61 protein-coding genes and 1 pseudogene (1 of these 62 only partly in view) are annotated in these 55,596 nt (G+C 67.0%); 36 read left to right on the top strand and 26 right to left on the bottom strand.

Annotation, left to right across the window (positions count from 1 at the left end; translation table 11 throughout):
* Positions 1-603 carry the 3' portion of a hypothetical protein gene (locus REH65_RS00310; RefSeq protein WP_406690722.1) on the top strand. The gene continues 384 nt to the left of window position 1, outside the view, so the window shows 603 of its 987 coding nt (coding positions 385-987); its start codon lies beyond the left edge, outside the window; the stop codon is at positions 601-603.
* Between the two features lie 40 nt (positions 604-643).
* Here the strand turns inward: REH65_RS00310 and REH65_RS00305 are convergent, their stop codons facing one another.
* From REH65_RS00305 to REH65_RS00295, 3 genes are all read right to left on the bottom strand, one after another.
* Positions 644-1,978: a DEAD/DEAH box helicase gene (locus REH65_RS00305; protein ID WP_406690721.1), complete on the bottom strand. Its 1,335-nt coding sequence runs from the start codon at positions 1,976-1,978 to the stop codon at positions 644-646.
* Positions 1,979-2,703: 725 nt separating this feature from the next.
* On the bottom strand, positions 2,704-2,904 hold the full coding sequence (locus REH65_RS00300) for a DUF397 domain-containing protein (protein ID WP_406690720.1): 201 nt from the start codon (positions 2,902-2,904) through the stop codon (positions 2,704-2,706).
* A 22-nt stretch (positions 2,905-2,926) separates the two neighbouring features.
* Positions 2,927-3,763, bottom strand: a complete 837-nt coding sequence (locus REH65_RS00295; RefSeq protein WP_406690719.1) for a helix-turn-helix domain-containing protein — start codon at positions 3,761-3,763, stop codon at positions 2,927-2,929.
* Positions 3,764-3,910: 147 nt separating this feature from the next.
* On the opposite strand from REH65_RS00295, the gene REH65_RS00290 reads away from it, so the two are divergent.
* The 4 genes from REH65_RS00290 to REH65_RS00275 all read left to right on the top strand — a co-directional run bounded on the left by REH65_RS00290 (position 3,911) and on the right by REH65_RS00275 (position 5,235).
* Complete coding sequence (locus REH65_RS00290) at positions 3,911-4,153, top strand: zinc finger protein (protein WP_406690718.1); 243 nt, start codon at positions 3,911-3,913, stop codon at positions 4,151-4,153.
* A 76-nt stretch (positions 4,154-4,229) separates the two neighbouring features.
* Entirely contained in the window at positions 4,230-4,493 is a 264-nt protein-coding gene (locus REH65_RS00285; RefSeq protein ID WP_406690717.1) for a hypothetical protein, read from the top strand.
* Positions 4,490-4,951 (top strand): hypothetical protein, encoded by a 462-nt coding sequence (locus tag REH65_RS00280; protein WP_406690716.1) that lies wholly within the window; start codon positions 4,490-4,492, stop codon positions 4,949-4,951. The genes REH65_RS00285 and REH65_RS00280 overlap by 4 nt, the downstream gene beginning before the upstream one ends.
* Positions 4,948-5,235 (top strand): hypothetical protein, encoded by a 288-nt coding sequence (locus REH65_RS00275; protein WP_406690715.1) that lies wholly within the window; start codon positions 4,948-4,950, stop codon positions 5,233-5,235. The genes REH65_RS00280 and REH65_RS00275 overlap by 4 nt, the downstream gene beginning before the upstream one ends.
* 2 nt (positions 5,236-5,237) lie before the next feature.
* Here REH65_RS00275 and REH65_RS00270 read toward each other — a convergent pair whose 3' ends face one another.
* Complete coding sequence (locus REH65_RS00270; protein WP_406690714.1) at positions 5,238-5,591, bottom strand: hypothetical protein; 354 nt, start codon at positions 5,589-5,591, stop codon at positions 5,238-5,240.
* A 199-nt stretch (positions 5,592-5,790) separates the two neighbouring features.
* On the opposite strand from REH65_RS00270, the gene REH65_RS00265 reads away from it, so the two are divergent.
* Genes REH65_RS00265 through REH65_RS00255 form a run of 3 tightly spaced genes read left to right on the top strand, consistent with a single transcriptional unit; the run spans position 5,791 to position 7,433 of the window.
* On the top strand, positions 5,791-6,009 hold the full coding sequence (locus tag REH65_RS00265) for a hypothetical protein (RefSeq protein ID WP_406690713.1): 219 nt from the start codon (positions 5,791-5,793) through the stop codon (positions 6,007-6,009).
* The gene (locus REH65_RS00260; RefSeq protein WP_406690712.1) at positions 6,006-6,548 is read left to right on the top strand and encodes a DUF6879 family protein; all 543 of its coding nucleotides are present in this window, start codon (positions 6,006-6,008) and stop codon (positions 6,546-6,548) included. Before REH65_RS00265 ends, REH65_RS00260 begins: the two co-directional genes overlap by 4 nt.
* 21 nt (positions 6,549-6,569) lie before the next feature.
* On the top strand, positions 6,570-7,433 hold the full coding sequence (locus REH65_RS00255; protein ID WP_406690711.1) for a helix-turn-helix domain-containing protein: 864 nt from the start codon (positions 6,570-6,572) through the stop codon (positions 7,431-7,433).
* Here REH65_RS00255 and REH65_RS00250 read toward each other — a convergent pair.
* From REH65_RS00250 to REH65_RS00235, 4 genes are read right to left on the bottom strand one after another with little or no spacing between them, the layout of a single operon-like run.
* On the bottom strand, positions 7,392-8,405 hold the full coding sequence (locus REH65_RS00250; protein WP_406690710.1) for an LLM class flavin-dependent oxidoreductase: 1,014 nt from the start codon (positions 8,403-8,405) through the stop codon (positions 7,392-7,394). The two genes, REH65_RS00255 and REH65_RS00250, sit on opposite strands and share 42 nt — an antisense overlap.
* Positions 8,386-9,570: an MAB_1171c family putative transporter gene (locus tag REH65_RS00245; RefSeq protein WP_406690709.1), complete on the bottom strand. Its 1,185-nt coding sequence runs from the start codon at positions 9,568-9,570 to the stop codon at positions 8,386-8,388. Before REH65_RS00245 ends, REH65_RS00250 begins: the two co-directional genes overlap by 20 nt.
* 2 nt (positions 9,571-9,572) lie before the next feature.
* Complete coding sequence (locus REH65_RS00240) at positions 9,573-10,529, bottom strand: hypothetical protein (protein ID WP_406690708.1); 957 nt, start codon at positions 10,527-10,529, stop codon at positions 9,573-9,575.
* On the bottom strand, positions 10,522-11,010 hold the full coding sequence (locus REH65_RS00235; RefSeq protein WP_406690707.1) for a hypothetical protein: 489 nt from the start codon (positions 11,008-11,010) through the stop codon (positions 10,522-10,524). The genes REH65_RS00240 and REH65_RS00235 overlap by 8 nt, the downstream gene beginning before the upstream one ends.
* A 260-nt stretch (positions 11,011-11,270) precedes the next feature.
* Here REH65_RS00235 and REH65_RS00230 point away from each other — a divergent pair, with 260 nt between their 5' ends.
* The 21 genes from REH65_RS00230 (at position 11,271) to REH65_RS00130 (ending at position 29,085) form a co-directional block, all read left to right on the top strand.
* On the top strand, positions 11,271-11,690 hold the full coding sequence (locus REH65_RS00230; protein WP_406690706.1) for a WhiB family transcriptional regulator: 420 nt from the start codon (positions 11,271-11,273) through the stop codon (positions 11,688-11,690).
* A gap of 42 nt (positions 11,691-11,732) precedes the next feature.
* Complete coding sequence (locus tag REH65_RS00225; protein ID WP_406690705.1) at positions 11,733-12,380, top strand: hypothetical protein; 648 nt, start codon at positions 11,733-11,735, stop codon at positions 12,378-12,380.
* 21 nt (positions 12,381-12,401) lie between these two features.
* Complete coding sequence (locus REH65_RS00220) at positions 12,402-12,914, top strand: hypothetical protein (RefSeq protein ID WP_406690704.1); 513 nt, start codon at positions 12,402-12,404, stop codon at positions 12,912-12,914.
* Positions 12,915-14,026: 1,112 nt separating this feature from the next.
* Positions 14,027-14,602, top strand: a complete 576-nt coding sequence (locus REH65_RS00215; RefSeq protein WP_406690703.1) for an SAF domain-containing protein — start codon at positions 14,027-14,029, stop codon at positions 14,600-14,602.
* Between the two features lie 38 nt (positions 14,603-14,640).
* Positions 14,641-15,450 (top strand): hypothetical protein, encoded by an 810-nt coding sequence (locus tag REH65_RS00210; RefSeq protein ID WP_406690702.1) that lies wholly within the window; start codon positions 14,641-14,643, stop codon positions 15,448-15,450.
* On the top strand, positions 15,447-16,820 hold the full coding sequence (locus tag REH65_RS00205) for a CpaF family protein (protein ID WP_406690701.1): 1,374 nt from the start codon (positions 15,447-15,449) through the stop codon (positions 16,818-16,820). Before REH65_RS00210 ends, REH65_RS00205 begins: the two co-directional genes overlap by 4 nt.
* A 170-nt stretch (positions 16,821-16,990) precedes the next feature.
* Positions 16,991-17,659: a type II secretion system F family protein gene (locus REH65_RS00200; protein WP_406690700.1), complete on the top strand. Its 669-nt coding sequence runs from the start codon at positions 16,991-16,993 to the stop codon at positions 17,657-17,659.
* A complete protein-coding gene (locus REH65_RS00195) occupies positions 17,656-18,516 on the top strand; it encodes a pilus assembly protein TadB (protein WP_406690699.1) in 861 nt (286 codons plus the stop codon). Before REH65_RS00200 ends, REH65_RS00195 begins: the two co-directional genes overlap by 4 nt.
* 44 nt (positions 18,517-18,560) lie before the next feature.
* A complete protein-coding gene (locus REH65_RS00190; RefSeq protein ID WP_406690698.1) occupies positions 18,561-18,791 on the top strand; it encodes a hypothetical protein in 231 nt (76 codons plus the stop codon).
* A gap of 51 nt (positions 18,792-18,842) precedes the next feature.
* Positions 18,843-19,229, top strand: coding sequence for a TadE/TadG family type IV pilus assembly protein (locus REH65_RS00185; RefSeq protein ID WP_406690697.1), 387 nt, complete (start codon positions 18,843-18,845; stop codon positions 19,227-19,229).
* Positions 19,226-19,657, top strand: coding sequence for a TadE/TadG family type IV pilus assembly protein (locus tag REH65_RS00180; RefSeq protein ID WP_406690696.1), 432 nt, complete (start codon positions 19,226-19,228; stop codon positions 19,655-19,657). The genes REH65_RS00185 and REH65_RS00180 overlap by 4 nt, the downstream gene beginning before the upstream one ends.
* Positions 19,654-20,061 carry a hypothetical protein gene (locus REH65_RS00175; RefSeq protein ID WP_406690695.1) on the top strand — a complete coding sequence of 136 codons (408 nt, stop codon included), beginning with the start codon at positions 19,654-19,656 and terminating at the stop codon, positions 20,059-20,061. Before REH65_RS00180 ends, REH65_RS00175 begins: the two co-directional genes overlap by 4 nt.
* Complete coding sequence (locus REH65_RS00170; protein ID WP_406690694.1) at positions 20,058-22,811, top strand: LysM peptidoglycan-binding domain-containing protein; 2,754 nt, start codon at positions 20,058-20,060, stop codon at positions 22,809-22,811. Before REH65_RS00175 ends, REH65_RS00170 begins: the two co-directional genes overlap by 4 nt.
* A 39-nt stretch (positions 22,812-22,850) precedes the next feature.
* Positions 22,851-23,303, top strand: coding sequence for a hypothetical protein (locus REH65_RS00165; protein ID WP_406690693.1), 453 nt, complete (start codon positions 22,851-22,853; stop codon positions 23,301-23,303).
* 559 nt (positions 23,304-23,862) lie between these two features.
* A complete protein-coding gene (locus tag REH65_RS00160) occupies positions 23,863-24,018 on the top strand; it encodes a hypothetical protein (protein ID WP_406690692.1) in 156 nt (51 codons plus the stop codon).
* Positions 24,019-24,300: 282 nt separating this feature from the next.
* Positions 24,301-25,434, top strand: coding sequence for an AAA family ATPase (locus REH65_RS00155; RefSeq protein WP_406693291.1), 1,134 nt, complete (start codon positions 24,301-24,303; stop codon positions 25,432-25,434).
* A gap of 36 nt (positions 25,435-25,470) precedes the next feature.
* Complete coding sequence (locus REH65_RS00150; RefSeq protein ID WP_406690691.1) at positions 25,471-27,180, top strand: hypothetical protein; 1,710 nt, start codon at positions 25,471-25,473, stop codon at positions 27,178-27,180.
* A gap of 65 nt (positions 27,181-27,245) precedes the next feature.
* Entirely contained in the window at positions 27,246-27,560 is a 315-nt protein-coding gene (locus tag REH65_RS00145) for a hypothetical protein (RefSeq protein WP_406690690.1), read from the top strand.
* 217 nt (positions 27,561-27,777) lie between these two features.
* Positions 27,778-28,389, top strand: a complete 612-nt coding sequence (locus REH65_RS00140) for a hypothetical protein (RefSeq protein ID WP_406690689.1) — start codon at positions 27,778-27,780, stop codon at positions 28,387-28,389.
* A 151-nt stretch (positions 28,390-28,540) separates the two neighbouring features.
* Positions 28,541-28,795, top strand: a complete 255-nt coding sequence (locus tag REH65_RS00135; RefSeq protein ID WP_406690688.1) for a hypothetical protein — start codon at positions 28,541-28,543, stop codon at positions 28,793-28,795.
* Positions 28,792-29,085 (top strand): hypothetical protein, encoded by a 294-nt coding sequence (locus tag REH65_RS00130; RefSeq protein ID WP_406690687.1) that lies wholly within the window; start codon positions 28,792-28,794, stop codon positions 29,083-29,085. Before REH65_RS00135 ends, REH65_RS00130 begins: the two co-directional genes overlap by 4 nt.
* A gap of 71 nt (positions 29,086-29,156) precedes the next feature.
* Here REH65_RS00130 and REH65_RS00125 read toward each other — a convergent pair whose 3' ends face one another.
* The 9 genes from REH65_RS00125 to REH65_RS00085 all read right to left on the bottom strand — a co-directional run bounded on the left by REH65_RS00125 (position 29,157) and on the right by REH65_RS00085 (position 39,884).
* Entirely contained in the window at positions 29,157-30,125 is a 969-nt protein-coding gene (locus tag REH65_RS00125; RefSeq protein ID WP_406690686.1) for a M23 family metallopeptidase, read from the bottom strand.
* Entirely contained in the window at positions 30,122-31,018 is an 897-nt protein-coding gene (locus REH65_RS00120) for a replication-relaxation family protein (RefSeq protein WP_406690685.1), read from the bottom strand. The genes REH65_RS00125 and REH65_RS00120 overlap by 4 nt, the downstream gene beginning before the upstream one ends.
* Positions 31,019-31,206: 188 nt before the next feature.
* Entirely contained in the window at positions 31,207-33,654 is a 2,448-nt protein-coding gene (locus REH65_RS00115; protein ID WP_406690684.1) for a type IV secretory system conjugative DNA transfer family protein, read from the bottom strand.
* A 43-nt stretch (positions 33,655-33,697) separates the two neighbouring features.
* Complete coding sequence (locus tag REH65_RS00110) at positions 33,698-35,473, bottom strand: VirB4 family type IV secretion system protein (protein WP_406690683.1); 1,776 nt, start codon at positions 35,471-35,473, stop codon at positions 33,698-33,700.
* Positions 35,470-36,516: a PrgI family protein gene (locus REH65_RS00105; RefSeq protein ID WP_406690682.1), complete on the bottom strand. Its 1,047-nt coding sequence runs from the start codon at positions 36,514-36,516 to the stop codon at positions 35,470-35,472. Before REH65_RS00105 ends, REH65_RS00110 begins: the two co-directional genes overlap by 4 nt.
* Positions 36,513-37,631 carry a hypothetical protein gene (locus tag REH65_RS00100; RefSeq protein WP_406690681.1) on the bottom strand — a complete coding sequence of 373 codons (1,119 nt, stop codon included), beginning with the start codon at positions 37,629-37,631 and terminating at the stop codon, positions 36,513-36,515. Before REH65_RS00100 ends, REH65_RS00105 begins: the two co-directional genes overlap by 4 nt.
* Before the next feature lie 21 nt (positions 37,632-37,652).
* On the bottom strand, positions 37,653-38,609 hold the full coding sequence (locus REH65_RS00095) for a hypothetical protein (RefSeq protein ID WP_406690680.1): 957 nt from the start codon (positions 38,607-38,609) through the stop codon (positions 37,653-37,655).
* 4 nt (positions 38,610-38,613) lie between these two features.
* Positions 38,614-39,021 carry a pilin gene (locus tag REH65_RS00090; protein ID WP_406690679.1) on the bottom strand — a complete coding sequence of 136 codons (408 nt, stop codon included), beginning with the start codon at positions 39,019-39,021 and terminating at the stop codon, positions 38,614-38,616.
* Positions 39,012-39,884 (bottom strand): hypothetical protein, encoded by an 873-nt coding sequence (locus tag REH65_RS00085; protein WP_406690678.1) that lies wholly within the window; start codon positions 39,882-39,884, stop codon positions 39,012-39,014. Before REH65_RS00085 ends, REH65_RS00090 begins: the two co-directional genes overlap by 10 nt.
* Before the next feature lie 818 nt (positions 39,885-40,702).
* Between REH65_RS00085 and REH65_RS00080 the strand changes: the two genes are divergently transcribed.
* From REH65_RS00080 to REH65_RS00065, 4 genes are all read left to right on the top strand, one after another.
* Entirely contained in the window at positions 40,703-41,086 is a 384-nt protein-coding gene (locus tag REH65_RS00080; protein ID WP_406690677.1) for a hypothetical protein, read from the top strand.
* Positions 41,083-41,934 carry a TRM11 family SAM-dependent methyltransferase gene (locus REH65_RS00075; protein ID WP_406690676.1) on the top strand — a complete coding sequence of 284 codons (852 nt, stop codon included), beginning with the start codon at positions 41,083-41,085 and terminating at the stop codon, positions 41,932-41,934. Before REH65_RS00080 ends, REH65_RS00075 begins: the two co-directional genes overlap by 4 nt.
* 3 nt (positions 41,935-41,937) lie before the next feature.
* Positions 41,938-42,261, top strand: coding sequence for a helix-turn-helix domain-containing protein (locus REH65_RS00070; protein ID WP_406690675.1), 324 nt, complete (start codon positions 41,938-41,940; stop codon positions 42,259-42,261).
* A 73-nt stretch (positions 42,262-42,334) separates the two neighbouring features.
* On the top strand, positions 42,335-43,603 hold the full coding sequence (locus tag REH65_RS00065) for a tyrosine-type recombinase/integrase (protein ID WP_406690674.1): 1,269 nt from the start codon (positions 42,335-42,337) through the stop codon (positions 43,601-43,603).
* A 67-nt stretch (positions 43,604-43,670) separates the two neighbouring features.
* Here the strand turns inward: REH65_RS00065 and REH65_RS00060 are convergent, their stop codons facing one another.
* The 3 genes from REH65_RS00060 to REH65_RS00050 form a co-directional block, all read right to left on the bottom strand.
* Complete coding sequence (locus REH65_RS00060) at positions 43,671-44,873, bottom strand: MFS transporter (RefSeq protein ID WP_406690673.1); 1,203 nt, start codon at positions 44,871-44,873, stop codon at positions 43,671-43,673.
* Between the two features lie 84 nt (positions 44,874-44,957).
* Positions 44,958-47,429: a heavy metal translocating P-type ATPase gene (locus REH65_RS00055; RefSeq protein ID WP_406690672.1), complete on the bottom strand. Its 2,472-nt coding sequence runs from the start codon at positions 47,427-47,429 to the stop codon at positions 44,958-44,960.
* A complete protein-coding gene (locus tag REH65_RS00050) occupies positions 47,426-47,647 on the bottom strand; it encodes a heavy-metal-associated domain-containing protein (protein WP_406690671.1) in 222 nt (73 codons plus the stop codon). The genes REH65_RS00055 and REH65_RS00050 overlap by 4 nt, the downstream gene beginning before the upstream one ends.
* A gap of 111 nt (positions 47,648-47,758) precedes the next feature.
* On the opposite strand from REH65_RS00050, the gene REH65_RS00045 reads away from it, so the two are divergent.
* Entirely contained in the window at positions 47,759-48,184 is a 426-nt protein-coding gene (locus tag REH65_RS00045) for a MerR family transcriptional regulator (RefSeq protein WP_406690670.1), read from the top strand.
* Between the two features lie 54 nt (positions 48,185-48,238).
* On the opposite strand, the pseudogene REH65_RS00040 reads toward REH65_RS00045, so the two are convergent.
* Positions 48,239-48,561: pseudogene (locus REH65_RS00040) on the bottom strand (hypothetical protein); the annotation flags it as partial.
* On the opposite strand from REH65_RS00040, the gene REH65_RS00035 reads away from it, so the two are divergent.
* Complete coding sequence (locus REH65_RS00035; protein ID WP_406693300.1) at positions 48,535-48,798, top strand: hypothetical protein; 264 nt, start codon at positions 48,535-48,537, stop codon at positions 48,796-48,798. The pseudogene REH65_RS00040 and the gene REH65_RS00035 overlap by 27 nt on opposite strands.
* 370 nt (positions 48,799-49,168) lie before the next feature.
* Positions 49,169-49,411 carry an SHOCT domain-containing protein gene (locus tag REH65_RS00030; protein ID WP_406690669.1) on the top strand — a complete coding sequence of 81 codons (243 nt, stop codon included), beginning with the start codon at positions 49,169-49,171 and terminating at the stop codon, positions 49,409-49,411.
* A 391-nt stretch (positions 49,412-49,802) separates the two neighbouring features.
* Here REH65_RS00030 and REH65_RS00025 read toward each other — a convergent pair whose 3' ends face one another.
* The 5 genes from REH65_RS00025 to REH65_RS00005 all read right to left on the bottom strand — a co-directional run bounded on the left by REH65_RS00025 (position 49,803) and on the right by REH65_RS00005 (position 55,572).
* The gene (locus tag REH65_RS00025; protein WP_406690668.1) at positions 49,803-51,302 is read right to left on the bottom strand and encodes a 2Fe-2S iron-sulfur cluster-binding protein; all 1,500 of its coding nucleotides are present in this window, start codon (positions 51,300-51,302) and stop codon (positions 49,803-49,805) included.
* Complete coding sequence (locus tag REH65_RS00020; protein WP_406690667.1) at positions 51,257-52,201, bottom strand: FAD:protein FMN transferase; 945 nt, start codon at positions 52,199-52,201, stop codon at positions 51,257-51,259. The genes REH65_RS00025 and REH65_RS00020 overlap by 46 nt, the downstream gene beginning before the upstream one ends.
* The gene (locus REH65_RS00015) at positions 52,191-52,517 is read right to left on the bottom strand and encodes a hypothetical protein (protein WP_406690666.1); all 327 of its coding nucleotides are present in this window, start codon (positions 52,515-52,517) and stop codon (positions 52,191-52,193) included. Before REH65_RS00015 ends, REH65_RS00020 begins: the two co-directional genes overlap by 11 nt.
* A gap of 3 nt (positions 52,518-52,520) precedes the next feature.
* Positions 52,521-52,964 carry a hypothetical protein gene (locus tag REH65_RS00010; RefSeq protein ID WP_406690665.1) on the bottom strand — a complete coding sequence of 148 codons (444 nt, stop codon included), beginning with the start codon at positions 52,962-52,964 and terminating at the stop codon, positions 52,521-52,523.
* Between the two features lie 298 nt (positions 52,965-53,262).
* Entirely contained in the window at positions 53,263-55,572 is a 2,310-nt protein-coding gene (locus tag REH65_RS00005) for a heavy metal translocating P-type ATPase (protein WP_406693290.1), read from the bottom strand.
* Positions 55,573-55,596 lie beyond the last annotated feature (24 nt).

The following is a 55,596-nucleotide window of genomic DNA, read 5'->3' as shown; positions in this document are numbered from 1 at the left end:
GATGGGCCCGCCACAATCCATGCCCTCCAAGCGACGGGAACGGGCGGCTGGCTGCACGGCTCTCATGCCCAGGCTGTCTCTCTGGACGATGCGCACACCGATGAGCACTTCTACCCCGACATTAAGCAACCGACCGAGGACGGCAAACCACCTTCCTCCGTGACCGGATTCCACGTCACACCGGAGCGCCACGGGTGGTTTCGCCGAGTGCTCGCCCGCACTTCCGCCGCCGGTTTGACCGCTTTTGCAGGCGACGGCAGCGCCGCCTACCAGTATTTGACCGAGAATCAAGGGCGCAAACACTTTACCGGCTTCGCGCACGCCGCCGCCGGTACCGTGCGGGATGCGGCCGAAACGATCCTGGGTATAGATTTCCTCGGCACCGACCACGTCTTCCGACTCAACGGGGTCCGAGTTGAGGCGTTCTCCGGAGTGGCTGAGGACCTCCTGCGGCTTCTGAGCAAAGGACGAGTCGAGCAGTATCGCCAGGAGGTCTACGAACGCCGCTTCGCCTGGCCGAGCAGCTCGTGGGACAACTCGTGGAACGGACCAGTATCCGTCCACCTGGACGGAAGCGTGCTCGCCATGCGGCTACTCCCCTGACCGTGCCGGATCGGTCTCAACCCATCGTTCGCGAGGCTACTCAGGTGGGGTCCGCTTGTGTGTTGAGTCCCAGCTTGGCGACAGCCGCGTCGGGGTCGAACAACATCCACGACGGAAGCCGGGCCGCACGATGATTACTTTCGGGTGAACCGAGGAGTTCCCTACGACGCAACATGAGTCGGAGATGTCGTGCCGAGCCCTCCTCATCGTCCGGTCCGCGGTCGATCAAAATGGGAAGGACGGAGTCATTTCCGGTGGAAACGACCGCGTCCACCGGATGACCGTTCACCCGGGTACCCAGCTGCAGGCCAACCTGCGGCAGGTCCGCGAGCAGCTCGTAGAGCCGCTGGCTCACCGTGTCCGGTGCGTGCTCAGCTGGGTCTCCGCCCGTGTCGGAGGTGTCGGCCGCCTGCACCAACCGGGCGCCGGGACCGCCGCGTTTCCGCCACAGACCTTGGGAACCGACAACGATCAAGTGGGACCGCGCCCGGGTGATCGCGACGTTCCAGAGGTTCAGCTCCTGCTCAATCCAGTTCAGCGCGCCTATCAACATTTCCTCGCTGGCGACCAGCGAGAACACCATGGCGTCGCGTTCTCCACCCTGGAAGGTGTGGACCGTCCCGACCCGGACGCGATCGTCGGTCTGCCAGTGGCGTTCCAGCAGGCGCTGCTGGGCTTTGAACGGGGTAACAACCCCGATCGTGGCCTTATCCGGCAAGTGGGCGAGCAGGTAGGCCACGCATTCTCGGGTGGCCTGGACTTCCTCGTGGTTGACCCATGATGAACCAGAGTCCGGCCGGACAGCCTTGCCATCAGGGTCTTTCCAAGTCACTGCCGGCCGATTGACACCGGCGCGGCCACGCACATCGGTGAGCACGGTGAGCTCACCGCCGTAGAAGAGATCATTCGAGACTGCGGCGATATCAGGGTGACAGCGGTAATGCTCATCGAGCAGAAATCCCTCACCAAAGGACCGCTCGGTAGCGTGGAACGCCGAGTGACGACGGTACGAAAGCTTGTGCTGCTCAAGATATGCAGAGCTGATTCCGGCGCTCTTCCTGATGCGAGCCTCGCGGTCCGGGGAGAGCTGGGAAATGTGCTTCAGCTGCATCAAATCGCCAATGATCAGCGCGCGACGGGCCCGGAAGAGCAACGGGATGAGGTGCGGGATGGAGCACTGGCTCGCCTCATCGACGATCACGAGATCGAAGAGACCGGGGTTTGGGGGAAAGCAGCGTGCGGACAGACTCGTCGTCGCCCAGCCGCGTACGTAGGGCAGGGTCCTCGTCAGCTCGCCCCAATCCCGGGAGTTGGTTCGGATCGCCTGCAGCAGCGCACGGATTGCCGACTTCCCGGTGCTGTTCGCGCTGGCCATCGTTGACTGCCAGACGCTGAGGGACGCCTGCTGCAGATGGAGGTCCCTTCAAAATGGGGCCTGCAGAGGTGAGGCACGTTTCGTCTAGCGCCAACGCAGCCCACACTGCCGACAGGCCACCACCCCAAGACCGCCGGAATAGAAGCGCAGTGGGGGCACGAGCACACAGGAAGCGTGCCACATGCTGAGAACTCCCGAACCAACATCAAGGACCACCAGGACCAACGAACACCCGCCGACGCACTTGACCGCGTGGCTCCACGCCGGTCCAGTGGGTCTCATTGGTCCCCAGCGGTCAAGAAGACGATCAACTCGCGATCACCACTGATCCACAGACAATCACAAAAATACCCGCTGACCTGCGAAAACTCACAGATCAACGGGCATTTCTTGCCGGTCGGGACGGCGGGATTCGAACCCACGACCCCTTGACCCCCAGTGGCGTCCACAGGAGACACAAACCTGCGAAAACCGAGAAACAGCAGCAGGACCCGGTGCGGCACACTTCAGTTCTGCGACGTTCACCGCAGTACGGGACGGCACAAACCTCCCGGTATCCTCCCACCACCCAGTGTCAAAAACAGTAGGCCCTAACACCATGCCGTGGCGAAGCGCATCGGACGTGCCACACTTAAGATATTCGGGAGCTGTCCGACTCCCTTTCGCGAGATTGCAGATGACGATTCCGCCCAGTGGTACGACACCGCTGAGCGGACTCCAACAGGTCAGAGATCAAATCGTCCGGACTTCACGTCGCTGATGAACGCAGTCCACTGCTCGCGCGTCGTTGTGAAGTAGCCCTGGTCCCGGTTCTTGGTGTCGCGGACCGCGGCGTCGTCGCCGATCCGCCCTACCTCCACGCAGTTTTCGACCTGCGTGCTGCGTAACGACTTGCGCCAGCCTGTCGGCGTCGTGTTGTGCATCATGTGCGCTCGTCTCCCCTTGTTCTCACACCAGGTTGCCAATGAAAGCGGTTGTTTCCTCCGCGCCCAGCGCAACCTGTTCCACCCTCGGCAGGGCGGCCTCGTAAGCGGCAACATCCGTAGGCTCATGGAGATACAGGGCACTCACGCGGTTCTCCACGCAGACGACGGAGTCCCGACCCTTGACTTCGAACAGGCTGAACGGACCTTCCAATCCCGCGTGCCAGCCAGTCTCGATCGGAACTACGCGAAGGGTCACATTTGATTGCTCGCTGAGCTTAAGCAGCTCTTTGAGCTGGTCGCTCATCACTTCGGGACCACCGATGTCTTGCCGTAGCGCTGACTCGCCGATGTAGGCGACCAGCTTCGCGGGCTCCTTGCGGGTGAGCGCGTTCCTGCGTCCCAACCTGACCGCCACGCGCATGTCAATCTCTTCCTCGGGCACGCCGCCGGTGGTCATGATCGCGCGGGTGTACTCCGCCGTTTGCAACAGCCCAGGGACCAGCAGGGGCGAAACGCTGGTGATCGACGTCGCGTCGCGCTCGATTTCCAGCAGCGTAGCCATCTGGCGCGGCTGTTCTGGCATCCCAATCGAGAGCCAATGCGGACCGTCCGGCTCCCGCGCAAGTTCCAAGATCTCCTCACGCGCTTCGGCAGGAGCCTGCACAGCCTGCAGGTAGGCGGCTACGTCTTCGAGCTTCGGCGACCGCTCGCCGGTCTCCCACCTCGACACGGTGGTGTGGCTGGTGTCAAGGAGCTCACCAATCGCGCGCAACCCGAGACCGCTTTGCTCCCGGGCCTTGCGGAGCTCAGCACCAAGAGCTCGAGCCTTGGGCGTCGTTCGAACGGTGTTGCCAGCCATGCACCAGAGCATATCCAGCCGCGCACGCACTTGGGGAGATCACCTGATCGCGGCATTGCACCCAGTGTTGCCACCTGTCAACTTTGTAACCGTTACGCGGTTACAGCAATCACGACACGTATATGACCTTGACCACCTGGGGAAGCTATGAGTTACCGCCCGCACCCGTTCACGTGGTGCCCTAGCAATGGTTCGCGGCACGCCACCGCTCAAACGGCACCCCGCGAGGGCGAGCGGTTCGAAACGCTCTGCGGAGAACCAGCGACCGCTGACCGCAGTGACCAGGCTTGGTTCTGGCAAACCTGCGCAGCCTGCGACGCACGCGCACACCACCTCGCCGGACTTCCCATGCCACCTACGCAATCGGCAACTCACCCGGCGCCCCGATGAACTCCCTCGATGCAATCGCGACGGCCCTCTCGGCAGCCATCGCGTTCAGCAGCCACCCGGCCATGCGAGGCACGCCATGATCACCTTCTACGTCCTGTTCGCGATCCTCGTGGTTCTGCCCTGGGCAGCGGTGATCGCAGACCTTTCGCTCGTTCGGCAAAGGCGTGCGACGCGCCGTGCGCGGCGTACGACTCGCCAGATCTGGGCGCGACACCCCGAAGCGCGACCGAGCTGCACGAACGAGCACCTGCCCGCCCCGGAATCACTTCCCCTCGACCGAGGCGGGCAGGCCATGTACTCCACCGCCGGTATCGGCACGCCAAACGAGAAGGGCCGATGAGCACGATCATCCTCGCTCGGCCGAGGCCCGAGTTGTTCGGGCAGTCCCGCCAGATCATCCATGTGTTCCTCGCCGGCCAGCACAACGCCTGCGATCGGCGCCGAGCTCTCTGCGGATTCTCCGCACCCGCAACCCTTCTCTTACCCGTCGCGGAGATTTCCGGCATGGGCTGCGAACTGTGCCTCGCAGCCCTCCCCACCAATCCACATCCCGGCGACGCGACGAGCGCGAACCTGCCGCCCGCTCCCCCGCCGAGCGCCGACGGCACGGCGTATGCCATCGGACTCCGCGGCGAACGCGTGCGACACCGCCTCGCGCCCAACCCTGTGACGACCCGATTCGAGGGACGCGACGCCGTTCTCTGCGCCTGCGGCGTCATCGGCTTCCTCGCACGCGGCACACCACCAACCGGCTACCAACCCTGCCCACAATGCAACCCCGACCGGAGCGCACCGTGAACCACCTCGTCTGGCGACAGTCCGGACTCGACGCCCACAGCCACGCCTACCCCGCCCAAGGCGGGTTCATCCCGAGTGGTGTCTCCTACGCGCCCGAACTTGGCGAGGTCGAATATCGGGTCCCGATCTGCGGATATGCGCATCCGGCCGCATTCGTCATGCCCCACGGTTCAGGCACACCCTGCGATGCATGCCAGCAACTTGTCGAACCGTTCCCGTACCTCGTCGGTACCGTCTCGCTGCCGGCGACATCCGCACCCGGAGAGCTTCACACCGCCAGCTGAGGTCAGCTGGGCAACCAGAGACCGCTCGACCGCCGGAGAGTCCGATTCGGGGCTCCTGGCGTCCCCGGAGTTGGGAGTGCCATCAGTGTGGTGACCACGTCGTCGACCGGCCCGTGGTGTTGCCACAGTGGATCGCCGTGGGGGTAGTCCTCGGCGCGAAACCGCGCGCCGAGGGCCTCGTTCATCGCCCGCACGGTGTAGGTGTCGACCACGCCGCTACGGAAGCGCTCGGCGTGAATCGCCAGGATCTCCCGGCCGTCGGCGTCGGACAGGTGCAGGAAGCGAAATCCGGCGTTGACGCTTCGTCGGATGGCCGCGATGTGCGGTGTTTCGTCGCTGGTGGCTGTGATCGTCACGTCGGTCCCCCGAAGTTGAAGGTGCTTGGACCGCTCCCCCGCCCGGCCGTCCGAGCTCGCGCGGCATGGCAATCACGCTAAACCACCAGCACGGTTAGATCAAGGTTAGTTTGAGGTTAGCCGTGTCGCTAGTAGACATCTAAGGCCGATCTAAGCGACCATGGTCGGGTCCGTGTTCCTCACTTCTGTGGAGGCTGTCGTGCAGCTTCGGAAGCTCTGCAAGGACCCTGAATCGAACCCCGGTGGCTGCCAGACCGTGTACCTGGCTGAGAACGGCATGTTCGCCGTCCAGGGACTCGAGATGGACCCCGAGACCTACGCCAACATGGAAAATGTTCTTCCTGGTGAAGGCGGGGTGCTGATCAAGCCGGAGATCATCCTGGAGGCCGCGCGGCTCTACCAGGAGCGCTCCGCGTGAGCACGACCTCGGACCCGCGGCCGGGCATCGATTCTCTGTGGGATGGGCTGGTCAACTTCAAATACTCGCTGTTCCGGCTGGAAACACTGCAGCAGTACTCCGGTAGCAGCGAGGACGAGGCCATCGCGCAGTGGCGGCGCACCGGCACCATCCCCCTCACCGATGAGCTGCGGCAGTGGTGCGAACGCATCGATCGCCGTGTCAAGGACGGGTGCCGTGCACAACGCGTCCACGTCGTCACCGAACCACTGACCGACTACATGCGCTTCGAGCTGGCCTCCTACGAACCCAACGTGCAGGCCGGTGAAGACGTCCGGGTCATCCCCGTACGCGAGGGGCAGTGGCCCGCTGACGTGCCGTTCGAGTCCGACTTCTGGCTCATCGACTCGCGTCGGCTGTTCTCGATGCGCTACGCACCCGACGGCCAGTGGCTCGGAGCCGAGCTTGTCACCGATCCGCAACAGATCGCCGACGCCTGTGCCATACGCGATGCCGCGCTGACGCAGTCACTACCCTGGCGTGACTACCACCCACGCTGACCACGAGGAGTACGCAGCACCGTGCCGGCCCCGAACACGCCACAACGAGCCCTGCTCGCCCGACGTCTTCGCGAGCTGCGCGCTGCTGCGTTCACCTCCGGCAGCGCCCTGGCCCGCCACCTCGGCTGGCACCAGACCCGTGTCTCGAAACTCGAACAAGGCAATCAGCGACCCACCGACGACGACATCGCCCAGTGGGCCCACGCTGTCCGCGCCACCCAAGAACAGCTCGACGAGCTCTACGAGCTCGCCAGCGCCGCGCGCATCGAGTACGCCACCTTCCAGCACCGATACCGCCAGCACGGCGGCGCCGTTGCCGAACAGGAAACCACCACCCGCGAAGACGCCGCCTCCACCCGCATCGCCGAGTTCCAGCCCGCGATGATCCCCGGACTGCTGCAAACCGCCGCCTACGCCCGCGACGTCCTCACCCGACCATGCGGGCCCGCCTCAGCCGGCGTGAGCCCCGACGAGATCGACCAAATCGTCGGCAAACGCATGGAACGCCAGCAGATCCTCTACCAACCCCAGCAGCAGATCCAGATCATCATGGGCGAAGCAGCCCTGCACACCCGCTTCGGCACAACCGAGACACTCATCGGGCAACTCGACCGGCTCCTCGCACTCACCGGATACCCCCACGTCGACATCGGCGTCGTCCCCTTCAGCGCGGCGATGCCCGTCTTCCCACTCACCAACTTCCTTCTCTACGACGACCACGTCCTCATCGAATCCATCACCGCCCAACAACGCCTTGACTCCCCCGACGACGTCAAGAACTACGAGAGTTACTTCGACGAGCTTCGCGAAACAGCCGTCACCGGACCAGAGCTCGAAGCACTGCTACTGCGCGTCTCCGCCGATCTCCGCGATCAGCTCGTATGACCGGCGCCGGTCGTCGTGGTGGAAGATCGGCGTCGTCACCATGATCTCGCCGGGATCGAACTGCTTGATCAACGCGTCGAGCTTCTGACGCACCGTGTGCGGGGATCCAGCGATCAACCCGCGGGTGTGGTGTTCGACAGTGGCGCGCTCCTCGGACGTGTAGTGCACGTTCGCCGCGTCTTCAGGTGCGGGAAGGCGTATGCGATTTCCCTTCAAGCGGCTCAAGATCTTGAGCCGACTCGGCCCGGCCAACCACTCTGCGCGGGCATCCGAATCGGCGGCGATGACGGAAACACTGACGAGAGATCGCGGGGTCGGCACCGTTTCCGAGGGCCGGAATCCTTCCCGGTAAACCTGGACCAGTTCACCGCCATCCGGGTTCAGGTGATGCGCTACGGCGTAGGGGAGCCCGGCTTTGGCAGCGAGCTCGGCGCTGGCGACACTCGTGCCGAGGATCCACGGTTGTGGACGGTTTCCGATAGCAGGGACCGCCGTCACTGCCCCCGGCTTCAGCTCACACTCGTCGAAGTAGGTAAGCAGCTCATCAAGCTGTTCTGCGAAGCTTCTCTGGCCCTGGCCTGTGCTCCGAATCGCTGACGCCGCACGTGATGGTCCCCCCAGCGCACGGCCGAGGCCGAGATCGATTCGTCCTGGGTAGAGCGCTTCGAGGGTACCGAACTGCTCGGCGATGATCAGGGGTGCATGGTTCGGAAGAAGCACACCGCCGCTCCCCACCCGCATGGAGCGCGTGGCCTCGGCGAGGCGTCCCACCAGGACAGCGGGAGCCGCGCTAGCAACACCACGCATGCTGTGGTGTTCGGGTACCCAGTACCGGTGGTACCCGAGCGTGTCGGCGAGACGTGCCAGATCGACCGTGTTGTGAAGAGCCTGGCGGGCGCTGGCACCTTCGACGATCGGTGCGGTGTCGAGAACTGAGAGGCGGACTCCACCGTCAGTCTCTGACCGTGTCATGGAGTTCCTTCCGGATTGCCCCGCGCGAAGCGAGTTCGTTGCTGAGCTTGATCATCCAGCGGGCACGTCGGCGCCAGCTTCCATCGAAATCGGGCTCGATAACCGGGTAGGGCGGTTCGACGGGAGGGGGCGCCTCCTGCCCCCAGCGTGCCTCGCGCACCGCGATGCGCTTCTGCAGCCCCGCTGCGACGGCCTCGGCCGCGTGTCGTGGGTTTCGTGCATCGTCGCTGGGTGGTGGGCAGTCACGTGCCAGCTCTGCAAGGCCGTCGGTGATCTCCGCTGTTGTTCGTTCGAAATCGGCATCGGGGCGAGGACGGCCACTGTCGCTGGCGTGGTGATCGAGCGCGATGTGTGGAAACTCGCTCGTGAGCGTGCGCCATAGCGGGGTGAGCTGCTGTGTGTAGCGGGCGCGCAGCGCCTTTTCATAGCGTTCCCTGCTCGCGACCACCACGCCGGCCAGAGGCGCGAAGGCCAAGCCCAGCGCGAGGAGAAGCTGCCCACCGAGTTGCCCGATCGAATACAGCGTGCTCATGAAACCCAGATCGAGGTCACGCGTGAAGAGCCGGATGCCGTAGCGAACGAGCGAGATGGCGTTGACTCCGAGGGTCATGCCGGCGCTTCCCACGATCACCAGAGCGAAGGCCGCCCGCGCGAGCGGGTGCTGAAGGCGCGAGAGATAGCCCCCGGCACGGCAGATGCCCAGGAACCAGGCGCTGAGGGAATAGCCGTCCATGGACAGGTAGAACACCGTGCGCTGCCAGGTCTGTTGTCCACGGCCCTGCGCTTCTGGCCAACCCATCAAGACCAGGGCCATGACAGCCAGGGCTACCACGAGCACACCAAATTCGACTCGTGCCGTTCGTACCCGTGTCACCACGGGCCTGCGAGGGTCGGCGAGGGCGAAGAACGCTGCCCACGAGTAGGCCATCACCATCCAGCAGCCGTTGATGATCACCCCCCATGCCGGACCGAAGAGGTCCTCGATGGGTTCGAGTATGGGCGTCTGGATACCGAAGACGGCCGCGAAGGACAGGGCCCACAAGCCCACGACCAGGACGCGGAGGGCGAAATCCTGTCGTCGACGTGTGAGCTGGACGGTCTCCCAGACCGTCACTGCCAGGATCACGACCGCTTTGAACAGGCGCAACGCCATCTCGAAATCCATGATCACTCCTGATCGACGAAACCGAACGCGCCTGCGATACCGCGCTCTTCCGGTGAAACGCCTGGTCGCAGGCCGTTGGGTCTTGGGCGTTCCCTCGCCAGACCGGCCAGAATTCGTGCGCCAACTTCGGCTTCCCACTCGCGCCAGTCCGAGTAGGCACTGTCCGTGCCAAGGTCGGCTCCGCAGGTCAGTGCGTCACCAAAGTCCAAGTGTCGGCGAAGCAGGTGAATGAGCTCATGTGCGATCACGAGGTCGCGTTGTGGTGCAGGAGCTGTCCGTTCGTAGAAGATCGAGTCGACTCGGCTTTGCTGCACCACGTGGCCAATTGAGGTGGTCGCGCCGAGATCGACTCCTTTCACCTTGATGCGCCGGCCTCGGTACGCGCTCAGGCGCTGACACAAGTCGACCGGGTCCCAGGGCGGGCGGACATCCAGCGCGGCAAGCGCGTCTCTGCAGAGGTCTTCGAGTTGGGCCGCGCTCATCGGGCCGGTGAGCGTTGAACTCCAGATTCTGAGGCGGGTCCTGGCCTCCGGCGCCGCCTGCGGGGTGTCCTCGCCGAAGGATGACGGAGCTCGGAGTCCAACGAGGACTCGGCGCAGCTGGTCCCACCGCGGTTCTGGCAATGGGCTGAACACCCTGCACAGGCGATGTTCGTCGAGGCCGCATTCGCGCAAGGCACGCTGGACGACGTGTTCGTAGGCACGGGCTACGGCCGCCGGGTCGGAGCCGAAGAACGCCGGGTCGGTTCCGAAGAATCTCGCTACGGCGCCGAGCAGATCCGGTGTCGCGGGTTCCCCGTGCCGGTGCAAGGCGATCTTGATTTGGCTGACTCCGACGCCCTCTCCTACCTCGGCATCGGTGTATGGACGGCGTCCGGTCTCCGGGTCGAGGACCGTCACGACGTCGAATAGCCAGTTCAGGCGGTCGGTGACTGAGCCGATACTCTCGGCGCTAGTCATCGACTTCCTCCGACTCGTCATCCGAGCGCAAGGCCTCGGCGAGAGCTCGCATCATCCTCGCGCGTTCGCGTGCGGCGGTGACGTTCGTGGCGCCGCGGTGGCCGACATTGGCGACTCCGGACTCGCGCATCGCGCGTTGGAGTTCCTCGGAGGCGGTTCGGAGTTCCTGTTGCGCTGCTCGCTCAGCATCCAGTCTTGCGTTTAGCTCCTGCTCGCGACCGGCGAGCTCGGCTTCTACCTCGGCGGCTACCGCCGGGTCGGTGAAGTAGCCGGTTCGGACGTCAAAGAACCACGCAATGGCCTCAAGCGTTCGAAGCGTTGGATTGGTTTTCACGCCACGGCGCAGCTCCGACAGGTGCGATTCGGACAAGTCGCGCCCGGCTTCCTTGCACGCATTCACGACCTCCCGATTCGTGAACACTCGATCGGGTGAGCCTTTAGGGCGTTGAACCTCGAACAAGCGGTTGAGCCGCTCGCCCACAGTTTTGGGCGGTGTCGTTGACGGCGTTCGCCCTGACTCTTTCGGCATCACAGCTCCCCAGGTCAGCGTTGCTAGGCCAGCATGACACTGCGGGACGATCCTCGCTAGCGATACGTACGTATCGATTGACGGCGGCGCAATTCGGAGTAGCGTAATTCGCATCGGGCAGAAAAAGATCAAAATTCGCTCGTATCGTTCGACACCTCCAGTTGGAGATCAATACACCTGATCCAACATCATTTCTTGACGAGGGGGCTGTTATGAAGAATCCGATCAACCGGTATCCGGAAGTGTTCGCTGAGGGCAAGTGCGCACGGGATCCGTTCTCGGCCGACTGGTTTCACGAGGACGCTCGCGGCGGGCGCGCTGTGGAGCGGCAACGGTCGCGGGCGCAGCAAGCGTGCTCGGGATGCCCGCTTCGGCAGCAATGCCTGGCGATGGCATTGGAGTTCGAGTCAGACGACGGTCATTCATGGGGCATCTGGGGTGGCGTGAGTGCACGCGACCGGCGCGATGTACTGCAGGCACTTGCCGCGTCCGGCATCCCGCGAGCCGCCGTCGACTTCGATCGGCTCGCCGAGAGCGTCGTGGAAGCCAGCGAGGCGGGGCAAGCCCAGGTAACTCCACTGCCCCGGACGAAGCAACAGGAGCCCTTGCAGCTCGTTCGCCGAACCGCGTAACCGGAGAGAACCATGGATACCCTCCGCTGCAGCGTCGAATCGATGTCGACCCGACCTGGCATCTTCATGACGGTCGGTTTGTGGGCATCACTGGGGGCTGGAGCCGCTGCCTGTTCGGCATGGGGAATGCGCCGCTGGATCCCGACGGCACTCAAGCCTTCCCTGCTCGCTGGACTCGTCGTCACCTGCGCCCTCGTCTCGATTGGTGTCCGTGTTCTCTTCGGCGATGACCCGGCTTTGCCAGCGTGGTGGTGGTTGGGAGTAATTGGTGTCGGACTCGGTGCGATCGATCTGCACTGCCACCGCTTGCCTCGACCGTGGGTGCTGACGCTCGCGGCGGGCGGCCTCACGATCTTCACGTTCCTCACGGTCACCGGAACCGGAGGCCTCACGCCGTTGCTGCGAAGTTTCGGCGCGCTGCTGCTCGTCTTGGCGGTAGGAGTTGGGATCTACGCGGCGGCTCCCGGTTGGCTCGGTTTCGGTGACGTGACCTTGCTGAGCGCGTTGGCCTCGTTCTGGGGCTGGCTGGGGTGGCGCACCGTGCTCTGGGGCTTGTTCCTGTCCCTGTTGGTGCTGGGTGGCGTGGCCGCCGTTGCGTGGTTGCTCGGTCGGCGTGACGAGGGAAGTCGCATCGCCGCTGGTCCCAGCATTGTTCTCGGTGGCTGGATCGCCATCGTCAGCTATTCATGAGGAGAGACTCTGATGTCCCGAATGAGTTCACAGGCCCTGGTGATCGCCGGTTGCGTTGCCGGTGCGGTGGCGGGTGCGTGCTCGTCGACGCCACCCGCCGCGCCGCCAGCGGGCGAGATCGCGGCGCCCCCGGCTCAGCCATCGGAGAATGCTGCGATCGAAGGGGTGTACCGGGAGTTCTGGTCGGTGTCGTGGGTGTCGAGTGCGGAGCCGGATCAGGGTTGGGAGCAGCGGCTGCGGGCGGTGGCAACAGCTGAGTTGTCCGAGCAGGTGGCCACTCGTGCCCGGCAGCAGCGGACCCAGGGGGTTCGGCTCTACGGCGCCGTCACGCCGCGGATCACCGGTGCACGTCTCGAGGGAGATCGCGCGGTGGTCACCGATTGCCAGGACGGTAGCCAGGCCGGGTTGGCTGATTCCGCCACGGGACAGCCCCGCAACGTCGGCCCGTCGCGCAATGCGGTCTCGGCGACCATGGCACGCGAGGCGGGTGGCTGGCGGGTAGCGAAGATCGAATACCCGGGTGGTGGGTGCTGATGCTTGCGCGTCACGTCCCGGTGGTCGCCGTCTGCGGCGCCGTGGTGCTGTGCGTGGGGTTGAGTCCGTTGGGGTCTGCGCAGGAGGGCGGAGTCGAGGTGACTCCTGGCGATTTCGGAGGCTTGTATTCCTCCCCCTCGATCGAGATGGGTGCGACCAGCCCAGGCAGTTCCGGCAGCAGCTCGGGTGGTTCGTCAGGGGATTCCTCGTCTGGTTCAGCCTCGGGTGGGTCCTCGGGCGGATCGCATCGTCCGTCTGGTCCGCCGGTCGTTCCGTTGTGCCCGACGATCATGTGCGACTCCCCCACCTCAGATGATCCGGCGCTCATGCTGAGTACCGGCCCCTTGTCGTGGTGGTGTTTTGGCCCGTTAGACGAAGGGCAGTGCCCGTCGGGCGAACCTCGGCCTGGACCAGCGCCTCCAGAAGCCGCAGCTGGGCCGCCGGATCCCGCGGTACTCGCCCAGCAAGCACTCCAGCAGCTTCGTCTCCCGCTACCGGTGCCGCAGCACTCGCCGGACCTGCGTCTGCAGGACGGTCAGGCGGCGACCGTGGTCGGTGAGTTCACCTGGTTTTGGACCGATCCCAGCGCCTGGCGCCCACAACGCCAACGCGTTGAGGCCGGTCCGGTGTGGGCCGAGGTCACCGCTACACCTGTCCAGTTGGCGATGGAACCGGGCAATGGCACCGCCCCCGTTCACTGTGCGGGTCCCGGGACGCCCTACGACCGGTCGTATGGATTGCATTCCCCGTCGCCTGACTGCGATGTCGTGTACCAGGACCCCTCGACGGGGCCGGTGGCGGCGCAGTGGTCCATCACCTGGGAGGTGACCTGGGAGGGCTGGACCGGAACCTCCCCGGCCGGTGGTGTTCTGCCGCCGATGACATCTCGTGCTCAAACCCAGCTTGTGATCGCCGAGGCGCAAGCCCTCCGCACTCAATAAGCGCGTTTGTTGATTTTCATTTCTTCTCTTCTTTGATCTCGTTTTCTATTCCGTTGTGGGGAGACGTCTATGTCTAATCCGGGTCTTTCTGAGCTGACGGCCTCGTCGGATGTGCGAGGCGATGTTCATCGTTCCCGTGGCCCGCGTGTCCCTCGTCGCAGGCGATGGTGGATGTTGGGCCTGTCGGTCGGGTTGGTCGCAGGTTCCGTGGCCGGCGTCGTCGCGCTCGTGGCCGGAGCGCACGATCGCGAGCCTGTGCTGGTTCTAAACAGGGACATCGCCTGGTCCGAGCGCATTTCGCGGGCGGACTTGACCACTGTGGAGCTTCCGCCGGATGCGGCGCGGTTCACGGTGTCCAGGGCACGCTTGGGCGAGGTTGCTGGCAAGGTCGCGGCAACGAATCTGCGTGCCGGCGAGTTGCTCACCCCACGGGACCTCACAACGCAGGTCGTTCCGGGCCCCGGGCAAGTCGTGGTCGGTCTTCGGCTGGAGCCCGGCCGGTACCCCTCGGCGAGACTTGATCCCAATACCCCGGTGGAAGTTACTGCGCTGTCGCCGTCGTCGAGTCCGACAGTCGAGGCTGGTCCTGCGGCGTCGGGCTTTCGTGCCCGTGTGGTTCGGATGGCGCCGCCGGATGCCGAAGGGGCGGTCGTGGTCGATCTGCTTCTTCCTGACTACGCCGCCCATCAAGCCACTTCGGCCGCAGCGACCGGCGCGGTCGTGACGGTTCTCGGTCCGGATCACTAGCGACCCATCCATATCTCGTTGAAAGGAGCGTGAGCGCAATGGCTTTGGTGACGGTGCTGTCGGCGAAGGGTTCGCCGGGCGTGACCACGGGAATCGCGGCACTGGCCATGGTGTGGCCCCACGCGCTGCTCGTGGTTGATGCCGATCCTGCGGGAGGCGATCTGCTGCCCGGCTGGGCGGGACAGTGGTGGGTCGATGGCCGGCTCGCCTCCGACCGCAGCGTGTTGAGTTTCGCCTCGTCGACTCGGCACCTCGAATCGGTCCCGGCCGAAGGCTTGGCCGGACACGCACAAGAGATCCCCGATACCCACGGTCTGCGGCTGCTGGCCGGGGTCCACGGCCCCGTCCAGGCTGGCGCGATCGGCTCCGATGGGTGGAAACGGCTGGCCAGCGCACTACGGGACCTCAGCGAGAGCGGTCCGGATGTGCTGGTGGACGCCGGTCGGTGGAGTCCCGCCACTCCGTGGCCGCTGGTGGCCGAGGCCGATCTCGTCCTGGTCGGGGTGCGCCCGACGCTGCGGCACATCGTCGCAGCCGACCGGCTGGTCGCGGTCCTACGTAACCTGGTTCCCTCCCCACGGTTGGGCGCGGCGGTGTCGGCGTCCACCAGCCGTCAGGCAGACGATGCCGCCCGCGCCTTGGGCATCCCCGTCGGGATCGAACTCCCTGATGACCCCGCCGCCGCATCGGCGCTCTGCGACGGCGGTACGCCCTGCCTGCAACCGCGCCGTTCAGCGTTGCTGCGCACGAGCCGTAAAGCGGCGCGCCGCCTGCACAGCCAACTCGCCGGCCCCAGGCAGATCTCCTCCGCTCCGGCCAGCGGCGAGGGACAGGAGCAGGTGGCATGACCTCCCAGATCAGCACGCCGAATTATCCCGCCGACGAGCACGGCCCCGTCCCGGACGCGGACACGGTGGCGCAGCTGCGGGCGCGCGTGGCCGAACGCCTTGCGCCCGGAGACGATCGCGCCCGGCAGCGGTCGTTGGTCGCCGCCGAGATCACCGCGTGGACTCTGCACCGCGCAGCCCAGGGTGATCAGCCGATGTCGGAGATCGCCGAGAAACGGCTCACCGAGGCCGTCCTGGCGGCGCTGTCCGGGTTGGGTGATCTACAGCCGCTGCTGGAGCGCGAGGACGTCGAGAACATCCACATTCACGGCTACGACCGGGTGTGGCTCGAATGCGCCGATGGAAGCGTACAGGCCTGGCCGCATCCGGTCGGGCGATCGGATGCGGACTTGTTGGCGCAGTTGGAGTCGATGTTCGCGCGGTTGGGACAGACCAGCCGGGAGTTCTCGCCGGCGCACCCGATGGGCAATCTCCGCCTGTCGGCCGGTGGACCGTTGGGGGCTCGGTTGGCGGCGGTGCGCGAGGTCGCCGACCGGCCGCGAATCGCGATCCGACGCCACCGACTCGCCCACGCCACGCTGGACGATCTCCACCAACGCGGCACCGTCAACGACCAGGTCCGCGATTTCTTGCACGCCGCTGTGCGAGCCGGGCTCAACCTGCTCGTCACCGGTGGGCCGGCGGCCGGTAAGACGACGCTGCTGCGTTCGCTGTGCCACGCCGTTCCCGACCACGAGCACGTGGTGACCGTTGAGGACGACTACGAGCTCGGGCTGCACCTGAACCCGGTCGAGCATCCGCTGGTGACAGCCCTGGAAGCGCGCACGCCCAATGCCGAGGGCGCCGGCGAAATCACCTTGGATGACCTGCTCAAACAAACCCTGCGGCATTCGCCTTCGCGGGTGGTCGTCGGGGAGGTTCGGGGTGGCGAGATCACCTCACTGTTACGGGCGTTGGGCAACGGAGCCGCCGGGGGCATGGGAACGCTGCACGCCACCTCGGCCCGGGCGGTGCCCGATCGCATCGCCGCGCTCGGACAACTCGCGCACCCGCCGCTGAGTGTTGCCGCGGCTCATCGCTGGACGGCCTCGGCACTGGACCTGATCGTGCACGTGACCCGCCGCGACAGCGCGGGTTCGCGTGAGCGGGTCGTCACCGAGATTTGCGAGGTCGGGCCGGTCGGTGATGCCGGGACACCCGATCTGATCCCGCTGTTCGGCCCGCACCCGAGCAACGGGCGCATCGCTGCCGTGTACCCGCCCAGTGAGCCGCTACGCGCCCGGCTTCATCAGCACGGGTTTGACCCACGTTCGTTGCAGCGCAACGACATCAACAAGGTTACCGATCCTCGACAAGGGGTTGCATCGTGATCACCACAATGTCAGTCGCGCTCGGGTTTTTCCTGGGCCTCGGTCTGCTTCTCAGTGTTCTGTTCTTCCGTCCGCCGCGACCTCCCACGAGGCCCTCGCGGACGAGCGCGGTGTTGGCGGGGATGGAGCGGTGGCGGCGGCGTGGGTTGATCGCGTCGTTGGCCGCTGGCGTGACGTGGTGGGCCACGGGCTGGCCCGTAGCCGCTGCCGCCGCTGTGCTCGCGGTCCTGGTGGTGCCGGCGTTGCTGGCGCCCCGGCAGGTACGCGACGACATCGCGTTGCACGAGGCGGTGGCGACGTGGACGCGGCGCTTGGGTGATCTGCTGGCCTCCGGAGCGGGTGGCTTGCACCAGGCAGTGGCGCGCTCAGCCGACACCGCACCGGCTCTGCTGGCCCCTGCTGTGGCCCGGCTGGCCGAGGCCATGCGCACCGAGGGCACGGAACCAGCGCTGCGGGCCTTCGCCGCGGAGTTGTCCCACCCCGCAGTCGACGAGGTTGTGCTCGCCCTGCTGCTGCGGGTGCGCGCGGGTGGACGCGGTGTGGTCGAGATCTTGCAAGGGCAGGCGGCCAGCCTGACCGCGCGGGCCGCCAGCGCGCGCGAGGTAGAAGCCGACCGCGCCAAGCCCCGGACCACGGTACGCACGCTGATCGGCATCACCACGGTCATGCTCGTCGGATTGGTGGTCTTCGCCCGGGAATACCTCGATCCGATCGGTACCCCGCTGGGCCAAGGCGTGCTCGCCGTGGTCGTGGCGATCTTCGCCGGCGCGCTCTGGCACATGCACCGCCTGTCCACCCCGCGCGCTGCGACTCGCTACCTGCGAGGAGGCGCGTCATGACTCCCACGCTCCCGCTGGCCGCCCTGATCGGAGGCCTGCTCGGGATCGGTCTCGCCGCCGGTGTTCGCGGCATGGCCGGCCCGGCACCGATGGGGTTGCAGGCCGCACTGCACCGCCTGAACCACTCCACAACCGCACACGACGGACGTCTGGACCGGCTGGTCCAGAAGGCACAGCACGCCGGTCACCCGTGGCTGGCCATTCCCGAAGCTGACCTCGATCTGCTGGAGCGAACACCACAGTCCTACGTGTCCAGTCGGATCAAGTGGGCCCTGTGCTGCGGGCTCGCGGGAATGGTTCTCGCGACTGTGTTTGTGGCTGCCGGGACCGTGCAGGTCATCGTCGCGCCGGTCGTGGTTGCGGGCGCCGGGGCGTGGGTGCCGGTGTGGCGCACGCGCGATGCCGCGCGCCACGCGCGCAGTGATGCCCGCCGGGTGCTCGCGGTCTACCTGGACCTCGTAGCCCAAGAACGCGCCGCTGGCCAAGCACCGGGACCGGCGCTGCGCGAGGCCGCCGCGCTCGCAGACCACCCGCTCCTGCAGCGACTCCACCGCACGCTGGTCAGAGCCGAAAACCACGGGTACTCGCCCTGGGACGCGCTGCGCGGCCTCGGTGAACAGATCCGCCTGGACGAGCTCGTGACGGTCGCCGATCTGGCGGCGACCGCTGCTGATGGCGCCGCGATCTACGCCAGCCTCACCGCGCAGGCCGCGAGCCTGCGTGCCACGACCACCACCGAAGACAAGACCGAGGCCAACGCACGCACCGAGCGCCTCACGCTGCCGGTCACCGCGCTGATGGCCGGGTTCCTTCTGCTGGCCCTCTACCCCACCGTCGCGCGGTTGCTCATCGGCTAACCGCACACCCCACGGAAAATCCCTACCAGTATTGAGAGGTTGTCATGATCAGCACGATTCGCGCCCAGGTGACCGTCATGGTGATGCTCGTCGTGGCCTGGTTCGCCACCAGTGCCACCGCGCTCGTCCGACTCGTCGAGAGGATTCCTTTCGACGACCGAGGTTCGGAAAGCACCGAAAAGGCCGTGTTGACCGCGATTGCGTTGGCCGCGGCACTCGGCCTCGGAGCTGCGATCACCGCCGTGGTGCAGAAGTACCAAGCCCAAATCCACTGACCCCGGGCGAGGTGATCTCTGATGTCTACTCACTCCCGACGACGTGTACGGGTGGCCGGGTTCGAGACGGGGTCGGCTGCCGTGGAGTTGGCGGTGCTGGCACCCATGGTGTTGCTCGTCCTGCTCACGGTGGTGCAGGCCGGGTTGTGGTGGCATACCCGCACGGTCTGCTCCGCTGCCGCACAGCACGGCGTCCAGGTAGCGCGCACGCTGCACGGCACCACCGCTGACGCCCAGTCCGCCGCGGCGTCGTTCCTGGCCGAGGGCTCCGGGCTCGTGACACAGCCCCTGGTGAGCGCGCAGGTCACCGGGACGCGGGTCACGGTGCGGGTAACCGGGAAGGCGCCCCGTCTGCTCCCGGTTCCGGGGTTGGGCACGGTCACGCAGGTTGCTGAAGCCAGCAAGGAACGCTTCACCACCCCTGGGGATGCGCCATGAAACCCGATCCGCGTGAGGATGGTTCGGCGAGCGTCGAAGTCGCTGTGCTCACTCCGTTGCTGTTGGCGGTGCTCGTCGTGGTCATCGCCGCCGGCCGCGTCGTCACCGCCCACCACGCACTGGAGCACGCGGCCACCACGGCCGCCCGTGCGGCGTCGCTGGCCCGCACCCCCAGTGGAGCGGAAAGCGCGGCCACCGCGACCGGGCTGCAGGTCCTGCACGAGCAGCACCTGGCGTGTACCGACCTCGCCCACGACCTCGACAGCAGTGGCCTGGCCACCCGGGCGGGCACGACCGGCGTGGTCACGGTCGGGCTGCGGTGCAGCGTGTCGCTGGCGGACTTGACCGGGTTGTCCGGACTGCCCGGTGCGGTTCCGCTGAGTGCGGAGTTTTCCAGCCCGGTCGACCCGTTCCGGGGGCGAACATGACCGTCGCGATGCGCAGGCGTGACGACGGGTCGGTGAGTGTGCTCGTCGCTGTCCTGGTGCCCTGTCTGTTGCTGCTGTGCGCGTTGCTCGTCGACGGTGCCGACCGGCTTCGGGTGCGAGCCCGGGCCGACGCGGTCGCCGCCGAGACCGCGCGCAGCGCACTCACCGCGCTCGACACGCGCCACACCACCGTCACGCTCGACCCAGCGCAGGCCACCTCGGCGGCACGGCGCTACCTCGCGGCCACCGGCCACACCGGAACCGTCTCGCTGCAGGGCCCGTCGAGTGTGGCAGTCACGGTGACCTACACCGAATCAGCCGTGATCGGGCTGCTCTGGGACGTCCACACGGTCACCGGCCACGCAACCGCATCGCTGCAAACCGGTGAAGGCGGGCGGTCATGAACCCGGCGGGCGAGGTGCGTACGCGGCTGCTGGCCTGTGCCGCGATCACCGGGCTCGCGGCGCTGCTGGTCGGGCTGCCGGTCGCGTTGTGGGCGCTGGCCGAGGTCGCGCCGCTGCCCACCATGCCCTGGCCGGTCCCAGAGTTCTCACCGTGGGCAGCGCCGCTGCCGGTTCAGCTCGGAAACTGGGCCGAACACCTCGTGGAGACGCTGCGCTTCGAGCTCAACGCCTCCCGATGTGCCCTGCTCGCGGTCTTGCTGACTGGGTGGGCGAGCTGGGTACTTCTGCTGGCATGGACCGCAGGCGACCTCGTGCGCCTCCTGGTGCACGGACGTTCGCGTCCCGTTCGCCGTGGCACGCCCCGGGCCTGGCTCACCGCCGTCATCACCTGGGCGGTGCTGTCGCTGTTCCCGGCAACGCTGTCAGCGGCCCCCGCCGCCCCACCTGCGAGTGTCACGGCCCTGATGCCACCCCCAGAGGGTGTCGCCGCCACCCCCGAATTCCACGGCGACACCCGGGTGGGGCCGGGCGGGTACCCCGACCCGCCGCCCGGCCCCACCATGACCTCCCCAGGCCACCCGGGCTACACCGTGGTCCGTGGCGACACGCTATGGGATCTCGCCGAGCGCTACCTGGGCAACCCGCACCGCTGGACCCAGCTACGCGACTTCAACCACGACCTCCTCCAGGGCACAGACCAGCTGGAAACCGGGTGGGTGCTGCGCATGCCCGCCGATGCCGCACTGCCGACCCCGGCCGGCGTTCCCGCGACCGCGCGGTGGATCACCACCGAGCCCGGTGACACCCTGGCCACGCTCGCCGCACGTGAACTCGGCTCACCAGACCAGTGGCCGGTGCTGTTCGCCCTCAACGTCGACCAACCACAACCCGACGGGCGCGTACTGCGCGACCCCCACCACCTCTTCCCCGGCTGGTACCTCGCACTACCCGCCCCACCCCCGACCGCCCCGGCGCCCGAGGCTGTCTCGCCTGCACCGGTGGTCCCGCCGCAGGTTTCATCACCTCCGCCGGAACCAGTGGTCACCGACACCGGCGAGATTCAGCTCGGCGCGAGGACGTTCCTCGGTGCCGCCACGCTCGCCGCGGTCAGCGCCGCGCTCGTGCTCGCACGACGCCGGCACCGCCGACACCACCTTCCCGGTCACCGCACCACCGTCGACTACCCGATCGCTCCCGCCGTCTACGCGCTCAAACGCGCCCACACCACCATCACCACGCACGCCTCCGACGACGAACCAGGAGCGCCACCACGCGAGCACCCGGCCACACGCAACGAGCAGCCCGGCACGAGTGATCTGCGGCTGGACATCGGCGTCGTCGACGGCCAGACCCGACGCCTCGATCTCACCGCCGCCCGGCGGGTCGCCGTCACCGGACCGGGTGGGCCCGATGCGGTGCGAGCGATGCTCGTCAACCTGGCGCTTCACCCCCAACGCCCCTGCCTCAGCGTGCACACCGCCGTCATCGCCGCCCTGTTTCCCGGTGGGGCGCCACCCGAACTGGACCGCTGGCACCGGGTCACTGACCTGCGGACCACGCAGCCGGGCCAACTCGGCGACGTGCTCGTCGCCTACCCCTCCGCCCTCGCCGACGACGCGATCCCGGCTGTCGAGGGCGTCACCGTCCTCAGCCTGGGGCCATCACCGGCGAGTACCCAGCTGGCGGTGGAGGACACCGGCGTCGTGAGCGGCGCGAGCCAGGAGGTGTCCTCGCTCATCGGCACCCGCCTGTTCACCGCGGATGAGGCGACAGCTCGTGATCTGCTCAGCCTCGGGCGCGCTCCCCAGCACCACGACACCGCACCCTCGCCGCCGGCCGCGCAACGCACCGAAGCTGCTCCTGCGGCACCGGTTGAGCTCGTCGCGGCGCGCGAGCCCGGTGTGCCGTTGTCGCTGCACGTCTTCGGCCCGGTTCGCCTGCTGTGGACATCGCCGGACGGTGAGACCCGGGCCATCACCGAGTACTTCACGCCACGGTTGCTGGAGCTGCTGGCCTACCTCGCGGTCTATCCCGACGTCACGCGCGATACCGCGATCGCCGACCTGTGGCAGCACGCGCCCTCGAATCGGCCCACCAACGCGCTCAACACCACACTTTCCCGGCTGCGCACCGCGCTGAAGGCCGCCACACACGGCGCGGTAACCGACGTCCTCGACACCCGCCACCGGCGACTACGCCTGGACCCAGCCCGGGTCGACACCGACTACGCCGCCTTCACCGATGCCGAGCGCACCAGCCACGACACCACCACGGACTCGCTGCGACTTCGCGCGCACCAGGCGGTGGTGGAACTGTATCAAGGCGAGCTCGCCGCCGGCATCGACAACGAATGGATCCAGGCACCCCGCTTCGCCGCGCTGCGCACCGCGATCAACGCTGTCAGTGCCCTGGCCCGGCACCATTCCCCCACCGACCCGGAACGCACCTTGCGGCTGCTGGAAACAGCGACCGACTTCGATCCGGCCAACGAACACCTCTACCGCGACATCATGCGTCTGCACGCCCGCCTCGGTGACCAGCGCGATCCCCGCGACCCTCGACCTACTGACACAACGGCTCCGCGATATCGACACCGAGCCCTCCCCCGACACCCTCGCACTCGCCGCAGCACTCCAGCACCCCGACTCCCATTCCCCTGCGACGAAAGGAGAATCCGCGCGATCGGGCGGTCTTCACTCATCCGCACCGAAGCACCATTGACACCTCCGCACCCCGCGAGCGTCCATTAGACGGACCACACGTTCGCCCGTTATTCGAGGAGACACACAATGTCGACACCAGACCCGAAAAGCCGACAAGCCCGCACCGCCCCGAGAATGCCTCAGCCGACCGCGGTCTCCGAGGTCGTCTCATTCGCCCAGCATCGCGTGGCCTTCACCCTGGGGCCACAGCCGCCGATGAGGATGCCCGCCGAGGAAGGCGGAATCGTCATTACCCATGTCGAGTCGCGCCCCGATGGCGGACTCGCCAGTTTCAGCGGTGGCTGGAAACGCCAGTTGCGCGCCGGTGCGGTCCCGGACTCAACGCTGGTGCTGCAACTACGCGGCCCCGCCACCGACGATGACGACCACGTCGATGTGTGGCTGTGGATCGCTCGAAACCGGCGGTTCTTTCTCCTCGGCTGCTGGAAGAACTCCGGCCCCGGATGGCCGCAGCTGGCCGCGCCGCTCATTCACGCCGCACACCGCCCCAGCAGCGGCACCATGCGGCGCATCGCCTGACCACGCCCGCAACCCGCAGACCGAAACCGACAGCCGCATTGGAGGTGCCGATGGGGGATCCACTCGTGGATCCGCTGGGGGTGGCGCCCACAACCCCACCAGGGGGCGCCACCCCCACGCAGGTCAGCGCCCAACCAGGGGGTTCCGCTGGTCTCCCCAACTGGCTTGCCGCGCAAGCCGGAAAGCACATCGGCCGGCCAGCCATGCCCACGGGCACAGCAACAGCTGAGCAGCCGGTAGCTCACTGACGCAGGTCCGGGCAGCAGCCCACACCGTAATTCAATTCTTTTACTGCAATTCTTTAACCCATTCCTTATTGGGCTTCCCTGGCCCCCAATTCGACTTGGCCGGCCACTGATTCGCAGCCACCAAAAGCAATTCAAATAAACCACAATCAGCCGCCCATAAATCCCCGGAATTTCCCTGGAAAATCCGGGTTTTAGTGTTGCGCGCGGCGCGGGATCGAGTTAATTTATATGTGTCGCCGGGAACGGAACACAACCACCGAATTCCACCCCTGGCGCGAGCCATGTCAAAATCCGAATGATTGGGGAAACGCATGTGCCACGCCGACACCATCACGAACAACGACGGCACCACCACCGCGTTTTGCTACTGCGGCTGGTCCCAGAACTGCGCCACGCTGGAAATCGCCGAAACGGCCGCCGAACAGCACCAGAACCGCCAGGACGACGACAGCGACAGCCAGGACTGACCACCGATCAGTCACCCTCTTTCGACACCGCGCCCGCATCACCGCGCACCACTTTCTGACTTGCCGGGGTCGCGTCACTGAATTTCGCTGAATACGCGCCGCACCCTGACACGCCCCGGCCTTTTTCCGGATTCACTTCCCGCTGATTGCGTGGAACATTCCGCCGTTGTCACTGGCGTGAGCCATGTTCATTTTTAGGAGTCTGCCGTGCCCGCTGCCGTGGCCACCACCGCGAAACCGAAACCCAAAGCCACGACCACCGACAACACCGACACACTTGCCATGGTCACACCGCCCGGCGGGCGCCTACCCAATGGTGAATTGCGGCGCATGGTTGCGCGCTGGCTTGCCGATCACCCCGGAACCGACGTGACGGCGCGCGACATCGCGGCGGACCTGGTCCGTTCGTCCGGTGCGGTCGGAAACGCGTTGCGAACCCTGGTTAATCACGGCACAGCCGACCAAACCAGTACCACCCCACTGCGTTTCCGGGCCAACGAATCCACCGAGTCAGCCGCCGGGCCCACGGCATCCCCACCCCCGGCAGCAGCCACCCCCAAGAAATCCACACCAGCCAAACCCGCCAAGTCGAAAACCGCGCCGAAAAAGGAAAAGCCGGTCACCGGTCCGGTCAGGCGCCCGAACGGGCAGCCCTACCACCCCCGGAAACTGGCCGGGCTAGCGGACGTGACCGCGTTGCGCAAGCTGCGCGACGCGGGGATTCCCGCGCTGATGTACGGACCACCCGGCACCGGGAAAACCTCAGTGATCGAAGCGGCGTTTCCCGACTTGATCACCATCCCCGGCGATGGTGACACCACCGTGGCCGACATCGCCGGAGAATACACCCAAACACCCGACCGCAGTTACGTTTTCGTACACGGTCCGCTGGTGACCGCGATGCGTGAGGGTCGATGCCTGTTCATCGATGACGCAACATTGATCCCGCCCACGGTGCTGGCGGTGGTCTACCCCGCCATGGACGGGCGGAAAGAATTCACCGTCAAGGCCAACGGTGGCGAAATCGTCCGCGCCGCACCGGGTTTCTATGTTGTGGCCGGTCATAACCCGGGCGTGCACGGCGCAGTGTTGACCGATGCGCTCGCCTCCCGGTTTTCCGCGCAGATCCAGGTGTCCACCGATTTCGATCTTGCCAAGCAACTCGGGATCGACTCCCGTGCGATCCGGGTGGCGAGCAATCTCGCAACCCGCCGGGGAACCGGTGACGTCACCTGGGCGCCGCAACTGCGTGAACTGATCGCGTTTCAGAAGATCGCCGCTGTTCTTGGCACCGATGCCGCTGCCAGGAACCTGATTGGGATCGCACCGGAAGACGACCGCGACACCGTGGCCAAGCTCGTGCGTGACCTTTTCAAAGTCAGCGCCGAGCCGCTGGCACTCGGCAACCAGATCTGACCGGTTTCTCGCGGATTCCAGAAAGGACAGTCAGCAATGACGACACATGTGGCCCATGCCGACACCGCTCCCCTCACATCCATTGACACGGCCGAGACCGCGTGGCGGGAGTTGTCCGCAGCACTCACCGATGAGGCGCCCGACCTAGCCGGACGTGACGACCTGGTGGTCACGATCGCCCCCGGTGCCGGTGGCGGCGCGCCCGGTCAGTTCGTGCCGCACCAGGCCACCATCGAACTTGACGGCACGCACCTGGGCGAAGTCGACCCCGCGACGGTCTCACCGGCCATCGAAGCCGACCGGGCACGGTACCCGGTGGCCTGGGGCGTGTTCACCCATGAGTGCGCGCACGCGGCACACAGCCGATGGGACCCACCGGAGAACGCACCGCCGAACGTCGCCGACGCCGCGATCAACCTGGAAGAATCGCGGATCGAGGCCGCCCACCTGCGCCGCCGCCCCGACGACCGGTCGTGGCTACGCGCCGCAGCCACGAAACTCATTCTCGATGAAATCCGGGCCACCAGCGAGGACCGCTCCAGCGCGGCACACACCGCTGCCTTGCTGCTGGCGCGGGCGGATGCCGGGGTCCTCGACTGGCACGAGCTCGGAACTCTCACCGCCAAACTTAGAGAGGTTCTCGGCACCGACACCTTGAAGCAGTTGCGCGAGATCTGGCACGAAGCGCACCACACCGCCGATGACGACTCCGCAGCCATGATGGAACTCGGGCGTCGCTGGTGCGCGGCGCTGGGCACCGACCCCGACGCCACACCACCGAAACCGGGCACCACCAACCCGGATGGCACGCCGACCCCACTGGCGAAATCCGTCACAGCAGCCCTCACGGCAATCGACAACAACACCGCCTCTCTCCTGCCGGTTGATCCCACAGCCGAGAAGGCCCGCGCCAAACGAGCCGAGCAACACTCACAGCAGACAGCGTTGCTCACCGCGGCCCAAGTCTTTTCCCACTCACCGGGTAGTAAGCGTTCCTCGGTATCCGGAACCCGCGCGCCGACGGTCGCGGAGCGCCAGGCCGCCCGGAAACTGGCCCGGTCGCTGAGTATCGCCGGAATCCGGGACCGGGTGACCGTCAAGACGACCTCGGCCACCCCGCCCGGCCGGTTGCGGATGCGCGGTGCACTGGCAGCGGACGCCCAACGCGCGGCCGGAGCCATGCCCACGGCCGAGCCCTTCACCCGGATCAGCCGCCAGACGACACCGGCGCCACCCTTGCGACTCGGAATCGCCTGTGACGTATCCGGCTCGATGCGTCGCTTCGCCAAACCGGTCGCGAGTGCCGCGTGGATCCTCGCCCACGCCGCGCGCCATGCCCAGGTCGATGCACGCACCGCCACTGTGATCTTCGGTGCTGACGTTCAGCCCATCACCTACCCCGGCGCAGCCCCGGCGAAAGTGACCGATTTCAAGTGTGGTGGCGGCTGGGAGGACATTCCCGGCGCCCTTGCCGCCCTGGACGGCGCACTCGGCCTCGCCACCCCCGGCGCCGCGCGGCTCATCGTGATCGTCTCCGACGGAAAGTTCTGCCCCAAGCCCCACAAGCAAGCCCAGCAGCTCCACGACCGGTTGCGCGCCCATGGGTGCGGCGTGCTGTGGCTGGTGCCGAATCTCAAAGACAGCACACCCCTGCACGGGGGCACCGTCCTCGAGCTCGCCGACCCAGCATCAGCCGCGCAGGCCATTGGCCGTAGCGCCACGCAGGCGCTACGAGCCGCCCACTAGATAACGCCGCTGCCGGACACAGAACCCGCAGCGGGTCACCGAGGAGATCCATCGAGGAGATCGCTATGCACCACAACGTCACGACCCTTGACGAGACCATCGGGCAGGACCCGGACCGCTACAGCTACCAGGCCACCGTCGAAGCGGGCGGGAACATCATCCGCGCCAGGGTCGTTCGCGGCCCCGACGTGCACCAGAGCCGCGCCACCGTCGAAGTGCTGGCCACTCCACGGAGGTGGTCTCAGGTCACCACGCAGAGCCCCAGTAGATGGTTCGCCAAGACCTCACCGCCCAACAGGCCCGGACTCAACCCGTCCATCGAGCTGCGCCCCGTCGTCACCAATCTGATCAACCGGGCCATCAACATCCTCGGCTTGTAACCCATCCCACGCGGCACACCGACAACGCCGCGCGCGGTTCCCGCCACGCTCGGCACGCCGCGACACGGGACGGTCGAGACAAGTGAAAACGCTTGACTCCTCACAAGAGGAGAGCGTCCATAGTCATGTAGCCGCGAACGAACCGGCAGCGCGCGCCGGGGCTACACCGCCCTCCGGAGGGCATGACCCACAACCCCAATAACACCGGGAGACCGTCATGCCCAGCACCACCCAACACAACACCACCAGCCCAGTTCGCACCGACACCGAATCCAAGGCGTGGGCCGCACTGCACGCCCACCCCGGATCCACCACCGCTGAGATCGCCCAGCACGCCGGGATAGGCCGGTCCACCGCAGGCAAGATCCTCGCCGCGTGGTCGCGCTCCGGCAGCATCACCCGCACCCCCGGCGCCAGCACCGGATCGCGGCGCCTGCCCGACCGCTTCTCCCCGGCCACGACCCCGGAACCGGCAGCGAAGGCCACACGCGCGAAAACGGAGACCCCACAGGTGAAATCCGACCCGAAGCCGGGCCACTCCGCCGCACAGCCTTCACTGGGCACGCGATCGACCACCCCCACTGCCACCACCGAAAGAAGTGACGCGGCCGTGCCGTCCGAGAAGCGCCTGGCCAAGGGCGAGCTGCGGGGACTGGTCGAGGACTACCTGGCTGAGCATCCCGGTGAGGAGTTCAGCCCGGGCCAGATCGCCAAGGCCCTCGACCGGTCGGCCGGTGCGATCAACAACGCGCTGCACAAGCTCTCCAACGACGGCTACGCCCGCCAGACCCAGGACTCCCCCAAGCGCTTCACCACCGGCGAGTCCTAGGACACCGGGTGCCGCCTCGCCCCGGGCCCGCCCGTCACCCAGCCGGCCCGGGCGAGGCGGCCGGCGCGAGCTGGACCACGACTTTGAAGGAAAGAGCTATGCGGATCTTCTTCGATTGCAACCAGAATAAGCAGGATTTGCGGGGGCGCTCATGACGCTCACCGACCCGGATTCCACCTGGCACAGCGTGCGCCGCGCCGCGAACCAGTGGCGCGCAGCGATTGACTACGCCGACATGGTGGATTCCTCGCACTGGTCCCGTGTCGACGAGTACGCCAACGAACTGGCCGCCCACGCGGCGCAGCTCATCGACTGGCTCGATATGGGCGGCAGGCCGCCCCAGCAACTCAGCACGAGCAGCCCGTCCGGACACTCTGACCCGTCACATTCTGGGGGTAACCTATGACTTCTCGACCCGAATTCGTGGTGCGGCAGTTCGCCGAGAACGACTGCCTGATCACCGCGATCGTTCGTGACCCGAGCGACGAGCAGGCGGTGGTCTACGGCGTCGTGACCCGTCGCGGGCGGCTGGTAGGCAGCTACTACTGCGTGGATCACGTGCGTGATGACTGGCACATCGTCACCGCCGACGGTCACCAGCACGAAAGCGCGGACCCCAGAATACCGCTCACAGAACCAATGGCGGTCTACGCACTGGCGAACATGGCCGCCCCGCCCGTGCACCGGATCTCCTAGCACGAGAAGGCCCTTCGGCCCCGTCACCCCGAAATCAACTCGGGGGACGGGGCCGACACGTGTCCGGGGACTCAGCTTCGATTCTTCGTCTCGTCGCACAGTGACGGGTGGCCTCGGTCGCGGTAGAAGACCACCGGATCGACTGCGTTGCCACTGTGCTCGATCTGGAAATGCAGGTGCGCTCCGCTGGATTCGCCGCGATTGCCCACCTCTGCGATGACCTGGCCCGCCTGGACGTGGTCACCGACGCGCACGTGGTTGGCGTTGTTGTGGCCGTAGGCCGTAACGACCCCGTCGGGGTGCTCGATGCGGACCCACAGGCCGTAGCCGGTAGCGGGACCGGAATCGATCACGGTTCCCGCATGGGCGGCGCGAATGGGTGTGCCGATGGGTGCGGCGATGTCCTGGCCCCGGTGCATCTCACCGTCACGGGGCCCGTACCCGGAGGTACATGTGCCGGTGGTGGGAACGACCCACTCCCCCGGCGCCGACGCGGGTTGACAGTGCGCGCCGTGCAGGGCCGCGACGATCGCGCGGGCTGCTGGCTCGTGTTCGGCGTAGGCCTCGGGAAACGCCGATTTCTGGACGGCGTCGGCCGCCTCCGTCACGCGCAGTGTCTCCCATCCGGGGACTGCGAGCAGGTGTGTGTAGAACTGGGTGGAGCTGTAGACCGGGTTCAGGATCTCCTCGCGCGTGCCCCAGCCCATGGAGGGGCGTTGCTGAAACAAGCCGACGCTGTCGCGGTCTCCCCAGGTGAGGTTTCTCAGCCAGGACTCGCGCAGCGCGGTCGCGATGGCCACGACCTGACCTTGTTCGGGCACCTGGAGTTGCTTGCCGACGGCGACGATGGTGGCGGCGTTGCGTGTCTCTTCCGGCCCGTAGCCGACCAGCGTCATCCCGTCGGCCCCGGCGACGAGACACGTGGACGCACTCGCCCGGGGCGCGGCGAAGATACTGGTGATCGCCGCGCCGGCCACGGCGAGCACCATCAGCGGGAACCCGATGACGACCGCCGCGAGGAGCAGGAGGACTTTACTCATCGCGGTTCACCGGCCGTTCGAGGCGTGGTGGGTACGGGTGGCATCGGGTGCGGCGCCACGATCTCCGTGCTGGAGCGGTGCTCTGGCGGCGAGCTCGGCTGCGTGCGCGGTCGTTGCGGCCAGGCCGCGGCGAGGTCGTGGAGTGCTCGGCGCTGGTCCTCGCGCGGTGCCAGGGGTGCCCAGATCGGCTCGGCTGGGCTGGCGAGTGCCTCGGGATCGGGGTCGAGGAGGTCAGCGGCTGCGGTGGCGATGGGGAGGTGCTCGGGGTGGTCGAGTCCGCGCCACGCGGCGGTGAGCTGGGTGCGGAGGCTGGCTTCGCGGCGGGCGGTGGGTACCCAGATCAGCAGCGGCGTGATGATGCCCGTGCTGGCCGCCAGCCGGGCGTAGCCGGAGAGTTTGCCTGCCACGCGCCCGGTGGTTTCGGTGCCGAGGTCGTATTCCAGGAAGAACTCGAACTCGCGGCCGTCGTAGTGCCAGCGTCCGTAGGCATCGGGCCGGACGAGGTCGCCGAAGTGTCGTGCGCAGCGGACCTCTGACCACCACGCTGAGACCTGCTCACCCTCGTGGGCGTGGGCGCGCGCGATGAGGGTGGTGAAGAACTCGCCGACTCCAACGGCGTGGGCGAGGCGTTGGCTGTGGGCGATGCTGGTGGCGCGGTCGCGCCGGTAGCCGAGTACCTTGAGGTCGATGCCGGCGTCAGCGGCAACGACTTGCGCTCCGGCGGGGCCGAGAATGTAGTGCTGCGGTGCGCTTCCGGAATCCACTGTGGGTTGGAAGCGGTCGAGTACCGACCACAGGTAGAGCTCCCGCAACCGTTGCCGTCCCGAGCGCGGCGACGGGAATGCGCAACTGGTGATCTGAGGTGCGGTGAGCACCCGGTGCTCGTGGACCATCCGGATGATCCACTTGTCTCGGCCGGTTAGCCGTTTCGCCAGGCGGGCCTGGTGTTCCGCAGAATTGGTGGCTCGGGTCTGTCGTCGTGTGGGCCGTACTCCGTGCAGTGATTTCTGCCGGATGGGTTTGTTGAGCATGAGCACCTCCGTGGATCAGGCACGGCACTTCGACGAGGCGGGCGGGACAGTCACAGGTGCAGTCGTGGATCAGTGCTCGGCCGTGGCGCCTGGCTGGCTCCTGTGGAGGCCTCCGGTGGTGCGGTGCTGGGCCGTGTGCGGGAGGCGGCGTGGCGGCGCAGCGCGCGGGATCGTCCGGGGATCGCGGCCGGGAGGGGGTCGGTGACCAGCGTGAAGGGCCGCGATTGCTGGCCGTGAACGACGAGGCGGGCGGCGGCGTGGTAGGCGTCGAGGTGGGCGAGGTCGTGGTCGGTGAGGTGCGGGTGGGTGTGCTGGGCGAGAGCGCGCGCGTCCTCGGGGCTGGCGGCGAAGAGGACCTTGTTGCGGGCGTTGGTGGAGATGCCTTCGCGGAGGTCTCTGGGGAGCTGGCCGAGATGCTGGTGTGCCAGCGTCATCGAGACGCGGAAGCCTCGGGCTTCGGCGAGCATGTCCTCCAACGGGTAGGGCAAGTTCAGGAAGTTGTGGCATTCGTCGATGTACATCGAGGCGTCGCGGCGTTCGCGCTGCGGCGTGGCGGCGCGGGCGGTGGTGGCTTGCCAGGAACGGGCCACCGCCAGTGAGCCGAAGAGCCGGCTCGTTTCGTCGCCGAGTGAGCCTTTCGGGATGCGTACCAGGCAGATTCCGCCGTCGAGGACCGCGTTCATGTTCACCGTCGAGGCCCCAGCGGTGAGGGCGTCGCGCACGAATGGGCGGAGCAGGAAGCTGCGGAGTTTGTTCATCAAGGGGGCGATGACTTGGGCGCGTGAGGCCTCGGTCAGCTCGGCGTACCAGTCCCAGAAGCCGCGCAGGACGGGGTCGGTGACCCCGGCGGTGACGCGGTCCCGGAACGCGGGTTCGGCGAGCAGTCGGGGGACGTCGGCGAGCGTGGCGACTCCGCCTTGGGTGCGCAGGGTGAGGCATGCAGCGCGGAAGACGTCGTCGGTGCGTGGTCCCCAGAATGCGGAGTAGACCCGGCGGAAGACTGAGACGAGGTTGTCGACGGTGACGTCCACGGCCTCGCCGTCGAGGGGGTTGAGGCAGGGTGGGCGGCTGCGGGCGTCGGCGTCGAAGAGCACCAGTCGGTCCGCGGCTGTCTTGGGCAGGCGCGAGAGGACGTCGGTGACGAGGTCGCCTTTCGGGTCGATGACCAGGCAGCCGCGTTCCACCTCGGCGTCGGCGAGGATCATCTGGGCGAGCAGGGTGGATTTGCCGGAGCCGGTGGCGCCCATGAGGTGCAGGTGCTGGCGGGCATCGGCGGCGCGCAGGCCCACGCGGCGGGTCGCTCCTTTGTCAGTCGTGCCCAGCGGTTTGACCTCCGGTCCCGGTGCGGCGACCTCAGGTGGCGGGGTGAGGGCGCGGGCACCCGCACGGTGCAGGCCGGGAATGGCCTCGTCGGTGGGCAGATGCGCGAGGGCGGCGATCTCGGGAACCGAGAGCAGGTCGCCCCGCCCGAAGCCACGGTGACGTAGGGCTGGGGCCGGGTGGCGCAGGCGGTGGCGCCGGTAACGATTGTGGTCGGTGTAGGCGGCGAAGCAGGTGGCCAGCGTGTGTGCCCGGCCTCGGAGCACTCGTCGGGCTCGGCGCCGTTGCTCGGGATCGACCGGGCGGGGCAGGACGGTGCTGGCGGCATAGCGCAGGCGGGTCTCGTATTGGCTGCCGCGTTGTTTGGTGACGCTGACCCGGTCACGCGCGGAGTGCTCCAACCGTGTGTGCGCATCTGCGTGCCCCCGCGTGGACGTCACCTGTGACGAGCGTGCTGTTGTAGGAGTGAGGAGGTCGAAGAGGAATTCGCGCAGGTGCGAGGCGCCGGTGAGGCGGCGGCCGGCGGCGGGGCGGGCGAGCACTTGTACGCAGACGTACTCGTCCGGGCCGAGGCCGCTGGGTGCGGCCAGGATCGCGCGGAGCGGGTCGGTGTCGAAATCGGTCTTAATCGGCAGCGTCTCGGGACGGGCGAGGCGGAGTTCGCCTCCGACGACCAGGGCGTGCTCGTTATCGGGCTCGGGGATGGGTGAGGTGGCCGGCTGGGTGCGGGTGCGGGCACCGGGCCAGGCCGCTTCGACGGCACGCTCGATGAGCCCCGGCGGGATTGTGCCGGGCACCCAGATCTGGATGGTGATGCCGTCGCGGGTGATGACGTACTCGCACGCCAGGTGCGGCTGGCCGAGCACTGCGCGTTTCCAGGCCGGGCGGAGCAGTCCCACCAGGTGGGACCACAACGCGGCCCCACCGGCGGCATCCACTGTGGGCGGTGACTGGATCGTCACGACTTTGGCATTGCGGCTCAGCCGGTTTCGCTGCCACACGCGCAGCCCGAGCCGCAGCACGAAGGCCGCCCCGAGTCCAGCCACGACCGACGCGAGCAGCAGTGGGCGGTGCAGGAGAGACCGGAGAATGGTCTCGGGGTTCTGGAGGTAGTGGGCGATGCCGTCCTCGAGGACCTCGACCAGGCTCCATGTGTTCGGAAAGGCGCGCAAAGACATCGGTGCCCCGGATCTCGTCGAAAGAGTGGGTTGTGGGCGTGGTTTAGAGGTCGATCCAGTCGTCGATGTCGCCGTGGCTGGTGGTGGCTTCGAGGGCTTCGGGGTCGGTGGTGACGAGGTCGTGTTCGACGGGTGAGGCCACGGTTTGCAGGGCGACCCACTGGGATCCGGTGGACAGCAGGGCTTGGCCCTGATCGGCGGCGAGCAGGAACTGCCGTGCCCCCGCGGCGAGCCCGAAGTGCGCGACGACCTCGTCGATGGCTTGAGGTGACTGGCGCAGCAGGATCTGGGTGGTCGCGTTACCCACGATCGCCTTGCCGAGGTCACTGCCCAGCAAGTCGCCCACGTCCTGGGTGGCCACGGTCAGGCCGCACCAGTGCTTGCGCGCCGCTTTCGCCATCCTGAACAGGAACTCCGCTCCTGCGGTGTGGCGCATGAGCAGCCACGCCTCGTCGACCACGACCAGGCGCCGGCGGCGGACCACGGGGTGCGAGACCTCGCGCCAGATGGCGTCGAGGGTGAGTGCGGTGCCAATCGCCTGCAGTTCCGGCGGCAAGTCCCTGAGCGAGTACACGACCAGGTGCCCGTCGGGGCGGGTCGTGGTCGGCCCGTTGAACAGGGTGTTGAACGCGCCGTCGACGAAGGGCCGCAGGCGCTCGGCCAACTCTGCGGCGCCGGTGGCGTGCAGGGTGTCCCGGAGGTCGGCGAGCAGGGGTGCGGGGCGTGACCAGGTGCGGGGGTCGGTGGTGATACCCGCGTTGCGGTAGGTGGCGGCGATGGCCTCGTCCAGGATGCCGCGTTCGGCGCTGGACAGGTCGCTGCCCAGCAGCAGGGACAGGACGGTGTGCAGGAACAGGCTTCGGCGGGCCAGCGCGTCGCTGGGGGCGCTGCGGCGCCCGTCGGCGCCGACGGTGACCGGGAGGTCGAAGGGATTGAGCGCCACGCCGGGTGCGCCCAGGCGCAGGACGGTGCCTCCGACGGCGTCGGCGAGGCGGGTGTATTCGTCTTCGGGGTCGATGACGCTGGCCTGCACGCCTCGGTAGAGGTGGCGCAGGAGTTCGAGTTTGACCAGATAGGACTTGCCTGCGCCGGATCGTCCGAGGACCACGGCGTTGTGGTTGTCGGCAGCGAACCGGTCCCAGTGCACCAGGCCCGAGGACTGGGCGTTGTAGCCGTACAGCACGCCGTCGGTGGTGGTCTCCAGATCAGCGGGGTCGGCGGCGGGAAGATCCGGGGAGGTAAACGGGAACGCGGTCGCCAGAGCGTGGGTGTCGAAGGTGCGCTGCATCCCGAGCGGATCGAGTCCGACCGGGAGGGTGGCCGTCCAGCCCTGCACGCTGCGGTAGGTGGTGGGTTTGGCGTCCAGCAGCATCGAGGAGGCCAGCGCGCGCACGGCGGTCACCTCGTCGGCCAGGTGCTGTTCGTTGTGGGCGTGCACGGTCAGGTACAGGCCGAGGCGGAACATCTTCGACTCGCCGCGTGCGATGCGGGCCGACAGGTCGTAGGCGTCCTCGGTGGCGGCCTCGACGTGAGGGTCGACAAGACGGCCGTGCTCGGCGGTGTGGCGGCGCCCGGATTCCAGTTTCGCCAGTTGCTGTTTCAGGTGCTTGGCCGCATGAGCGGGATCGACGGGGTCGATGTGCAGGGAGACGTCGAGGCGGCCGGGATAGTTCAACAAGGGTTGCAGCCATCCCGCGTTGACTTCCCGGGGATAGCCGGTGATCGCGAAGGAGGCGACCCACTCCCCTGCGACGGTGAGGTGCCGGGCCCCGATGGTCATCGAGTCGGGGGTGAACACGCTCGCGTGGTGCTGGGTCATCGGGAGACCTCCCATCCGTGCGGGTCGACGAGTTCGTCGGGTGTGGCGGGGTGCGTGGTGATGACCTCGGACGGGCCGGCCATGGCCGTCTCGGTGGTGCCGGTGTGGTCGGGGTTGCAGGCGCTGGCCAGCACGTGGGTGGCCTGGGCGGTGTCGAGCACGGTGAGACGGATGCTGGCGGGGGCGAGTAGTTCGATGGCCTCATTGACGCGCCGGAGCAGCCGGGCTTCGGCGGCCTGCCGTGCTCCCGCGTCCATCCCCCGGCGTGGTCGCCGTGGGCCGGTGTCGGTGGTGCTGAGGGTGGGGGCTTCGCGGAAGACCAGTAGGACCTGGCGACGGAACAAGTCCGTGTGGCCGGCCAGATGTGACAAGAAGTCGGCGTGTTCCTCGGCGGCTGCTTGCAACGACGGATGCGGCAGGCTCGGCGCGCCGTCACGCAGTGCGGCGATCTTGCCGGTGAGGTCGCAGCGTTGCGCGCGGATGAGGATCTGCACGGGCGCGGTCAGCGAGTGCAAGAAACGGGCGAAGGCCCCGACGAGGGCGGCATGCTCGTTATCGGTGCGCAGCGCGAAGTTGACCGTGCTGGCCGCGGCGACCAGGGCGACGCCGTCGCCGGCGAGGTCGATGACTCCGGCCTCACCGGTGCTCGCGGGTTCGACACCGCTGGCCGGGGCCGGCACGGCTCCCAACCTGGGGGTCTCGGTGGTCGTGGCAGCGGGCACGAGCCATTCGGGAACGGGTTCGGCCGACGTGGGATCGGCGACTCGGTGACGCGCGGAGAATCGGTGCCGCACGGCCGCGCCGACGAGCCGGTAGAGCGCGATGCCATCCCGCTGCCCCAAGGCCAGTACGAGCGCACCTGCGGCGATCGGGGTCGCCAGGACCGCGAACACCGGCAACGCCACGATGGTGCGAGTGGCTACCCACGCGCCGTAAAGCAGGGCGCCGGTCGCGGCCAGCAGCGTGAGTTGGCGGGCGGTGAGTCCGGCCAGCAACCGGTCTTCGCGGTCGACGTCGGCGGGGATTCGGGCCGGTCCGTTCATCGCGTGCTCCTCGGTGGACGTCGGCCTTCGGGCCAGGCCAGCGGCAATTCGGGCTCAACGGGCTCGGACGCGTGAGCGGGCGGTGCCGCGGAGGCCGGCTTCGACGGCGACTTCGGTGTCTTGGGCGCTGAGGTGCGTGGCGGCTTCGACGACTGCCGGGCACCGGGCTTGGGGCGGGGTTTTGGAGGCGTGGCGGGAAGGTCGAGTGGCAGGGCGTACTGGCCGTGTTTGTCCGGGCGAATGCCCTTGTAGGCGGGCAGGTCCGGGGGTCTGCGGCGGCGCGGGCGTGGCGGGCGAGCATGCGATGCGACCTCGCCGTCGCTGGTGAACAACGGCCGTTGCCCGCTTGCGCGCGCGGGTACGGGCGGTGGTGGTGCTGGCGCGGCGGCCGGTGGCGGCGCGCTGGGCACGGGTGTGCCTCCGACGAGGGGCAGGTGGTACTGGCCGCCGGGCGGGATCGTGGAGGGGCGCATGCCCGGCTGCCCGGGCGTCAAGGGCCGGGCGGTCGGATGGGGGCGGCTGGTGCGGGTGAACAAGGCGACTTGGCCGGGGCTCGGTGTCGTGTTGGTGGGCGGGGTGGGGTCGTCGTGCAGGGTGTGGCGGCCGGTCGCGTCGGGGTGGTGGCGGGTGTGGATGGGCAGCATGTGTTGTTGCCCAGGCCCGGTGCTGGTCGGCACGGCACCGGGGCCAAGTGGTGGTGGCAGTGCCCGGCGGCTGGGTTTGCCATCACGGGTGAACAGCGCGGCCTGTTGCCCGCGTGTCCCCGAGCTGCGGGTGGGCTGCGGTGTGGGGGTGTTGGCGGTGCGCGTGGGTCTGCGGGTTCGTGCCAGACGTCCGAGTGGGAGAAGCATTTGCCCTCCCGCATCCGTGCGCGCGCTCGAATACGGATCGGGTGCGGCTTCGCTGTGCATCGAGGACTTGTTGTTGCCCGCACCGGTGGGCCGGCCGATGGCGGATGAGGCGCCGCGAATCAGGCCGAAGGTCTTGTAGGCGAGAAAGCCCCGCACCATCGATCCGAGAAACGAACGGCGTCCGTTTCGCAGTGACCCGAGGATCCAGAATGGGATTTTGATCAGGATGTAGCACATCGCAATTGCGATGAGAAGCTGCGCCATCACACACCTCACAATCGAGGCCTAGAAGAGCGTGACCCCGCCGGGCAGGTAGAAAAGTCTGATCGTCGCGACAAAGGCCACTGATTGAGCGACTTGCACGGCAAGCACTCCGCCGAAACAACGCCACCACCAGTAGGCGACCGCCTCGGTATGCGGCAAGGCGTGACACATCAGCATCAGTGGCGCCGCGATCAGCAACAGGACGGTGAGTGCGACTCGGACAACATAGGTGAGCAACACCGCGATGATCATCACGACGAGAACGAGAATGGTGAAAAGCACGTACAATTCGCTGATCTGACCCTCGCCTTGCGGAAGGCGCCCTCGGAGGGTGTTGGTGAATTCCGCGGCGGTCTCCGCGACTTTGCCGGGATCTCCCACGAGGACTGCGACCGACAGGGCGTTGGCGAATTCAATTGCTTTCCCTCCGAAGAACAGGGACATGTTGGATGCGGTGAACCCGACAGCGATGCGGGGAAGGATTTCTTTGACCGAGGCTCTGGCGTGCAAGGTTTGGTATGCCATCGCACTCAATCCGGCCAGGGTGATCAGCAGCCCGGAGCAGGCGAGCATGATGCGTTGTGAGCCACCCCAGATTTGTCCGACGACGGGCAATTCGTGTAGCGCGGGTGTCGCCAGCAGTGAGTGAGCCAGCCAATCCAGCACCCCGTTGAGCGCCGAGGTGGCGATGTCTTCGAAGAATCCCCAGAACCATCCTGTCAGGAACTCTTGAATCCAGCCGTGTTCCTGCGCCTCATTTCCAGCGGGTGGGGCCGGTGGGGCCGGTGGCGGGGCTGGTGGCGCCGTGCTGGGTAACGGCAACGGCGGTGCGTCCACCGGCATTGAGGACGACGGCGGAGCAGGGGCCGGGAATGGCAGTGGAATGTCCTGAGCGACGGCCACAGGCCCGCACAGCAACCACAGAACCATTCCGGCCACCATGATGGTGATACCGCGTCGCGCGGCCTGGTGGGACATGCGTTTACACCTCAAGAATTCCTTTGAGGATGGTGACCAGAATCGGCGCGAGAGCGCAGACAGCGAAGCCGTAGGCGGCGTGTTTCACGGCTTGCTTGGCCTTTTCCACCTCGCTTGGGTCCCCGCCCGCGAGCAGGTAGCGCAGCCCACCAATGGTGAGGAACAACGTAGCGACCACCGCGAGGATGCCCATGATCCAGTTGCGGGCGTTGTTCATGACCGTTTCGAGGTTGGCCGCCTCGGCGAGGACCATCTCGGGGGCCGCGTGCCCGGTCGCAGCGCCGAGCACCATGCCGGCCAGGGCAAGGCCTACCGTGAGAGCAAGTCGTGGGTGCCGTGCGGCGCGGCGTGATCGCGTGGTGTTGGTGCACACGCGGCGTTCCGGATGGGGCGCGGCGGTGGTCAGTCGCATGGGGTGTCCTCCTTGCGCACGGGCGCCGACGACGGCAGAGCGGGGTACTTCTGAACTCCGGATTCGTCGCCTGTTCGGGACATCCCGTCAGCACACCGTCGGCGACCGGAGGACGTGGCCGGGGCAGGGTTTGCTGTCCGGTCCGTGGTCGCGCCGTGGTCTTCGTTGTCGCTGTCGTCGCGGAGGTAGTCGACGAGCTTGCGTTCAGCGCGCTGCCGCTTTTTCTTGATCGCCTCGTAGCTCACGTCGTAGTGCGCAGCGACCTCGGCCAGCGGGATCCGTTCCAAGCGGGTGGCGCCGATCAGGTGCGCTTCGTCGGGGGTGATGACCTCGTCGGTGACCGCGCGGGCCAGGACGATGTCGGGGTGGCCCCACGGCCGGGGCGGGGGCGCGGAGGATGGTGTGGTGCCCGTCGGCAGGGGTGTGTCCAGGGCTTCGCGGACGGCGGCGTGTCCGGCTCGGTAGGCGGCCCATCGCAGCCGCACCATGATCTTCTTTCGTGAGCAGTCGATCTGCGCGAGCTCGGTGACGAAGCCGGCGAGCACCGCGGCTTCGATATCGGCGGCATCACCCGCGAAGCGTGAGGTCAGGGTGGCGCTGGCCCGGATCAGCGCCGGCATCGCCACTCCGACGCATCCCAGGGTCCACACCGCGCCCTCGGCGCGGGAGGCCGACACCAGGTGTGCCCACACCGCATCGCGTGTGTCCTGCGTGCAGGCCCTGCGCAGCAGGCAGTCCCGCAGCTCATCAAGCCGGAGCATCCGCCCGGGCAGGCCCGGGAAGTCGCGGCCGTCGACCGTGATCGGTTCGGGCGCGGTTACTAGCCACGAGAAGGAGTGGCGAGCGACGGCAAGCGGCGACAATTCCCGCCCACCTGGATCATTCATTGAGTTCGAGTCGGATCGCATGGCGAGACCTTTCTGCAAACGTCGAACAACGACGTCCGCATCACGCCATGCGCACCACTACACGCCTCCTACGCCTCTCTTACGAAATGCATCACGCGCCGCTACAGAAAAGCTACGAAACCACAGAAACCAAGCGGGCAAGATCGAAACCGCGCGGAAGCAAGCTGGCCATCAAAACACCACAGGACACCCTTGAACTGCGGCGTTAGCGTGCTGAAGTCGGCGCACGTGCGCTATTACGAGCACGACATCAAGATCGAATCAATTCCTTAGAAGCGATCATTCCCTCGATTCTCTGGTGCGCCATCAGCGCCGCACTAACGACCGCGAAATTTCATTCCTGTCCGTCCCCAAAATTGCACGGAGCCGGAGTTCGGAGGTGTCACAACCACGAACGGTCCGCGCCGTTCAGGGGCTTGCGGAGGAATGCGATGACCGCCTCGGACCCTCGAGAACCATCGAGCAACACCGACACAGATCCGACAAAGTCCTGTACGCAGACGACACCCGTGCGGCGCCCCGACGCGCCGACAACCGCGACGGGGGACACCACCCCGACCACTCTGTGGCCCTGTGCCACGGCAACAGCGGCCTCACTCCCGCAGCGGTGGCCCCGATCCGTACTTGACGAGATCGTTCAGGCTTTCAGCGGCGTGGGCGAGTCAGTCGCGTTCCTCAACGCAGCCCCGTCGGAACTACCGGCGCTTCACAGCGTGATCCACACCCACCAACGACGGCCAGTGGACGGAGCCGGTGCCCGAGGGGCAGTCGATTTGGCAGTCGCCGTTGTGCCGCCCGAACCCGGCCACGCCGAGACGAGCAGGCGCCTGGCTCAGCAGGCCGCGGCTGCGCTCGCCGCGAATGGCGTGCTCGTGGTGCTGACGCATCACCAGGTCCATGACGGCCGGCTGGTGGATCCCACCGGCGCGGTGGTCACCTCCGCGCAAGATGAGGACTTGCTCTACCTCCAGCACATCGTGGCCCTGCTCGCGCCGCTGCACGAGCTCACCCGGCGATCCACGGGGCCGGCATCCGGCGAGGGCTATTCCCCGCACAGCCGTGTGCACCTGGACCTGCTGGTCTTCGCCCAGCCCCGCCAGCCCGACCCCGACATGCCCACGCACCTGGCCGGACGGATCGAAGGAGCCCAGCGATGACCGATACCCACCTGCCCCCGTTGTCGGTATGGGCCACCGCTCAAGCCGCCCCGGTCACCCAGCGCAAGGGCCGCTATCTCCGCGAGTCCACCGCGCACCCGGCCAAGATGCTGCCCGCCATCGCCGCGCACGCCATCGCCCACTACACCCGGCCCGGCGACACCGTGCTCGACCCCATGTGCGGCATCGGCACCACCCTCGTCGAAGCCCTCCGCCAGCAGCGGCGCGCGCTCGGCGTCGAATACGAACACCAGTGGGCCCAGATCGCCCAGCACAACCTCGACCGCGCCCACCACACCGGCACCCGCACCCCAGGACGAGTAATCCGCGGCGACGCCCGCCAACTCGACTCCCTACTACCCTCGAAGCTCCACGGCACCGTCGGTCTCGTAGTCACCTCACCGCCCTACGGCCCCTCCACCCACGGCCGAGTCACCACCGGCGACACCGGCGTGCACAAACGGCTCCACCGCTACGGCAACACCCTCGACCGAGGCAACCTCGCCAACATCGGCCACCACCGGCTCCTCACCGGCTTCACCCGAATCCTCACCGCTACCGCCCCCTACCTCCGCCCCGGCGGGCACGTCGTCATCACCCTGCGTCCCTGGCGCGAACACGGCGAACTCATCGATCTCCCGTCCCAAATCACTACATGCGGGATTCAAGCCGGCCTAATCCCCGCCGAACGCTGTGTCGCCCTTCTCGCCCGCGTCTCCGGCGACAACTTGGTCGCGCGGGGCAGCTTCTTCCAACGCGACTTCGTTCGGAAACAACGCAGCAACGGCCTCCCCGTTCACCTCATTGCCCACGAAGACGTCATCATCTTTCGAAAGCGCGAGGGGTGACCCATGAACTCTGAAGGCCGACCGCCTCAAACAAGGCTGAGCCCTACTTCGCCAAGATCGAAGGCGATCAGTGACGGACAACAGCACAATGAAGAGCCGCGCCGCGAAACCCCAGAATTACACAATCTCCACCTCTTCACGCCCGCCGAAGCCGCCAAGATCTTGTCCGTAAGAGAATCCTGGCTTCGACGCAAAGCTGGAAACCGCGCCGTTCCTTGCACCTTCCTCGGCAAGCATCTGCGTTTCTCGACTGAAAATCTCCGTGAAATCGCACGCCAGGGATCCCAAGAACCCTGCTCTCGCCGTGGGCGACCGCGATGGCGCTGAGGTTTTAATCGAATTCACCCGAATGGCTTCCTTGCCCTCTGGCCCCGTAGGAGCGTCAATCTATCTGTCGCGCATGATCGGACAACTTGGAGAAGCAATGGCGTGGGTTGAAAAAAGAGGCAAAAGCTTGTGGCGGGTTCGCTACTTCAAGGCAGACGGCGCGCTAGGTTCCCTCAGCGGTTTCCCCACCCGAGGGGCTGCTCAGGAATACATCGAAACCATGGAAACAGACCAGCGCAAAGGAAACTGGATCGACCCCTCGGCGGGCACGATCACTCTGTCGGAATGGAGCACGCAGTGGTTTGACGCACTCGACGTCGCGGGGAACACTGAGTCCCAATACCGCAGCCTGCTGAACAATCACATCCTCCCCCGCTGGGGAAGCAGCGCTCTAACCGATATCAGCGGGACCGCCGTCAACACCTGGGCTAAGAAGATTCGAAACAGCGGCTACGCGGAAAGCACGGTCACTACCATGACCAAGCTGTTGTCGATGATGCTTGCAGATGCAGCCGACGAACGACTTATTGCAGCCAACCCCGTCCGCACCCGCAGACGCGGTAAACAACGACGCACAAAGCGAGTTGAACGGCTGTGGGCCACACCCACCCAAGTCGTGCGCATCGCCGACCAAGCTGCCGCGCTCACGGGCGCCTGGTCCGCGGCGCTGATCATCACCGCCGCCTTCACGGGTGCGCGCTGGGGAGAACTCGGCGGACTCCAACGCCACAACACCCACCTCGACGACGCCTGCATCGTCATCGACCCCGACACCGGCGCACTCCACGAGATCAACGGGCAATTTAGCCTCGGCCCCCCAAAAACAGCGGAATCTGCCCGCACCATCAGCCTTCCGCCATTTCTCGTCGACCTACTCCGCGCCCACCTCGACAGTCATGACCACCAGCACGTCTTCACGACCGCCGAAGGCGACTACCTCCGCCGCTCCAACTTCGCCCGCCGCGCCATGCGCCCCGCAGCCGACGGCAACACCGACCGCACCCATCCCGCCGTCCGAACCCGGGCGATCAAACCCGGCCTAACCTTCCACGAACTCCGCCACAGCCACAAAACCTGGATGATCGAAGACAACATCCCCGAAATCGCCCAAGCCCGACGCCTCGGCCACACCCTCGACAACGACATCCGAGAGATCTACTCCCACATCGGCCCCTCCGTCGAAAGACACCTCCTCGACACCCTCCAACAACGCTGGCACACCGCACTGTCCAACACCCTCACCCGACACATCCCGACGCCCTGGCACCCCCGGCGAACCCCACAGGCACCAACCCCGCAACGACCGCCCCACCATCCCCCAGTCATAGGCACATCACCATGATCACCGGCACTGAAGCGTCGCCCGACGGGCGGCGCTTCGGCAGTTCATATGGCGTCCGCATGAACACTCAAGATGCCGGGGCGCTTGTACGGGGCTGTTCGTGGCGGAACAGCGGAACGGCGGCTGCGGCGGCTGCGGCGGCGGCCACGCCGAATACCGTCAGCGCGACGGGGAATCCGGCGGGTAGCAGTGCGGCTTGGAAAGCGAAGCTGCCTATCCCCATGCCAGTGAACAGGGTGAAGACGTTGAGTCCCATGGCTAGGCCGCGGTTTCCGGCTAGGTCGGTGACGATTCCGCCCAGGGGTGGTTGGGTCATGTCGTAGCCCAGGGACATCACCACGATGCTTGCTTGCACGGCCAGCAGCGGCAGCGGGGTCGCCAGCAGCAGTGCGCACGCGGCGCCGAGGGCCAGTCCGGCGGGGATGATGCGGGCGCGGCCGTAGCGGTCGGCGAGTCGCCCGATGACGGGACCGAGGAGCAGGCCGGGGATGCCGTAGCCGAGCAGGGTGAGCCCGATGCCGATTTCGCCGAGCCCGAAGCGATCAACGAGGTAGACCCCGAGCCAGGTGTAGATCCCGGAGTGCAGCACGGCGTTGACCAGTACAAAGGCGTAGGTGCGTTGACCGCGGGCGGTGCGCAGCAAACTTCGGTAACCGGCGGCGACCTTGCGCCAGGGCGGCACCGAGGCCGGCCTCGGTGTGGCCGGGAGTACGGCCAGAGCGGTGCTCAGCAACACCAGCCCGAGGGCGCTGACGGTCAGGAACAGGCCGCCCCAGCCGAGCAGGGGCTCGGCGAGCGCGCCGCCGGCGGCGCCGACGGCCATTCCCCCGGCCATGCCGCCGAACAGCCACCCGAGTGCCCAACCGCGACGTTGATAGGGATACAGGTCACCGATCAAGGCCAGCCCGATCGGCACCACGCCGCTGGCGCCGATCGCCGTGACCAGCCGCATGCCGATGAACGCGGTCGCGGTGCCGACGAACGCGGTCGCGGCGGTGAGCACAGAGAACGCAACCAGGGAGGCGAGGATGACCGGTCGGCGCCCGACGCGATCGGACAAGGGCCCCCAGATGAGGGTCATGACGCCGTAGGGGACCAGATACGCCGGCACGGCCAAGCCGACCAGGCTGGGCGTGCTGGCGAAGACCTCGCCGAATGCCGGCAGGATCGGCGCGATCATGAAGATCTGCGTGAAGATCACAAACGCGGCGGTGGTCAACAGTGCCAGCATGCCCCGGGGCGCGCTGGGGTGGTGGTCGGGTTCGGACACGTCTCCTCTTCCTGATGACTGAAATGGTGTGCGCTGGGGTTGCCGGGGCTTCGTTGCTGCACCGTGGGGCGGGCGCCCGGCCTGTTAACCGGACACCCGCGTCGGCGTCGAGGAAGCGGGCTCGTCGGCGCCGGTGCCGGGCCCTAGCCGGCCGACGCTGGTGATGGCACTGATGAGCGGTGCGGGGCGGATGCCGAAAGAGTTGAGGAAGATCGTGGTCACCGAGGCTGCCATAGCCACCATCGCCCACACAGGGCTGATGAGGCCGGTGGTGGCCAGCGGGATGCCCAGCCCGTTGAATGTGAAGGCCAGACCCACGTTGGTGCGGGTGCGTCGATAGGAGAGGGCGCTGATGTCCCGCGCATCCAAGACTGCGGTGACGTCCTCGCGCAGCAGTACGAGGTCGGCGGATTCCACGGCGATGTCGGTGCCGCCGCCAGCGGCGATGCCCACATCTGCCTGCATCAGGGCTGGGGCGTCATTGATGCCGTCGCCGACCATGGCCACCCGGGTGCCGTCGGTCTGCAGCTCGCGCACGATCGCGGCCTTGCCGTCCGGGCGCACCCCGGCGTGGACCTCGGTGATGCCGAGTACCTCCGCGACGTGCCGCGCGGCGCGCTCGTTGTCACCGGTGACCAGAACCGGGACCATTCCCGCCTCGCGCATGGCCGCAACTGCGGTTTCGGCGTCCTCGCGGACCTCATCGCCCAGCGCGATCGCGCCCCGTAGCGACCCATCGGCGGCCACGGCGATGACGGTGTGCCCGGCGGCCTCGGCCGCGGAGATCCACGCCGACAGCTCGGCCAGTTCGACACCGGCGTCGGTGAGCAATCCGGCCCGGCCCACCAGTACCCGCCGGCCGTCGACCATGGCGCGCACGCCGGCACCGGTCACCGATTCGAAGTCGTCGGCGACCGCCACGGCCACGCCCGCCTCCTGGGCAGCGGCGACGACCGCGCGGGCCAATGGGTGCTCCGAATGGTTCTCGGCGGCCGCGGCTAGGCGCAGCAGCTCCTGCTCGTCGTCGACGGCTTCGACGGCCTGCACGGTGGGACGACCTTGGGTGAGGGTGCCGGTCTTGTCCAGCACGATCCGGCGCACCAGCCGGAAGGTTTGGAAGGCTTCGCCGGTGCGCATGACGATGCCACGGTCGGCGGCATGCCCGGTACCCCGCACGATCGCCAGCGGCGCGGCGATCCCGACTGCGCAGGGATAGCCCATCACCAGCACTCCGAGTGCGGCGAATACTGCACGGTGCACATCGGGCTGCCCGTCCAGCACCCAGCTTGCGCCCGGCCAGGCCACCAGCGCGATCGCGGAGATGCTCAGCACCGTCGGGGTGTAGACGCGCAGTACCCGGTCGACCAGGTGCAGAATGCCGGGTTTGAGTGCGCGGGAGTCCTCCACGTGGCGCACGACCTGGGCCAGGAAGCCCACGGCTCCGGTGGCGGTGACTTCGATCAGCAGGCTGCCGGTGCCGTTGATCGCTCCTCCCACGACTTCCTCGCCCGGCCCGCGCTCGGCCGGGACCGGTTCGCCGGTGACCAGCGAGAAGTCGATGGCCGAATACCCGGAGCGAATGCGCCCATCAAGGGGGATGCGTTCGCCGGACCGCACACGCACTCGCTGGCCGACCTCGATCCGCTCGACAGGTACCTCGGACTCGCCGGAGTCGGTGACCAGCCGGGCCAGATCGGGTTGGAGGTCCAAAAGTTTCTTGATCGACTGGCTGGAGCGGGTCTTGACCAGCAGTGACAACCACTCCGAGAAGGTGTGGTAGGTCGCCACGATAGCCGCGACCGCGAAGAATTCCGCGGTGGGGAAGTCCGCCAGGACCCCGGTCAGACCGATGATGCCGCCGGTGATGCCGGCGAACGCGCCGATCTCCAGCAGCACATGCTGGTTGAGAATCCCGCGCCGCGCGGACTGATACGCCATCCGCAAGATGTGCGGGGCCACCCCGAACACCATCATCCCCGCCAGTATCGCGGCGATCCACCCGTTGACCGGGGGATCGAGCCAGCCGGCGTACCGACTCCCCAAGGCGATCGCGCCGGGGGCAGCGACGGCGGCCGCCCACCCGGCCGCCCGCAACCGGCCGGTGGGACGCAGGATCGAAAACACCAGCGCTAGTGCGGCGATCAGCAAAGTTGCGCAGGCGAGCGTCCACCAGCCTTCGGCGATCTGCACCATCGCGGCCAGGCTCACGCCGATGGCGGTGAACAACCGCTTGCCCTCACGCAGCAGGTCGGCTTCCTCATCCTCGAACGCGCGCAGCTTGCGCGGGTCGTAGAGGTCGTAGCCGATATCGCGCAGCGTGCCCAGGATTCGATCCGGCGCGATTCGGGCAGGGTCGTAGTCGACCAGGGCTTGTTCGTGGGTCAGGCTCACCGCCACCGTGCCGACACCGTTCAGGCGGCCCAGGGACTTTTCGATCGTGCCGGTGCACAGCGAGCAGTGCAGGCCCGCGATCCGCGCCCGAATCCGCTGATGCCCAGGCGTGGGGCTCGGCTCGGAGGCCCACAACTGCGACTCTTCCGCGACGGCGGCACTCACCGTCCCGCCCCCTCGATGACCTCGTAGCCGGCGGTGTCCAACCGATCGGCCAGCACACCGCGATCGGCCAGCTCCGAGCCGACCCGGACCCGAACCTGGCCGGTGATGTGGTCGGCCGTGACCTCTCGCACCCCCTCAACCCGGCGGAGCACCGCGTCGATCCGCTGCTCGCACCCGGTGCACGACATCCCCGTCACCTGCAACACCAGCGTTTCCATGCCCCTCACTCCCAAGCCTCGACGTGCGGTTTTCCTTCGCCGAGATAAGCTAGAACCTTTCCCCAGGGGTAAGGTCAAGCATGAGAACTACCGGTACCGCAGGAGGCTGGGATGACCATGACCGTGGGCGCCGCCGCCCAGGCGGCGGGAGTGAGCGCGAAGGCCGTGCGCTTGTGGGAGTCCAAGGGCCTACTGCCGCCCGCCGAGCGCACCGAGGCCGGCTACCGCCTGTTCACTGACGACGATCTCGCCGTACTGCGCTTCATCCGCCAGGCCAAAACCCTCGGCCTGACCCTGCCGGAAATCAAGAACATCATCGACTTGCAGCGCGACGGGGCCACCCCGTGCGGACGCGTCACCGAACTTCTCGATGCGCACATCGCCGACATCGACCGCACCCTGACCGAGCTCCGTCAACTTCGCCGCTCGCTGTCCAGTGCCCGCCAAATCGCCCGCGACGGAAAACGCCGCGGTGAGCACGCCGTTGTCTGCCGAATCATCGAAAACCACACAACCGCGCCGGGGGCTAGGTCATAGCTGACCTACCCCTGGGCCGTCCGTCGCATTGCGTACCTCCTGAATTCGAGGCGATCACTCGACGCTGCTCCATGCAGCGGCGACATGCATTGCCTCCCGGCAGCAGTCTGGTCCTTTTGACGCTGCTACGTGGTGGCTAGTGGGTGCTCGCCCTGGCTCGTAGCCGCCGACGAGGTCGGTGGCGACCTCGGCGTACGTCACCTCGAACTCGGCGAGCCAGCGCTCAGCGTCGATGGCGGCAACGCAGCGCGAGCCGACCGCGGTGACCGCCTTGTTGGTAAGCCACTTGATCTTCTCGTGTCGCGGACCCGCTCCAGCATCATCTTGGACGCTCGGAATTCCTCACGGCGGTGGGTGATCGTCACCGACTTCGCGAACCCCAGGGGTTCGGGTGGCTGCTGGCCGCCGTCGGCCCCACGCTACTGACCCGATTCGTGCGCGAACCGACCCGACCAGGAATCCTCTTCAGCGCCTACGGGCTGCGCGGCCTCGTCGACCTCGTACTGGCCGCGACGACGTGGCCACTCATGGCCGCCGCAGCACTGCTGCTCTACGGCCCGGGCACCTCCACCGGCACCACCACCTTCACCAGCCTGGTCCAAGCCCACCGATGAAGCCGTGCGGGGCCACGTGTTCTCCGGGCTGGACGCTCTGTGGCAGACCTGTCGACTGGCCAGCCTCGTCCTCGGTGGCCTCCTCGCCGACAGACTCGGCATCACCGCCGTTCTACCGCCTCGGACCCGCGCTCCTCCTCACCGCCGCAGCAGCCAGATTCAGCCCCACCAACACCCATCCTCGCCGATGCGCCACAAGGCCTGATGAACGCGGCTCGAACCCCTAGGCCGCCTCCGAACACAACCGTCGGCAGCGGCTTGACGGACCTGGCCGACCCGACCACCGTGTCCCTACCCACCTACGAGGGGTATTACGGAGGACGTAGCACCTGTCCAAGCAGCGTGTCGACCGAAGGCGGTGGTTGCCGTGATGGACGGAACGATGGGTATGGGCATGGGCCTGCTCGCGATCCTATGGGGCCTGGTTGGGCTTGCGGTGCTTGCGCTACTCGTGCTGGCAATCATGTGGCTGATCAGGTCACTGACAAACCAGGGCCAGCTGACACGGCAGCGCGAAGACCCAGCGGAAGCAGAGCTCCGGCGTCGCTATGCGGCGGGCGAGCTCGATCGGGAGGAATACCAGCGCCGCCTGGGCGACCTCCGGGGCCCCTAAAAGGGCTCCACCGGGCTTAGCCGCTCGTGCAGCATGGGGCGCACGTGTGCTTGTGCCTACAGAAGGCACGGATGGGAATGCGGCCTGGGCTCGACTGGTCAACGACTAACGAGATGTCAACCCTGCACCCGACTGGAACAAGGGGGCTGGGCGCCACAGCGACAGCGCCCAGTTCCGCGTGAACAGGCAGGACAGCGCGAAGGTGATCCTCTGCGCCCAGAGACGCAGCCTCTCGATTCGCGGCACCCGCACCAATGCCAACGGTGAATCGCGGCCGACAGAGTCCGCGAGCAACCCTGCATCGGTACACGCCCGCCACGTCGCGGAGCATCACCACCCCGCGTTTTGCACCGGTCGCAGCCATTCCATGCTGAAGGGCGCGACAGTCTAGTTACAGGTCGACGGTCAGTTTCGGGCTGCGGGCGCGTGAGACACAGGGGTAGACCACATCGCGGCGATCACGCTCATCGGGCCGCAACACGGTGTCACGATGATCGGGAATGCCTTCTAGGACAACGAGTTCACACGTACCGCAATATCCTTCCTCGCAGGAGGCCGGAGCGTCGGGCACTGCATCTCGGACCACGTCCAGCAGGCTGCGGTCGGCCGGGACCGGCAGGATTCGTCCGCTGCGTCGCAGTTCGACCTGGAAATCGGCGGTTGCAGCACCGGCAGCGGCGAAACGCTCGGTGTGCAGGTGCCGGTCAGGAAAGCGGGTGGCGACGATCTGCTTCACCGAGGTGAGCAACGGTTCGGGACCGCAGGCGTAGACGGCCGCTCCCGGCGGAGTTTCGGCCAGCGCATCGGCGAGGTCGGGCAGACCATCGGTGTCTTCGCGGACAAGGTGCACGCGATCGCGGTCTAACGCCAGGAGCTCCTCCGTGAAGGCCATTGCTGCGCCGGAGCGGGCGCCGTAGATCAGGCTCCATTCCCGTCCGGCTTCGGCCACCGCTCGAACCATGGGCAGCAACGGGGTGATACCGATGCCGCCAGCGATGAACAGGTAGTGGTCAGCCAGCACCAGGGGAAACCGGTTCCGCGGGCGGCTGATGGCTACTCGCTGGCCCGCCCGCAGCGCGTGCACCTCATCTGACACGCCGCCTGCCGGAACGTGGAGCACACCGATGCGGTACGTGTTCAGGTTCGCTGGGTCGCCACACAGCGAGTACTGGCCGATCTGTCCAGACGGCAGGACGAGATCGACATGCGCACCGGGTTCCCACGCAGGTAGCCGCACGCCGTGCACGCTGGAGAGCTCCAACGCGATGATCTTGTCAGCAACGGGGCGGATCCCGGCCACGATGACGGGTTGGGTTCCGGGCGGCTCTACGGCCTCAGCAGGTTCCGCGGGGGCCGAGGTGTCGGCGCTGGCTCGTCTTCCGGCGAGCAGTCGGTAGAGGCTGAAGAACCCGACGATCCAGATCAAGACGATGCCGGTCCCGAGCACGACCGGGTCGTCTGTTCCAGCGGTGAAGGCGTGCACGGTCGTCAGCCCGAACACGGCGAACGCGCTGCGGTGGACGTAGGACCACCACCGATGCGGGATGCGCTGGCTGAGCAGGGAAGTCGCTTGGATGGCGACGAGCAGATATGCAGCGATCACGCCCCAGGCCACCGCGGTGGGTCGGTAGCTGGAGGTGAACGGGATCAGTAGCTGGGGCAGCCCGATGTTCACCCAGGTGTCGGCGAGTAGCGCAAAAGCGTGCACAGCGAGGAAGGTCAGGGACAGTGCGGACACGAAGCGGTGCAGGTCTCGCAGGCGCGCTGCGTTCACTCGCTTGCCGAGCACGCGGGTCGAGAACAGCAATCCCAACACAACCGTGGTCGATAGCAGCCACCAGGACATCAGTCCGCCGACGCGCGCGAGGTACCACCAGATTCGGGGGTCCACGTGACATACCTTTCCCAATTGCCGACCGGGTGCGCCGCTCCGTCCCCAGTGACGAGCACACCGGCCACGCCATGGGATTCCAGCAGGGTCGTCCCGGCAGACATGCCGGCGATCAGCGCCGCCTTGGCCAACACCTCGGCCCAGGAGGCGTCGCCGGCCACCACCGTGACGGTGGCGACCTCGCTGGTTGCGGGCATTCCGGTGCGCGGGTCGATGAGGTGGTGCAGTTCCCGCCCTTGCCGTTGCCAGCGGCGTCGAAGCCGGGTGGAGGTGGCCACTGCACCATCGGCCAAGGCCAGCCACGCCAGGTCCGTGTCCGGGTCGGCCTCGTCTGCCACGGCACTGTCCCAGGCCACACCACTGGGCGGCGAGCCCGCCATTCGAACGTCGCCGCCCAGATTGACAGACGCCCCTTCCGCTCCTGCGGTGAGCAATTCGTTGACCAGGAGATCGGCTGCGTAGCCCTTGCCGATGCCCCCCAGATCGAGTTGGACGCCGGGAGGTAGGTAGACGCGATCTGCTTTGAATTCGATGTCTGCGCAGCCGGGAGCAGGCACAGGCGGCGCCTCGGGCAGCGGTCCGTCCCGCAACGTCTCGAAGCTGCCGCTGTAGCCAGCGGTTTTCAAGGCAGGCAACACGGTCGGATCGAACAGACCACCGGTCACCTCCCACGCCCGCACCGCGGCGTGCACCACCCACAGCGTCGGAGCGCAAACCCGGACCCATCGGCCCTGCAAGCTGTTCAGCCGGCACAATTCGCTGTCCGGTTGGAACCGGGACCACAACGATTCAAGCTGGCCCAGCAGGGTTTGTGCCCGAGCCAGCAGCTCGGGGGCTCCGCCGGTTACCACGAGATGCCCGGCGGAACCCATCACCGGAAACCGTGCTTCAGCTGCCACTGCTGCGCGCCATGGGATTTGCCGCCATGGTCTGGGCCTGAGGCGGCGCGGGTGCGGCAGAAGAGTTTTCGGCCGTCTTGCCGCCGCCACATCCGCTGCCGCTGCTGCGGGTAGCAGGCCCCGGCGCCCCCTGAGCCTCGGGCGCGGGAGTCGCCGCCGTGGGTGCGGCATTGGCCACCGGCGACGATGGAGAGGCGTCGCCATTGGCCAGCAGAGGTATCAGCAGTGTGGCACCGGCAATGCTGGCCGCGGCAACGCCCACCCGCAGCGCTGTGCGGCGATCCTGTTCCTGGGCGGCACCAGACTCCTCGGCCATGGATCACATGCCTCCCATGCCGCTGTTCGGTGCAGGAGCCGCACCGCCGTTCGGCGCGGGGTTCATGCCATTGTTGTTCGGTGCGGGACTCATGCTGTTCATCCCGCTGTTGAACGGCATCCACATGTAGCCCGTGCCGCTGAAGGGCATCCACATCCCGCCCGTCCCATTGCTGGGCATTGCGGTGCCATTGTTCGGCATACCCATGCCATTCATGGTCATACCGCCGTTGGGCATCATGCTCATGCCGTTCATGCCCATGCCGCTACCCTGACCATTCGGCATCATCCCCATGCCGTTCATGCCCGTGCCGTTGTTGCCCATCATGTTCGGCATTCCGTTCATCATGCCCATGCCGCCACCCTGGCCATTCGGCATCATTCCCATACCGTTCATGCCCATACCATTCATCATGTCCATGCCATTCGGTTGGCTGGGCTGCCCCATGCCGTTCGGTTGGATGGGCTGCCCGGGTCGCTGGTCGGGGGACGACGGCGCAGGTGCCGTGGGGGGCGGCTGCGGGGCGTCCGAAGTGGCGCTAGCGACCGCCACACTAGTCGTGACACCAACCGTCACGACGCCTGCGGCGAGAGCGAGGGCCGTGCGATGTTTGATTTGCCCTAGCTTGAATGACACTTTTTCCTCCATTCCTAGGGGTGCATGCCGCGCATACACCTCTGATCTTCAGAGCTCAATTCCACAATTTCTTACCACCGGTATGCCAAGCTTCCGGGGGAAAGTGGCCTCATTTGCGAACGGTCGGCTGGAAATTTCGCAGTCGCAGGCTGTTGGTAACGACAAACACCGATGAAGTCGCCATTGCTGCCCCGGCGATGAGCGGGTTGAGCAGGCCGAAACCGGCTAGTGGCAAGGCGGCAACATTGTAGAAGAACGCCCAGAAGAGGTTGCCCTTGATCGTGGCGAGGGTCTTGCGGGCGAGTCGAATTGCATCTGCGGCGGCTTGCGGGTCTCCCTTGACCAGGGTCAGGTCGGCGGCGGCGATGGCCGCGTCGGTTCCGGTTCCCATTGCCAGGCCGAGGTCAGCCTGGGCCAAGGCGGCGGCGTCGTTGACACCGTCGCCGACCATTGCCACGACTTTTCCTTCACCCTGGAGCCGTTTGACTTCATCGACCTTTTCCTCGGGGTGGACTTCGGCGATGACCTCGTCGATCCCGACTTGGGTGGCGACGTGCTTCGCTGCCGCAGTGTTGTCACCAGTAAGCAGTACGGGCCTCAGCCCCAGTTCCTTGAACTGGGCAACCGCATCAGCGCTGGTCTTCCTGACCGTGTCGGCTACGACGAGCGCGGCGCGAATCTGTCCTTCCCATGCGGTGAAAACGACGGTGTTTCCGGCGCTTTCGGCTCGTTGCTGAGCCTGAGCGAGAGAGACTGGAACGTCCAGGTTGTCTTGGCTGGCCAGCCAGCTCGCGCGTCCGGCGAGGATCGTCCGGCCTTCAACGGTGCCGGTGACGCCACTTCCGGCGTGATTGGCGAACCCTGTGACGGCGGGGAGGGCCGAGTTCCTGTCTGCGGCGGCGTCCGCGATCGCGCGGGCGATCGGATGCTCGCTGGCGTTCTCCAAAGCGCCTGTCAGGCGCAGAATTTCCCCGTCGTCCTCGCCCTCGGCGGCCACGACTTCGGTCAGGCTCATCCGTCCCTCGGTGATCGTGCCGGTCTTGTCCAGCACGATCGTGTCGATGCGCCGGGTTGACTCCAGCACCTCGGGACCACGGATGAGCAGGCCGAGCTGAGCACCTCGACCGGTGCCGACCATCAGAGCCGTCGGCGTGGCCAGTCCGAGCGCGCACGGGCAGGCGATGATGAGCACAGCGACCGCCGCGGTCAGCGCCATCGACCCGGGGTGGCCCAGGAACAGCCAGGCGATCAGGGTCTCGGCCGCCAGCAGAATGACTACTGGGACAAAGATCGCGGAGATCTGATCAGCCAGCCGCTGCACCTCGGCCTTGCCTGTTTGAGCGTCCTCGACCAAGCGGGCGATCTGTGCGAGTTTGGTGTCCGCGCCGACCCGGGAGGCGCGCACCAGCAGTTGACCTCCGGCGTTGACGGTCGCGCCGGTCACCACGTCGCCCGCGCTGACCTCGACGGGCAGTGATTCGCCCGTCAGCAGGGATTCGTCCACGGCCGAGGAACCTTCCACCACGACGCCGTCGGTGGCGATCTTCTCCCCCGGTCGCACGAGGAATTCTGCGCCGACCTCCAACTGGTCGATCGGGATACGCTCCTCGCGTCCGTCGCGCACGACGGTGACGTCTTTGGCGCCGAGATTCATCAGGGCTCGGATCGCCTCGCCGGCGCGTCTGCGAGCACGCGCCTCGAAGTAGCGGCCTGCAAGGATCGCTGCGGTCAGGGCCGCGGCCACTTCCAGGTAAACCTCTGCCGAGCCGTGCGTGTTCGAACTGGGAATGAGCGAGAACGCCATCGTCATTCCGGGCTCGCCCGCGCCGCCGAAGAACAGCGCGTACACGCTCCACGCCCACGCCGCCAGCACACCAAGTGAGACCAGGGTGTCCATCGTGACCGCCCGGTGGCGCAGGTTCAGCACAGCTGCCCGGTGGAACGGCCACGCCCCCCACAACGCAACAGGAGAAGCCAACGCGAAGACCAGCCACTGCCAAAATCTGAACTGCGCGGCGGGCACCATCGACAGCACCAACACCGGCGCGGTCAAGAGAACCGAGACCAGCAATCGATCCCGCAGAGCCCGCACGCGCCGTTGCTCATCATCAAGAGGACCCCCGGCACCCTCAACCTCACCCGGCGTTGCCTGGGGCGTCGGAGAGGCAGGAAGACTCGCGCCGTATCCCGTGCCCCGCACCGTGGCCACCAGGTCCTCCGGCGCAACGTCATCGGAATGGGCAACGCGTGCGCTGGCGGTGGCGAAGTTCACCGACGCACTCACCCCGGGCAGCTTGTTCAGCTTGCGCTCGATTCGGGCAGCGCACGACGCACACGTCATGCCCGTGATGGACAAGTCGGTCTGCACCGAGCGAGTCGCATCAGTCCGGTCCGGAGATTCGAGTTCGGTCGTGGTCATATCAGGCTCGCCCCTCGGTGCCGA

This window comes from Saccharopolyspora sp. ID03-671 (assembly GCF_045278815.1).
Lineage (GTDB): Bacteria > Actinomycetota > Actinomycetes > Mycobacteriales > Pseudonocardiaceae > Saccharopolyspora > Saccharopolyspora ipomoeae.
This window is presented reverse-complemented; position numbering and strand designations above follow the sequence as displayed.

Coding starts and splice junctions, on each gene's coding strand:
- REH65_RS00150 (WP_406690691.1), top strand. CDS start 25,471: ATGACGACACATGTGGCCCATGCCGACACCGCTCCCCTCACATCCATT.
- REH65_RS00095 (WP_406690680.1), bottom strand. CDS start 38,609: ATGTCCCACCAGGCCGCGCGACGCGGTATCACCATCATGGTGGCCGGA.
- REH65_RS00290 (WP_406690718.1), top strand. CDS start 3,911: ATGAGTTACCGCCCGCACCCGTTCACGTGGTGCCCTAGCAATGGTTCG.
- REH65_RS00170 (WP_406690694.1), top strand. CDS start 20,058: ATGAACCCGGCGGGCGAGGTGCGTACGCGGCTGCTGGCCTGTGCCGCG.
- REH65_RS00240 (WP_406690708.1), bottom strand. CDS start 10,529: ATGACTAGCGCCGAGAGTATCGGCTCAGTCACCGACCGCCTGAACTGG.
- REH65_RS00180 (WP_406690696.1), top strand. CDS start 19,226: ATGAAACCCGATCCGCGTGAGGATGGTTCGGCGAGCGTCGAAGTCGCT.
- REH65_RS00280 (WP_406690716.1), top strand. CDS start 4,490: ATGAGCACGATCATCCTCGCTCGGCCGAGGCCCGAGTTGTTCGGGCAG.
- REH65_RS00120 (WP_406690685.1), bottom strand. CDS start 31,018: ATGGTCCACGAGCACCGGGTGCTCACCGCACCTCAGATCACCAGTTGC.
- REH65_RS00300 (WP_406690720.1), bottom strand. CDS start 2,904: ATGATGCACAACACGACGCCGACAGGCTGGCGCAAGTCGTTACGCAGC.
- REH65_RS00245 (WP_406690709.1), bottom strand. CDS start 9,570: ATGGATTTCGAGATGGCGTTGCGCCTGTTCAAAGCGGTCGTGATCCTG.
- REH65_RS00115 (WP_406690684.1), bottom strand. CDS start 33,654: ATGTCTTTGCGCGCCTTTCCGAACACATGGAGCCTGGTCGAGGTCCTC.
- REH65_RS00285 (WP_406690717.1), top strand. CDS start 4,230: ATGATCACCTTCTACGTCCTGTTCGCGATCCTCGTGGTTCTGCCCTGG.
- REH65_RS00190 (WP_406690698.1), top strand. CDS start 18,561: ATGATCAGCACGATTCGCGCCCAGGTGACCGTCATGGTGATGCTCGTC.
- REH65_RS00005 (WP_406693290.1), bottom strand. CDS start 55,572: ATGACCACGACCGAACTCGAATCTCCGGACCGGACTGATGCGACTCGC.
- REH65_RS00160 (WP_406690692.1), top strand. CDS start 23,863: ATGTGCCACGCCGACACCATCACGAACAACGACGGCACCACCACCGCG.
- REH65_RS00220 (WP_406690704.1), top strand. CDS start 12,402: ATGAGTTCACAGGCCCTGGTGATCGCCGGTTGCGTTGCCGGTGCGGTG.
- REH65_RS00140 (WP_406690689.1), top strand. CDS start 27,778: ATGCCCAGCACCACCCAACACAACACCACCAGCCCAGTTCGCACCGAC.
- REH65_RS00105 (WP_406690682.1), bottom strand. CDS start 36,516: ATGAACGGACCGGCCCGAATCCCCGCCGACGTCGACCGCGAAGACCGG.
- REH65_RS00075 (WP_406690676.1), top strand. CDS start 41,083: ATGACCGATACCCACCTGCCCCCGTTGTCGGTATGGGCCACCGCTCAA.
- REH65_RS00165 (WP_406690693.1), top strand. CDS start 22,851: ATGTCGACACCAGACCCGAAAAGCCGACAAGCCCGCACCGCCCCGAGA.
- REH65_RS00225 (WP_406690705.1), top strand. CDS start 11,733: ATGTCGACCCGACCTGGCATCTTCATGACGGTCGGTTTGTGGGCATCA.
- REH65_RS00100 (WP_406690681.1), bottom strand. CDS start 37,631: ATGGCGCAGCTTCTCATCGCAATTGCGATGTGCTACATCCTGATCAAA.
- REH65_RS00295 (WP_406690719.1), bottom strand. CDS start 3,763: ATGGCTGGCAACACCGTTCGAACGACGCCCAAGGCTCGAGCTCTTGGT.
- REH65_RS00195 (WP_406690699.1), top strand. CDS start 17,656: ATGACTCCCACGCTCCCGCTGGCCGCCCTGATCGGAGGCCTGCTCGGG.
- REH65_RS00125 (WP_406690686.1), bottom strand. CDS start 30,125: ATGAGTAAAGTCCTCCTGCTCCTCGCGGCGGTCGTCATCGGGTTCCCG.
- REH65_RS00110 (WP_406690683.1), bottom strand. CDS start 35,473: ATGACCCAGCACCACGCGAGCGTGTTCACCCCCGACTCGATGACCATC.
- REH65_RS00210 (WP_406690702.1), top strand. CDS start 14,641: ATGGCTTTGGTGACGGTGCTGTCGGCGAAGGGTTCGCCGGGCGTGACC.
- REH65_RS00015 (WP_406690666.1), bottom strand. CDS start 52,517: ATGGCCGAGGAGTCTGGTGCCGCCCAGGAACAGGATCGCCGCACAGCG.
- REH65_RS00010 (WP_406690665.1), bottom strand. CDS start 52,964: ATGGGGCAGCCCAGCCAACCGAATGGCATGGACATGATGAATGGTATG.
- REH65_RS00305 (WP_406690721.1), bottom strand. CDS start 1,978: ATGGCCAGCGCGAACAGCACCGGGAAGTCGGCAATCCGTGCGCTGCTG.
- REH65_RS00050 (WP_406690671.1), bottom strand. CDS start 47,647: ATGGAAACGCTGGTGTTGCAGGTGACGGGGATGTCGTGCACCGGGTGC.
- REH65_RS00175 (WP_406690695.1), top strand. CDS start 19,654: ATGACCGTCGCGATGCGCAGGCGTGACGACGGGTCGGTGAGTGTGCTC.
- REH65_RS00230 (WP_406690706.1), top strand. CDS start 11,271: ATGAAGAATCCGATCAACCGGTATCCGGAAGTGTTCGCTGAGGGCAAG.
- REH65_RS00250 (WP_406690710.1), bottom strand. CDS start 8,405: ATGACACGGTCAGAGACTGACGGTGGAGTCCGCCTCTCAGTTCTCGAC.
- REH65_RS00135 (WP_406690688.1), top strand. CDS start 28,541: ATGACGCTCACCGACCCGGATTCCACCTGGCACAGCGTGCGCCGCGCC.
- REH65_RS00030 (WP_406690669.1), top strand. CDS start 49,169: ATGGACGGAACGATGGGTATGGGCATGGGCCTGCTCGCGATCCTATGG.
- REH65_RS00215 (WP_406690703.1), top strand. CDS start 14,027: ATGTTGGGCCTGTCGGTCGGGTTGGTCGCAGGTTCCGTGGCCGGCGTC.
- REH65_RS00070 (WP_406690675.1), top strand. CDS start 41,938: ATGAACTCTGAAGGCCGACCGCCTCAAACAAGGCTGAGCCCTACTTCG.
- REH65_RS00045 (WP_406690670.1), top strand. CDS start 47,759: ATGACCATGACCGTGGGCGCCGCCGCCCAGGCGGCGGGAGTGAGCGCG.
- REH65_RS00065 (WP_406690674.1), top strand. CDS start 42,335: ATGATCGGACAACTTGGAGAAGCAATGGCGTGGGTTGAAAAAAGAGGC.
- REH65_RS00130 (WP_406690687.1), top strand. CDS start 28,792: ATGACTTCTCGACCCGAATTCGTGGTGCGGCAGTTCGCCGAGAACGAC.
- REH65_RS00145 (WP_406690690.1), top strand. CDS start 27,246: ATGCACCACAACGTCACGACCCTTGACGAGACCATCGGGCAGGACCCG.
- REH65_RS00155 (WP_406693291.1), top strand. CDS start 24,301: ATGGTCACACCGCCCGGCGGGCGCCTACCCAATGGTGAATTGCGGCGC.
- REH65_RS00090 (WP_406690679.1), bottom strand. CDS start 39,021: ATGCGACTGACCACCGCCGCGCCCCATCCGGAACGCCGCGTGTGCACC.
- REH65_RS00205 (WP_406690701.1), top strand. CDS start 15,447: ATGACCTCCCAGATCAGCACGCCGAATTATCCCGCCGACGAGCACGGC.